Source organism: Chryseobacterium sp. ON_d1, assembly GCF_006829085.1.
In the GTDB taxonomy this organism is placed as follows: Bacteria; Bacteroidota; Bacteroidia; order Flavobacteriales; family Weeksellaceae; genus Chryseobacterium.
In genome coordinates this window covers 173015-230685 of record NZ_BJTC01000002.1, presented here as the reverse complement: position 1 = coordinate 230685, position 57671 = coordinate 173015, and the positions used below count along the sequence as shown (strand labels likewise).

53 protein-coding genes (2 of these 53 running past the window's edge) are annotated in these 57671 nt (G+C 37.2%); 29 read left to right on the top strand and 24 right to left on the bottom strand.

Translation table 11 applies throughout. The features are described 5' to 3' along the window. Positions 1–547: the 3' portion of a T9SS type A sorting domain-containing protein gene (locus CRS_RS04415; protein WP_142722881.1), read on the top strand. The gene continues 176 nt to the left of window position 1, outside the view; 547 of the gene's 723 nt are visible here — the last part of the coding sequence; the start codon falls outside the window, past its left edge; it ends in the stop codon at positions 545–547. A 3-nt stretch (positions 548–550) separates the two neighbouring features. Here the strand turns inward: CRS_RS04415 and apaG are convergent, their stop codons facing one another. From apaG to glgB, 7 genes are all read right to left on the bottom strand, one after another. Beyond that, complete coding sequence (gene apaG / locus CRS_RS04410) at positions 551–925, bottom strand: Co2+/Mg2+ efflux protein ApaG (RefSeq protein WP_228451174.1); 375 nt, start codon at positions 923–925, stop codon at positions 551–553. Positions 926–1020: 95 nt separating this feature from the next. After that, positions 1021–2274 (bottom strand): 2-oxoglutarate dehydrogenase complex dihydrolipoyllysine-residue succinyltransferase, encoded by a 1254-nt coding sequence (gene odhB, locus CRS_RS04405; protein WP_142722879.1) that lies wholly within the window; start codon positions 2272–2274, stop codon positions 1021–1023. Between the two features lie 40 nt (positions 2275–2314). Beyond that, positions 2315–5131: a 2-oxoglutarate dehydrogenase E1 component gene (locus CRS_RS04400; protein WP_142722878.1), complete on the bottom strand. Its 2817-nt coding sequence runs from the start codon at positions 5129–5131 to the stop codon at positions 2315–2317. 125 nt (positions 5132–5256) lie between these two features. Next, the gene (locus tag CRS_RS04395; RefSeq protein ID WP_142722877.1) at positions 5257–6297 is read right to left on the bottom strand and encodes an SRPBCC domain-containing protein; all 1041 of its coding nucleotides are present in this window, start codon (positions 6295–6297) and stop codon (positions 5257–5259) included. 258 nt (positions 6298–6555) lie between these two features. Next, positions 6556–7824, bottom strand: coding sequence for a glucose-1-phosphate adenylyltransferase (locus CRS_RS04390; RefSeq protein ID WP_142722876.1), 1269 nt, complete (start codon positions 7822–7824; stop codon positions 6556–6558). A gap of 97 nt (positions 7825–7921) precedes the next feature. Beyond that, positions 7922–9328: a glycogen synthase gene (locus CRS_RS04385; protein WP_142722875.1), complete on the bottom strand. Its 1407-nt coding sequence runs from the start codon at positions 9326–9328 to the stop codon at positions 7922–7924. Between the two features lie 3 nt (positions 9329–9331). Beyond that, complete coding sequence (gene glgB / locus CRS_RS04380; protein WP_172617002.1) at positions 9332–11278, bottom strand: 1,4-alpha-glucan branching protein GlgB; 1947 nt, start codon at positions 11276–11278, stop codon at positions 9332–9334. Between the two features lie 199 nt (positions 11279–11477). Here glgB and CRS_RS04375 point away from each other — a divergent pair, with 199 nt between their 5' ends. The 9 genes from CRS_RS04375 to CRS_RS04335 all read left to right on the top strand — a co-directional run bounded on the left by CRS_RS04375 (position 11478) and on the right by CRS_RS04335 (position 21360). Further along, a complete protein-coding gene (locus CRS_RS04375) occupies positions 11478–12599 on the top strand; it encodes an alpha/beta hydrolase (protein WP_142722873.1) in 1122 nt (373 codons plus the stop codon). Between the two features lie 90 nt (positions 12600–12689). Next, positions 12690–14105, top strand: a complete 1416-nt coding sequence (locus CRS_RS04370; RefSeq protein ID WP_142722872.1) for a M17 family metallopeptidase — start codon at positions 12690–12692, stop codon at positions 14103–14105. Between the two features lie 141 nt (positions 14106–14246). Continuing rightward, positions 14247–15461: an acetyl-CoA carboxylase biotin carboxylase subunit family protein gene (locus CRS_RS04365; RefSeq protein ID WP_142722871.1), complete on the top strand. Its 1215-nt coding sequence runs from the start codon at positions 14247–14249 to the stop codon at positions 15459–15461. A 309-nt stretch (positions 15462–15770) separates the two neighbouring features. Next, positions 15771–16484 carry an alpha/beta hydrolase-fold protein gene (locus tag CRS_RS04360; protein WP_142722870.1) on the top strand — a complete coding sequence of 238 codons (714 nt, stop codon included), beginning with the start codon at positions 15771–15773 and terminating at the stop codon, positions 16482–16484. A gap of 59 nt (positions 16485–16543) precedes the next feature. Further along, entirely contained in the window at positions 16544–17497 is a 954-nt protein-coding gene (locus tag CRS_RS04355) for a RimK family alpha-L-glutamate ligase (protein WP_142722869.1), read from the top strand. Between the two features lie 30 nt (positions 17498–17527). Further along, complete coding sequence (locus CRS_RS04350; protein WP_142722868.1) at positions 17528–18646, top strand: carboxylate-amine ligase; 1119 nt, start codon at positions 17528–17530, stop codon at positions 18644–18646. A 32-nt stretch (positions 18647–18678) separates the two neighbouring features. Then, a complete protein-coding gene (locus CRS_RS04345) occupies positions 18679–19512 on the top strand; it encodes a type 1 glutamine amidotransferase (RefSeq protein ID WP_142722867.1) in 834 nt (277 codons plus the stop codon). Positions 19513–19698: 186 nt separating this feature from the next. Then, the gene (locus CRS_RS04340; protein WP_142722866.1) at positions 19699–20877 is read left to right on the top strand and encodes a hypothetical protein; all 1179 of its coding nucleotides are present in this window, start codon (positions 19699–19701) and stop codon (positions 20875–20877) included. Between the two features lie 24 nt (positions 20878–20901). Continuing rightward, positions 20902–21360, top strand: coding sequence for a hypothetical protein (locus CRS_RS04335; protein WP_142722865.1), 459 nt, complete (start codon positions 20902–20904; stop codon positions 21358–21360). A 32-nt stretch (positions 21361–21392) separates the two neighbouring features. Here the strand turns inward: CRS_RS04335 and cphA are convergent, their stop codons facing one another. Beyond that, positions 21393–24023, bottom strand: a complete 2631-nt coding sequence (gene cphA / locus CRS_RS04330; protein ID WP_142722864.1) for a cyanophycin synthetase — start codon at positions 24021–24023, stop codon at positions 21393–21395. 198 nt (positions 24024–24221) lie between these two features. Here cphA and CRS_RS04325 point away from each other — a divergent pair, with 198 nt between their 5' ends. From CRS_RS04325 to CRS_RS04315, 3 genes are all read left to right on the top strand, one after another. After that, positions 24222–25112, top strand: coding sequence for a cyanophycinase (locus CRS_RS04325; RefSeq protein WP_142722863.1), 891 nt, complete (start codon positions 24222–24224; stop codon positions 25110–25112). 149 nt (positions 25113–25261) lie between these two features. Continuing rightward, entirely contained in the window at positions 25262–26104 is an 843-nt protein-coding gene (locus CRS_RS04320) for an isoaspartyl peptidase/L-asparaginase (protein ID WP_142722862.1), read from the top strand. 99 nt (positions 26105–26203) lie between these two features. Then, positions 26204–26440 (top strand): YtxH domain-containing protein, encoded by a 237-nt coding sequence (locus tag CRS_RS04315; RefSeq protein WP_034695510.1) that lies wholly within the window; start codon positions 26204–26206, stop codon positions 26438–26440. Positions 26441–26517: 77 nt separating this feature from the next. Here the strand turns inward: CRS_RS04315 and CRS_RS04310 are convergent, their stop codons facing one another. The 7 genes from CRS_RS04310 to CRS_RS04280 all read right to left on the bottom strand — a co-directional run bounded on the left by CRS_RS04310 (position 26518) and on the right by CRS_RS04280 (position 31885). Further along, entirely contained in the window at positions 26518–27309 is a 792-nt protein-coding gene (locus CRS_RS04310; protein ID WP_142722861.1) for a bifunctional 2-polyprenyl-6-hydroxyphenol methylase/3-demethylubiquinol 3-O-methyltransferase UbiG, read from the bottom strand. A 73-nt stretch (positions 27310–27382) separates the two neighbouring features. Then, positions 27383–27916: a PH domain-containing protein gene (locus CRS_RS04305; protein ID WP_142722860.1), complete on the bottom strand. Its 534-nt coding sequence runs from the start codon at positions 27914–27916 to the stop codon at positions 27383–27385. A gap of 62 nt (positions 27917–27978) precedes the next feature. Next, a complete protein-coding gene (locus tag CRS_RS04300) occupies positions 27979–28626 on the bottom strand; it encodes a GNAT family N-acetyltransferase (RefSeq protein ID WP_142722859.1) in 648 nt (215 codons plus the stop codon). Positions 28627–28648: 22 nt separating this feature from the next. Next, positions 28649–29446, bottom strand: coding sequence for a PH domain-containing protein (locus tag CRS_RS24650; RefSeq protein ID WP_228451173.1), 798 nt, complete (start codon positions 29444–29446; stop codon positions 28649–28651). A 144-nt stretch (positions 29447–29590) separates the two neighbouring features. Beyond that, a complete protein-coding gene (hisS, locus tag CRS_RS04290) occupies positions 29591–30961 on the bottom strand; it encodes a histidine--tRNA ligase (RefSeq protein ID WP_142722858.1) in 1371 nt (456 codons plus the stop codon). A 120-nt stretch (positions 30962–31081) separates the two neighbouring features. After that, a complete protein-coding gene (locus tag CRS_RS04285) occupies positions 31082–31534 on the bottom strand; it encodes an HRDC domain-containing protein (RefSeq protein WP_142723068.1) in 453 nt (150 codons plus the stop codon). Between the two features lie 18 nt (positions 31535–31552). After that, positions 31553–31885 carry a single-stranded DNA-binding protein gene (locus CRS_RS04280; protein ID WP_142722857.1) on the bottom strand — a complete coding sequence of 111 codons (333 nt, stop codon included), beginning with the start codon at positions 31883–31885 and terminating at the stop codon, positions 31553–31555. A gap of 298 nt (positions 31886–32183) precedes the next feature. Between CRS_RS04280 and CRS_RS04275 the strand changes: the two genes are divergently transcribed. Further along, entirely contained in the window at positions 32184–32909 is a 726-nt protein-coding gene (locus tag CRS_RS04275; protein WP_142722856.1) for a polysaccharide lyase family 7 protein, read from the top strand. A 65-nt stretch (positions 32910–32974) separates the two neighbouring features. Here CRS_RS04275 and CRS_RS04270 read toward each other — a convergent pair whose 3' ends face one another. Then, positions 32975–34000 carry a methyltransferase gene (locus tag CRS_RS04270; RefSeq protein ID WP_142722855.1) on the bottom strand — a complete coding sequence of 342 codons (1026 nt, stop codon included), beginning with the start codon at positions 33998–34000 and terminating at the stop codon, positions 32975–32977. Positions 34001–34673: 673 nt separating this feature from the next. Here CRS_RS04270 and CRS_RS04265 point away from each other — a divergent pair. From CRS_RS04265 to CRS_RS04205, 13 genes are all read left to right on the top strand, one after another. Next, positions 34674–35579, top strand: a complete 906-nt coding sequence (locus CRS_RS04265; protein ID WP_142722854.1) for an arginase family protein — start codon at positions 34674–34676, stop codon at positions 35577–35579. Then, positions 35580–36173, top strand: a complete 594-nt coding sequence (locus tag CRS_RS04260) for an HPP family protein (protein WP_142722853.1) — start codon at positions 35580–35582, stop codon at positions 36171–36173. Positions 36174–36178: 5 nt separating this feature from the next. After that, positions 36179–36523, top strand: a complete 345-nt coding sequence (locus tag CRS_RS04255; RefSeq protein ID WP_142722852.1) for a hypothetical protein — start codon at positions 36179–36181, stop codon at positions 36521–36523. Positions 36524–36546: 23 nt separating this feature from the next. Continuing rightward, on the top strand, positions 36547–37452 hold the full coding sequence (locus CRS_RS04250) for a TIGR01777 family oxidoreductase (RefSeq protein WP_142722851.1): 906 nt from the start codon (positions 36547–36549) through the stop codon (positions 37450–37452). Positions 37453–37457: 5 nt separating this feature from the next. Then, entirely contained in the window at positions 37458–38051 is a 594-nt protein-coding gene (locus CRS_RS04245; protein ID WP_142722850.1) for a Crp/Fnr family transcriptional regulator, read from the top strand. Positions 38052–38102: 51 nt separating this feature from the next. Beyond that, entirely contained in the window at positions 38103–38462 is a 360-nt protein-coding gene (locus tag CRS_RS04240) for a DUF4406 domain-containing protein (RefSeq protein ID WP_142722849.1), read from the top strand. After that, positions 38449–39030, top strand: coding sequence for a GDP-mannose pyrophosphatase NudK (nudK, locus tag CRS_RS04235; RefSeq protein ID WP_142722848.1), 582 nt, complete (start codon positions 38449–38451; stop codon positions 39028–39030). Before CRS_RS04240 ends, nudK begins: the two co-directional genes overlap by 14 nt. A gap of 142 nt (positions 39031–39172) precedes the next feature. Beyond that, positions 39173–39631, top strand: a complete 459-nt coding sequence (locus tag CRS_RS04230; protein WP_142722847.1) for a DUF2750 domain-containing protein — start codon at positions 39173–39175, stop codon at positions 39629–39631. Positions 39632–39664: 33 nt separating this feature from the next. After that, positions 39665–40045, top strand: a complete 381-nt coding sequence (locus CRS_RS04225) for a VOC family protein (protein ID WP_142722846.1) — start codon at positions 39665–39667, stop codon at positions 40043–40045. A gap of 392 nt (positions 40046–40437) precedes the next feature. Continuing rightward, entirely contained in the window at positions 40438–41202 is a 765-nt protein-coding gene (locus CRS_RS04220; protein WP_142722845.1) for a hypothetical protein, read from the top strand. Positions 41203–41318: 116 nt separating this feature from the next. Further along, the gene (locus tag CRS_RS04215; RefSeq protein ID WP_142722844.1) at positions 41319–41864 is read left to right on the top strand and encodes a hypothetical protein; all 546 of its coding nucleotides are present in this window, start codon (positions 41319–41321) and stop codon (positions 41862–41864) included. A gap of 37 nt (positions 41865–41901) precedes the next feature. Continuing rightward, complete coding sequence (locus CRS_RS04210) at positions 41902–42303, top strand: hypothetical protein (RefSeq protein WP_142722843.1); 402 nt, start codon at positions 41902–41904, stop codon at positions 42301–42303. Positions 42304–42400: 97 nt separating this feature from the next. Further along, on the top strand, positions 42401–42847 hold the full coding sequence (locus CRS_RS04205) for a KTSC domain-containing protein (protein WP_142722842.1): 447 nt from the start codon (positions 42401–42403) through the stop codon (positions 42845–42847). Positions 42848–43137: 290 nt separating this feature from the next. Here CRS_RS04205 and CRS_RS04200 read toward each other — a convergent pair whose 3' ends face one another. From CRS_RS04200 to CRS_RS04185, 4 genes are all read right to left on the bottom strand, one after another. After that, positions 43138–46326, bottom strand: a complete 3189-nt coding sequence (locus tag CRS_RS04200; RefSeq protein WP_142722841.1) for an efflux RND transporter permease subunit — start codon at positions 46324–46326, stop codon at positions 43138–43140. A 7-nt stretch (positions 46327–46333) separates the two neighbouring features. Then, the gene (locus CRS_RS04195) at positions 46334–47395 is read right to left on the bottom strand and encodes an efflux RND transporter periplasmic adaptor subunit (RefSeq protein WP_142722840.1); all 1062 of its coding nucleotides are present in this window, start codon (positions 47393–47395) and stop codon (positions 46334–46336) included. Positions 47396–47401: 6 nt separating this feature from the next. Then, positions 47402–48769, bottom strand: coding sequence for a TolC family protein (locus CRS_RS04190; RefSeq protein ID WP_142722839.1), 1368 nt, complete (start codon positions 48767–48769; stop codon positions 47402–47404). Between the two features lie 85 nt (positions 48770–48854). Next, entirely contained in the window at positions 48855–49448 is a 594-nt protein-coding gene (locus tag CRS_RS04185; RefSeq protein WP_142722838.1) for a TetR/AcrR family transcriptional regulator, read from the bottom strand. A 178-nt stretch (positions 49449–49626) separates the two neighbouring features. Here CRS_RS04185 and CRS_RS04180 point away from each other — a divergent pair, with 178 nt between their 5' ends. Beyond that, complete coding sequence (locus tag CRS_RS04180) at positions 49627–53535, top strand: T9SS type B sorting domain-containing protein (RefSeq protein ID WP_142722837.1); 3909 nt, start codon at positions 49627–49629, stop codon at positions 53533–53535. 30 nt (positions 53536–53565) lie between these two features. Here the strand turns inward: CRS_RS04180 and CRS_RS04175 are convergent, their stop codons facing one another. Beyond that, entirely contained in the window at positions 53566–54390 is an 825-nt protein-coding gene (locus CRS_RS04175) for a S1 RNA-binding domain-containing protein (protein ID WP_142722836.1), read from the bottom strand. Positions 54391–54527: 137 nt separating this feature from the next. Here CRS_RS04175 and CRS_RS04170 point away from each other — a divergent pair, with 137 nt between their 5' ends. Continuing rightward, positions 54528–54974 carry a hypothetical protein gene (locus tag CRS_RS04170; protein ID WP_142722835.1) on the top strand — a complete coding sequence of 149 codons (447 nt, stop codon included), beginning with the start codon at positions 54528–54530 and terminating at the stop codon, positions 54972–54974. A gap of 77 nt (positions 54975–55051) precedes the next feature. Here CRS_RS04170 and CRS_RS04165 read toward each other — a convergent pair whose 3' ends face one another. The 3 genes from CRS_RS04165 to CRS_RS04155 form a co-directional block, all read right to left on the bottom strand. Then, entirely contained in the window at positions 55052–55918 is an 867-nt protein-coding gene (locus tag CRS_RS04165) for a DUF4476 domain-containing protein (protein WP_172617001.1), read from the bottom strand. Between the two features lie 118 nt (positions 55919–56036). Continuing rightward, on the bottom strand, positions 56037–57440 hold the full coding sequence (gene lpdA / locus CRS_RS04160) for a dihydrolipoyl dehydrogenase (RefSeq protein ID WP_142722833.1): 1404 nt from the start codon (positions 57438–57440) through the stop codon (positions 56037–56039). 130 nt (positions 57441–57570) lie between these two features. Then, on the bottom strand, positions 57571–57671 hold the end of the coding sequence (locus tag CRS_RS04155; protein WP_142722832.1) for a cupin domain-containing protein. Its footprint extends 286 nt past the window's final position; only the last 101 of its 387 coding nucleotides appear in the window; its start codon lies off the right edge, out of view — the gene reads right to left on this strand; the stop codon is at positions 57571–57573.

Sequence of the window (57671 nt, the reverse complement as noted above, 5' to 3'; positions counted from 1 at the left end):
AAGTTCCAGTATCTATACCAATCTGACGAGTCCAATTTGTGGCACTGTAATTACAGCATACATATACAATACGGATATTACGACGAACCAGATATTGTTTTGGGATTATATGATAGGATTAAATCAAACCTGTACCCTACCTGAAAACATTGCGTTCTTTACAAAATATTCAGATTATTTTGCTTACAATTCTAATCTTCATCATTATCAGATCAGTTATTCAGGGAGTACAAAAGTTTTGGTAATGACCAATAATCAAGGTGATCAGGCCTTTTATAACAGTTCATTTCTGAAGACTAAAGATCAAACAGTGAAAGAATCAAAGGCTAACAGTATTTATCCAAACCCTGTAAAAGAAGGTTTTGTTTACGTTAAAAGTGCGGAAAGAATAGAATGGATAAAAGTATACAACGCGGAAGGAAAACTAATTCTTCAGGAACATTATCCGGATGCTAAAATCAATGTCTCTAACCTGCTAAAAGGGGGCTACTTTATGGAAGTAAAATCTCAAAGTGGTATTAGCAGACACAGATTCGTTAAAGAATAATCATTAGTTGCTCAAAACTTCAGACAACAGGTTGAATTTCGGAATATCAATTTCGAAAGTCTCCTGTGTTTCCATGTTTTTAACCAGGTATTTTCCGCTCATATTGCCTACTCCGGAACGAAGCATTACATTGGAGAAATAAGCGAAATTTTCGCTGGTTCCTATCTCAGGAGTAAGGCCGATGACCCCATCTCCAATAATCTCTGTATATCCAAATCCTACGTCAAAAATCAACCATTTTCTTTTCAATACTTTGATAGGAAAACTTCCGTCATTCTCTATCGTGATACTGTATTTAAAAACGTAACGGTTTTCGGATGGATAACTGTTTTTACTATCATATTCAGGTATTACTGAAACTTTGATATTAGAAGTCATTTTTGAAAACATCATTGTAGCATTTTCTTAATAAATACAAAAATCTCGCCTTTTTTGAGGCGAGATTATATATTATGTTATAATTTCATTAAAAACTATAATCCAAGGCCTTTTCTTTCGTCACCTCCCATTAAAATTCCAACAGGATTATCGATCGCTTCTTTTACCGCCACAAGGAATCCTACAGACTCTTTTCCGTCGATAATTCTGTGATCATAAGACATTGCCACATACATCATTGGTCTGATTACAACCTGTCCGTCAACAGCAACCGGTCTCTGGATGATGTTGTGCATTCCAAGGATTGCAGATTGTGGAGGGTTGATGATCGGTGTAGACATCATAGATCCGAAAGTACCACCGTTTGTAATCGTGAAAGTACCTCCAGTCATTTCATCAACAGTAATTTTACCGTCTCTTACTTTTGTAGCAAGATCTTTGATGTTGGCTTCTACAGCACTGAAAGACATGTTTTCTGCATTTCTCAATACAGGAACCATTAATCCTTTAGGACCTGAAACTGCAATTGAAATATCACAGAAATCATAGTTTACTTTGAAATCGCCATCAATAGATGCATTTACATCCGGGTACATTTGTAATGCTCTTGTAACTGCTTTTGTAAAGAAAGACATGAAACCAAGTCCAACGCCGTGTTTCTGAGCGAATTCTTCTTTATATTGCTTTCTCAGCCTGAAGATTTCAGACATGTCAACTTCATTGAAAGTAGTCAACATAGCTGTTTCATTCTTCACAGAAACTAATCTCTGAGCGATTTTTCTTCTTAAAACTGAAAGTTTAGTAGTCGTAGTAGATCTAGACCCAGTTGCCGTAAGAGGGCTTCCTCCTAGTGCAGGTACTGCAGCTAATTCAGCATCAGTTTTAGTAATTCTCCCGTCTCTTCCTGTTCCTGAAACCTGTGCAGCATCCATTCCTTTTTCGTCAAGGATTTTCTTAGCAGCCGGAGATGGAGCTCCTGTTGCATAAGTTTGTGGTGCAGCTACCGGAGCGGCTGGTTTTGGAGCTTCCTGTTTAGCAGGTTCGGCAGCTTTCGGAGCTTCTTCCTGTTTTGGAGCTTCAGCAGCAGGTGCAGCACCTTCTGGCTTGGCAGCGTCCATATCAATTAAACAAACTACCTGACCTACTTGTACTACATCACCTTCCTCTGCTTTTAAAGTGATTATACCACTCTGTTCTGCAGGCAATTCAAGAGTTGCTTTATCTGAATCCACTTCGGCGATAGGTTGATCTTTTTCTACATAATCACCATCTTTTACAAGCCAAGTTGCAATTTCAACTTCTGTAATTGATTCGCCTGGTGAAGGAACTTTCATTTCTAAAACTGACATATCGAGTATTTTTTATTTTTTAATTGATTATTATTTTAAATTAAGCGGTAACGGGTCTTTTTGCAGGAGCATCATCTCTGTCGAAAACTCTGTTGATCACTGCATTTTGGTTTTTCTCAAACATTTTATGGCTACCTGGAGCTGGTGCACCGCTTGGTACCGGAGCAACTACCTGGATTCCTGTATCTCTGAAGTTTCTCAGGATATAAGACCATGCTCCCATATTTTCAGGTTCTTCCTGAGCCCACACCAGTTGTTTTCTGTTTTCATATTTGTTGAAAATCGCTTCAATAGCGTCTGTCTGAAGCGGATATAACTGTTCAAATCTTACTAATGCAATATTTTCACAGTTCAGTTCTTCTTTCTTCGCTAATAATTCAAAGTACAGTTTACCTGAACAAAGAACTAATTTTTCTACTTTTTTAGGATCTGCAGCCGGATCGTCTAATACCGGTTGGAATGCACCATTTGCAAAATCTTCAAGTGGAGAAACTACTTTAGGGTGTCTCAACAAAGATTTAGGGCTCATTACGATCAATGGTTTTCTGAATGACCATTTCAACTGTCTTCTCAATAAGTGGAAGTAGTTGGCAGGTGAGGTAATATTGGCTACTACCATGTTTTCATTAGCACACAGGGTAAGGAATCTTTCCAGTCTTGCTGAAGAGTGCTCTGCTCCCTGCCCTTCTGAACCGTGAGGCAATAACATCACCAACCCGTCCTGGATTTTCCATTTTTCTTCTGCAGCTGCCAGATACTGGTCTACAATAATCTGGGCACCGTTCACGAAATCCCCAAACTGAGCTTCCCATATGGTTAATGTATTTGGAGAAGCCATTGCATATCCATAGTCGAAACCTAAAACACCATATTCTGAAAGGTGAGAGTTGAATACATCAAATCTGCTTTCAGATACATGTCTTAACGGGATATACTCTTCTTCTGTATCTTCAGTTTTTACAACAGCATGTCTGTGAGAGAATGTTCCTCTTTCCACATCTTCCCCGGAAATTCTAACATTGTGACCTTCTACAAGAAGAGTTGCATAAGCTAACCACTCTCCTAATGCCCAGTCTAATGAGTCTCCTTCAATAGCTTTGATACGGTTTTCGAAAAGTCTTGTAATTTTATTGATGAACTTTTTATCAGCCGGAAGTGTTGACATCTTAATCGCCAGTTCCTTCAGTTTCGCAAGATCATATTTTGTATCTACCGGTAACTGAACAGCACCTCTTTTTCCGATAGGATAATTTACCCAATCTTCAGCCATAAACACATCCATTACGTTTTTCTCAATCTCTTTAGATGCATCAAAATCTTTATCTAAAAGAGCTTTGAACTCCGTTTCCATTTTAGCGATTACATCATTGGAAGTAATGCTGTCTTTCAATAATTTATCTTTATAAATCTCTCTTGGATTCGGGTGTTTCGAAATGGTTTTGTATAGATTAGGCTGAGTAAATCTTGGCTCATCACCTTCGTTGTGACCATATTTTCTGTATCCTAAAAGGTCGATATAAACATCTTTACCGAATTTTGCTCTGAAATCAGCTGCAAAATGGATCGCATGAACTACCGCTTCAGCATCATCAGCATTTACGTGCATTACAGGAGATTCTGTAACTTTTGCAATGTCTGTACAGTAGGTTGAAGATCTTGCATCCATGTAGTTGGTTGTAAATGAAACCTGGTTGTTAACAACGATATGAACGGTACCTCCTGTTCTGTATCCTTCCAAAGTCATCATCTGAGCAACCTCGTAAGCAATCCCCTGTCCGGCAATAGCACCGTCACCGTGAATGATGATTGGCAATACTTTAGAGTAATCTTTGTATTTATCGTCTACTTTTGCACGGCAGATCCCTTCTACCAAAGCAGCAACTGTCTCAAGGTGAGACGGGTTCGGAGTAAGGTTAATGCAAACTTCTTCCCCTGAAGCCGTTTTGATTTTTTTCGATGATCCTAAGTGATATTTAACGTCACCTGAGAATACATCTTCTTCGAATTCTTTTCCTTCAAATTCTGAGAAGATCTGCTTGTAAGATTTCCCGAAAATGTTGGTAAGAACATTAAGTCTTCCTCTGTGAGCCATTCCCAACACCACTTCATCTACTCCTAACTGAGAAGATCTTGAGATCAGCTGGTCTAAAGCCGGGATTAATGTTTCACCTCCTTCTAATGAGAATCTTTTCTGTCCTACAAATTTTGTGTGAAGGTAGTTTTCAAAAGCTACCGCCTGATTTAATTTTAATAAGATTTCTGTTTTTTCGTTTGCAGAAAGGTTTGGATGATTTTCATTGACCTGAAGCCATCTTTTGATGAAATCCTTTTCTTCAACGTTGTTGATGTGCATATATTCTACTCCGATTGAATCACAGTAGATATTTTCAAGATGCTTGATAAGATCTGCCAAGGTAGCAGGCTCTTTCATTCCTGTTTCTACAGCACAGTTGAATTTTGTATTTAAATCTTCTTTAGACAGACCGAAATTTTCGATGTCTAAAGTAGGGGTATAGTGTCTTCTTTCTCTAACCGGGTTAGTTTTTGTGAAAAGGTGCCCTCTCGTTCTGTAAGCCTCAATAAGGTTTACTACTTTAAATTCTTTCTTGATATGCTCAGGAACTTCTCCGTTGGATACTGCCTGAGAAATCTGTTGTTGTACTGCCGGGGCAGCGCTGGCCGAAGCCTGAATAAATTGAGTGTTATCGTCATCTCCGTAGTTCTCTAAAGCAAAATCGAAGCCTTGAAAGAAAGCTTTCCATGATGGTTCTAGAGAGTCCGGGAATTTTAAGTACTGTTGGTATAAATCCTCAATTAACTGAGAATGAGCTGCGTTTAGGAATGAAAATCTGTCCATTATTACAGTTTATCTATTTATTAAAATTTATTTGTAGAATTAATCTTCAAATTTAATAAAAAAAACCGACTTAGAACAGTCTGAAACCGTTAAAAAAACTTAAGAAAAAAATTATTAAAAAAAAATCATTTATACACTGATAATGAGAGCTTAACATTCACCTCCTGTCCGTCCATCGGACGTTCAATAAAGGTCTGGCGGATATCTCCGAAGCGCATCTCGTCTTTTTTGGCTTTCTGAATAAGCTGCTGAATAGCCCGAATTCGTCCCTCGTAGTTTCCTTTGTAGTAAATCACGTAATTTTGGGACGGATTTACAGACCTAAAATTGAAATTATTGTCAGATACTCCAACTTTCTTAGAAAGTGGAATTCCGAGGAAATAAGAAACCTCCTTGTCTTTATAATTATCAGCATCGGTGATCAGAACCGGATATCCGAATTCATCCTCTCTTTTTCCAAGGTCCATCGTCACAAAATTATAGACTTTATTATAATTCATCACGATATTTTTATAAAGCGCATCCTTTTTGTTTGATGTACTTACATTGATTCCCAATAAAAGCTTTTCTTCTTCATTTTCTACCATAAGACTGTCATATTTAATGGCGGCCATCTGGTTATCTTTTTCCACTTTATTCCCTAAAGAGTTTTTAAGATTCACCATACTTTTATTGATATTTTCAGCAAAACGATCTTCAGTCCAGAAGTTTTCCACTCTTTTCCAGACAGGCAGTTTCGGGGTATGCACGTACCAGATTATTTTTGTTTTTTCTGCAGAAACAGGCTTAAATTTAACATCTACCAATGTCGGGTTTTCATTTTCATCCTCAAAGAGCTGATATTTCAGCGTCTTATTAAGGTTTTCATACCTGATAAACATTTCCCCATCGGTATCATTTTTAGAATCTACGTAGCTGATGGCGCTTCCCTGCCCTTCATATGGCGTATAATAATCAATATCTATAGACGGTGAGCTGGTAAAAAAATTGTTCCATCTTGTAAAATTCTGAAGGTTATTAAACTGCGAAAAAACCTTATCCACCGGATAATCGATCTCTTTTTCAATCGTAAAGTTTTTACTTTCATCTACAAAATAATACATGGAAGCAGCATAAGCTCCTCCCAAAAGAATAATGATTACCGCTAAGATTTTAAAAATACGCATCGCACAAAAATAATACAAATAAAAAGAGTGAACAATATGCTGATCACTCCAATGATATGTTTAACAATAATTAACCTTGTTAAGGGCCGGAAGCGGGATGTACGAAGCTGGAAGTCACTATTTGGTGGATGATCACTAACAGTTTTCTAATTTAAAACATTTCATCTTATCTAATAAATCTCAATTTACATGATAAGACTTCTAGTGCTACTCCGTCCTTCAATAGCTTCCATCTTCCAGCACCCAGCTTCCTTTCTTCTATCCTATATGTGTTCCCGGGGCAATGACAGCACCTTTCTTCACAACTACAATCCCATCCTGAACAGAATAGGTTCCATAGTCACCATCCGGAATATGCTTCCCTCCGATGATTTTTACATTGTCACCAATGTAACAGTTTTTATCAAGAATTGCTTTTTCTATATAGCAGTATTTTCCGATTCCCATATTAGGACGCCCGCCTCTGTCATTCAGGACAATTTCTGTTGTATTCTGGTAGAAATCCGCCCCCATAACATAGGAATTCACAATGGTACTTCCTTTATCAATTCTCGTCCTGTTTCCAATCACTGAATTTTCAATTTTATCCGCCATAATAATACATCCATCGCCAAAAACAGCCTTGCTTACATAGGAACCGTTGATTTTTGACGGCGGAAGCATCCTTGCCCTTGTATAGATAGGCGATGAAGAGAAAAGGTTGAACTGCGGTAAATCCAGACAAAGGTCAAGATTCGCTTCGTAGAAAGATTCTATGGTTCCGATATCGGTCCAGTACCCTTCATACTGATAGCTTAAGGTCTTATATTTTCCTATGGAACTCGGAATGATATCTTTTCCGAAATCATCACCGGCTCCTTCTTCAAACATCTTTTTAAGAATATTCTTAGTGAAAATGTAAATTCCCATTGAAGCCAGAAATTCTTTCCCTGCATGTTTATTTTCTTCTGAAACTTCAGATTTCAGACCTCCCAGCATATCAAAATCCGGTTTTTCATAGAAAGAGGTAATATTTCCTTCATCATCGGATTTCAAGATCCCGAAGCCTGTGGCGTCTTTTGCATTCACAGGAATCGTTGCAATGGTAAGGTCTCCCCCATTTTCAATATGGAAGTCAAGCATTTCCCTGAAATCCATCTGATAGAGCTGGTCTCCTGAAAGAATAAGAATATAGTCATAATCATATTTTTCAAGATGCTTCATCGACTGGCGTACGGCATCTGCAGTTCCCTGATACCAGCTGTCATTTTCAACATTCTGTTCAGCTGCCAGAATATCAACAAATCCTTTGCTGAAGATATCAAAATGATAAGAATTCTTGATATGCGAATTGAGAGAAGCAGAATTAAACTGCGTCAGCACCAGAATCTTGTTCAGCCCTGAATTCAGACAGTTTGATATAGGAATATCCACCAGCCTGTATTTTCCTGCAATCGGTACAGCCGGCTTTGATCTGGTATACGTTAACGGGAATAATCTTGTTCCTCTGCCTCCTCCTAACACTATGGAGATTACATTTCGATTCATAAATATCTTGCGTTTTTATTTTATTAAGTTTACTGTTTTTGTTCTTAGTGTTTACAGCTGTTTTAAAGCATGGTTTATTTTCATATTTAGAGCCCGATCAGCTATTATATAAAGCTATGTATTTTTCCGCAGATTTCTCCCATGAAAAATCAAAATTCATGTTGGCATGAATAAGATCTTCCATCACACCTTCCTGATTATAGATTGCCAAGGCCCTGTTCATAGCATGTACAACATCATCCACTCCCGGATAAGTATAGTTCAGTCCTGCTCCGCCGGTTGATATATCTTCTACTGTATCTTTTAATCCTCCCGTATATCTTACCACAGGGACTGTCCCATATCTCATGGAATACATCTGATTCAGTCCGCAGGGCTCTACTCTTGACGGCATCAGAAGGAAATCTGCCGATGCATAAATTTTATGGGAAAGATGTTCTTTATACCCCAGATCCAATGCAAAATTGGTATACGTATAGTCGTACTCTTTCAGTTTATTTTCAATATACACATTTCCGGAGCCGAGAATCATGATGTTTAAGGCACCATAACTCTGCTTAATACTTCTCCATACAACATCCGGCAGCAGATCTGCTCCTTTTTCTGTTGCGAACCTTCCAATGAAAGCAAAAAGGGGAAGCTCAGGCTTCAACCCATATTCTTTACACAGTTTTTCTTTATTCTTCTTTTTTTGAGTCACTGCATTTTTACGGTTAAAGTTAAAATCCAGCATCGGATCGGTTTCCGGATTCCAGACTTCGGTGTCAATACCGTTGATGATGCCATAGGCTTTCCCGAATTCCTGACGAACAAGACTTTCCAATCCGCGGAAACTGATAAACAGTTCTTCCAGGTATCCTTCAGAAACAGTTGTAAAGGCATCAGCACATTTAATCATGCTTGCCAGAGGATTCATAAGCCCGTTCCAGTCCATCAGTCCCCATTTGTAAGCATCAAAAGGAGGCATATAATTCGCCATACTCCAGCTCATCATTCCCTGGTATTCTCCGTTATGAATAGTACCTATAGTCTTTACCCCTTTTAAAAACCTGAATTCCCAACAGTTTTCTATCATAAAAGGAACGAATCCGGTATGATAATCATGACAGTGTAATACATCCGGACGGATTTCCATTGCGCTCAGCCAGTGGAGAACTCCATGCTGAAAAGCCAGAAACTGAAAACTTTCATCTTCATATCCATAAGGATTGTCTCTGTCCAGTAACCCAGGGATTTTTACCATATACAGCTCAAATCCCAGGACATTTGTCTTTTCTTTCATCACCTGAACCTGAAGCATATTGGCTCCCTGATGAATAAACCCATCAAAAACCAGATCAAATTCATGATCATATACAAAGGATTTGTTGTACCATGGCATTACCACTTTGGCTTCTACTCCTTTTATTTTATTCTGATATTTTGGAAGCGCTCCAACTACATCTGCAAGACCCCCAACTTTTGCGACAGGATAACATTCTGTACTTAAATGATAAACAACCATTCTTTATCTCTTGTGTTTAATTCTGTGTAATTTATACTTTCTATCTTTTTTCTGTTTTAAAATAATCCCGGCAAGCGGAGGAATTTTTACAGTCATTGATTTCTGATGTCCTCTCCATTCCTCATGCTTTTCTTCCAGTATTTCAGGTTCTACCCCGCTTCCGCAGTATTTTTTATCATCAGAATTAAAAATAACTTCCCAGTGGGTGCCTGCAGGGATTCCTATTTTATAATCCAATACTTTCGGAGCCAGATTTAAAACTACCATCACAACATCGTCTCTCTTTTTACCTTTTCTCAGATAAACGTATACTGAATTTTCAAGATCATCTGCTTCCACCCACTCAAAACCACTCCTGTCAAACTGATTTTCATAAAAAGCAGTTTCTGATCTGTAAAGGTGATTCATATCTTTAACAAGCTCCTGCATTCCTTTATGGACAGGATATTTCAGTAAATGCCAGTCGAGACTTCTGGTAAAATTCCATTCGCTGGTCTGCCCGAATTCATCTCCCATAAAAAGCAGCTTGGCTCCCGGATGGGTAAACATATATACATATAAGGTACGGAGATTGGCAAATTTCTGCCATTCGTCCCCTTTCATTTTATAAATAAGACTTGCTTTTCCGTGTACCACCTCATCATGTGATAAAGGCATCATATAATTTTCATTATACATATACATGGATGCAAACGTAAGTTTATGATGATGGAATTTCCTGTTAACAAAATCTTCCTTGAAATAATCCAGGGTATCATGCATCCACCCCATCATCCATTTCATACCAAAACCTACGCCACCGTCATGAACAGGCTTTGTAAGCATAGGAAAATCCGAGCTTTCCTCGGCAATGGTTATGATATTATCTCCGAATTCCTTGTAAACAGCAGTATTAAATTCCTGCAGAAAAGCTTTAGCTTCCAGATTCACATTTTCACCATAAATATTAGGCTCCCATTCGCCTTCATTTCTTGAATAATCCAGATGAAGCATAGAGGTTACCGCATCCACTCGCAATCCGTCAGCATGGTAACGGTCCAGCCAGAACATCGCATTTGAAATCAGAAAAGATTTAACTTCATTCCTTCCATAATTAAAAATATGTGATTTCCAGTCGGGATGAAAGCCTTTTCTCGGATCTTCATGCTCATAAAGATAAGTACCATCAAAACGGTGAAGACCATTGGCATCTCCTGGAAAATGGGACGGAACCCAGTCCAGGATAACACCTATTTCATTATTATGAAGTTCATCAATCAGAAACATCAGATCCTGCGGTGAGCCAAAACGTGATGTAGCAGCATAAAAACCGGTAATCTGATATCCCCAGCTAGGTTCATATGGATATTCCATCACGGGCATAAACTCTACATGAGTAAAACCCATTTCTTTTATATAAGGAACCAGTTTTTTGGCAATATCGCGATAATTCAGAAAACGATCAGGATACTCTCCGTCTCTTACCCACGAACCCAGATGCAGCTCATAGACAGATATAGGGGCTTCCAGTCTGTTCTTCTCCCAGCGTTGGTTCATCCATTCCTGATCATTCCACTCATACCAGGTTGTAGAAACCAGAGAAGCCGCCTGAATATTCTGCTCCCAGCTCAATGCATAAGGATCACTTTTTTCCAGAATTTCGCCACTTTGTGTTTCAATAGCATATTTATATAAAGTACCCCAGGTTAATCCTTCGATAAATCCTTCCCAAATCCCTGACTCGTCCCATCTTGGAAACAGAATATGATCTTTGTGATTCCAGTTGTTGAAATTTCCGATCACGGAAACTTTCTTTGCGTTAGGTGCCCACACAGAAAAGTACACTCCTTTCACTCCATCTTTTTCTGCTGAATGTGCGCCAAATTTACCATACAGCTTATAATGCCTACCTTCTTTAAAAAGATACACATCATGATCGGTGAAAAGCGTGTAGGTCTTAACAGAATTCATCAAGATCAGTTTATATTTATATTTTCTTTGAAACTACGAAAAATACTGATAATGGCGATGAATTATTCATCAAATAATTATCAACTCAATTTCAGCTTTCGTCTATCTATCAAATATATCATTTTTTAACTCACATTTTTTATGATTTCAAAACAATCTTTTTTATAAATTTAACATCAACATTTTATTAAACACAACGATGAGGTTTGAACTTTATACAGAAGAAATAGATGACAGACCGGTATTTATCACCGGAAACTTCAACAGCTGGAATCCTAAAGATTATAATTTCCAGCTTAAACAACTTGACTCCACCAACTATTGCATAGAAGTCGAAGATCAGATCCTGCCTGAAGACATTGAATACAAATTCACAAAAGGCGGCTGGGAAAATGTAGAACTGGATCAATACGGAAATATCACTCCCAACCGGAAAGCAAAAAAATCCGCAGGTAAAACTTCTGATACCGTACAAAAATGGAGATTAAACTGGGGCCCGTTCAAAGAAGAGTACTTTCCTACTGCAGAAGTGATTTCAGACAACTTTTATATTCCACAGCTTGACCGTTACCGCAAAGTATGGGCGCTGCTTCCTTATGACTATCATACTACAGATAAACGATACCCTGTCTTATATCTGCAGGACGCACAGAATTTATTCAACGAAGGAAGCGGTTATGGTAACTGGGAAATTGACAAAAAACTATCCATCCTTGCCGAATATGGCCGTGGTGATCTTATCATCATTGCGATAGAACATGGCAGTGCAGAAAGAATCAAAGAATATATCTTTGATAATGATCATGTGGCCAATGGCTCTGAAGGAAAAAAATACATCCGCTTTATTGCTGACACTTTAAAGCCTTTTGTGGATGAAAATTACAGAACCAAAAAGGACCGTGACAATACCGGAATCGGAGGCAGCTCATTGGGAGCCCTGATCAGTATATACAGCGGATTTCTTTATCCTGAAGTTTATTCCAAGCTGTTAATATTTTCTCCGTCTCTTTGGGTAGAACCGAATAACAACTTCCCTATGATGAATTTCCGGGTTCCTTTTAAAACAAAAATTTACCTGTATGGCGGTGGTCAGGAAGGCTCCAAAATGGTCAAAAGAATTCATATTTTTGAAGAATATCTGAAAAGATGGGAAGAGAAAAAACTTTTTGATTTTGAATTTAAAACCAATATTAATCCTGAAGGCACTCACAATGAGTTTTATTGGTCACAGGAGTTCCCAAGAGCCATCGAATGGCTGTTCTATGACAATACGGAAAACCCTGTGGAGGTAAAACCGCAACAACAAAGCATTAAAAACTAAACATAAAAACGCTGTAGAAAAATTTCAGGAAGACCAGAGCAAAAATGAAGACAGCGGGTTATATGACTTTAGAACATATACTATCTATTTATGAAACTGATCAACAAAAAAAACAAAAATTACACTCAGATTTTTCAATTATTTACAGAGGAAGAGTGGGCGAAAACGAGTAAAAACTTCAATAAAAATATTTCCACTTTTTTTACGGGAAAGAAGTATGAGGTTTTTGTCAATGCCCATGAAGAAGGAATCACCTACTTTATCGGATTGGGGAAATCTACTTTACAAAATTTCGAAATCCAGCAGGTTGCTGCCAAGTTTTCACAAACATACAAAGAAAAGCTTCAGGCAGTTCCAACATTGGCATTGGCAGATTTTATCAATGAAAAACAATTTGAAGAGTTTGTAAAAGGACTTCTTTCCGGAACTTACAACTATCCTTTTGACAAAAAACATGCCTTCTGGAATACAAAATTTGAATTACATTTTGAAAATTTAAGCCAGAAAAAACTGGACCATATCAGCCAGAAAGCAGAAGCCCTGATTAACGGGCAGACTGCCTGCCAGGACTGGCTCAATAAGCCTGCCAATCTCAAAAAACCGGATATATTAAGTGCATACCTTAAAAATCTGGCTAAAAAATATGAGCTGAAATACACAGCTTTCAACAGAAAGAAATGCGAAGAGCTGGGATTAGGCGCTTACCTGTCTGTCAACCAGGGAAGCGCTTATGACGCTGCATTTACTATTCTGGAATATAAAACTACCGTTAAAAATGCCAAAACTTTCGGACTGGTAGGAAAATGCATCCTGTTCGACACAGGAGGAATCTCAATAAAAAGCTCTGCCAATCTCCATTATATGAAATCTGATATGGGAGGTGCTACAGCGGTCCTGGGAACACTGATCTATGCTGCTGAAATGAAGCTTCCAGTAAACATTGTTGCCGTCCTGCCAATCACAGACAATGCCATTTCAGAAAAAGCATTGCTTCCCAGTGACGTCATCACAGCCTACAACGGAAAAACTATTGAAGTGCTTGATACTGATGCAGAAGGCAGACTGATTCTTGCAGACGGATTATCCTATCTTTCTAAAAACTACAAAACTGATTTCCTGATTGATCTGGCAACGCTCACAGGAAGCTCTGTAAGAATGTTCGGAGATACCTGTGCCGCCATGTTTTCTAATAATGAAGAACTGAAAAACAACCTGATTAAAACCGGAGACCAAACCAACCAGAGAGTATGGAATCTGCCTTTATGGGATGTATGGAAAGACGATATCCAGTCTGATGTAGCGGATATGAAAAACATCTCCCTTAAACCGGTCGGAGACTGTATCATAGCTGCCAAATTCCTTGAGCAGTTCATTGAAAATCACCCTAAATGGGCTCATTTGGATATTGCCGGAGTAGCCTTTGGCAGTGTGGGCTATGCCAAAGAAAAAGCAGCAACAGGATATGGGGTTCAACTCCTCGTGAATTTAATTGAAAATTATCACTAAAAATTAGTTTTTTACAAAAAAACTCTGTATAATTGATTAGTGAATTTTCAAAAACGCACGATATTACATTTTTTGATATTAATAAAATAATAAATAAATGCTTTTATTTTTGAAAATTCACTAAATCTTAAAAAACATTGTATGGAGAAGAAAACTATTGTATGTATTTCGTGCTATTATAAAGGTTATGATTTTATGGACGAGATGAAGACCCTCGGCAATAAAGTCATTCTGGTAACATCCGAAAATCTCAAAGAGAAAAACTGGCCATGGCACGCTATTGATGAGGTATTTTACATGCCTGAGCTGAAACCATCCGTTTGGAATCTGGAGCATCTGATACAGGGATTTTCCCACCTGATGAAAACCCGAAAAGTAGATGCTGTAGTGGCATTGGATGATTATGACGTGGAAAAAGCAGCACTGATAAGGGAAACTTTCCGTATTCCGGGAATGGGACAGACTACGCACCGATATTTCAGAGATAAGCTGGCTATGCGGCAAAAAGCAAAAGATTCAGGAATTAATGTTCCTGAATTTACAGCGGTATTCAATGATGATGAGGTGAATGAATTTACAGACCGCGTTCCGGCACCCTGGGTACTGAAACCCCGCTCTGAAGCCTCTGCGTCAGGTATCAAAAAAATAACCTCTAAAGAACAGCTTTATGAAGCATTGGAAAACCTTGGAGAAGAACGTCATCTTTTTTTGCTGGAAAGCTTTAAACCCGGAGATGTTTATCATGTAGACAGCCTTACTTTTAATAAACAAATCGTATTCACTTCTGCCTCAAAATACCTGGCCCCACCCATGCAGGTTTCTCATGAAGGCGGCGTTTTCAGATCCAAGACTTTAGGAAGATATTCTGAGGAGTTCAAAGCATTGGAAGAAATAAATGCCAAAGTTCTTTCCAACTTCGGGCTTGTCAATGGAGCCACCCACACAGAATTTATCCGGGGAAAAGAAGATGGAAAATGGTATTTCCTGGAAACCTCATCAAGAGTAGGTGGCGCTCATATCCCTGATCTGGTAGAGGCATCAAGCGGCATCAATATATGGAGAGAATGGGCTAAAATTGAAGATGCCCTTCTGAGAGGAAATGATTACAGTGTTTCCCCACCTACCGGATACTATTCCGGGCTCATCGTTGCCTTGATTAAAGATAAAGAACCTGATTACCGTAATTTTGAATGTGAAGAAGTGGTAAAATTTCTTCCGATAGATTATCACGTCGGGATTGTTTATAAATCCGGAGATGCTTCTGTCGTACAGGACAGATTAGACTCTGCGGCAGAAATGATCCATGCAGATATGCTGAACATCCTTCCTCCTAAAAGCAACAAACTTAGTTCGTAAGTTATGGAACGTAATATTGATATTCAAAAATGTTATTGAATTTATAATACACAGTATTCCAGTAGATTCCACGGTAAAACGTAATTTAGAAAGCAAAAAACCCGGAAATGGTAAAGTAAAGCCTACTATCAGTTCGTTGGCTCAGCTTATACCAACAAACCAGATCAAAATGGATCTTTAAAGAAAATATTACCTTCAAACATCCAAAATCAGGATCCATCGTACAGGATATTTTAGGAGAAGACCAACCTGGAGGAATTGAATTTATTAAATTAATATAAAAACACCATATTAAAATTAAACCCAAAAATGCCTCACATAGAACATACAGAATATTATTCAAATATACTGGGAATTAGTCTCAAAGTAGAAGTGACCGGGCATTACGGCCATCCGATCATCATGTTCCCTACTTCCCAGGGACAGTATACCCAGAACCACGATTTTCATCTTAACGGAAGCATCAATTGGTTCATAGAACAGGGAAAAGTAAAACTTTACAATATACAGACCATCGACAGCCGGAGCTTTTATGATAATACCATAGCTCCTCAGCAAAGAATAAGAAATTACGAACGGTATGTACAGTTTCTGATTCAGGAATTTGTCCCTTATATCCAGAAGCTCCACAAAACACACCGCGTGGCAGTTGCCGGAGCGAGTTTCGGAGGATATCATGCCGCCAATTTTGCTTTCAGATTTCCTGATGTGGTTTCCCATTTGTTTTGTCTTTCCGGGGCATTCAGTATCAGAAACTTTATGGAGGGCTATTCTGACGATCTGGTATACTTCAACTGTCCAAGGGAATTTGTACGAAATGATGAAGCGTGGAAATACAAACATATGCATATTGTACTCAGTACTTCAGACCAGGATATATGCAAGGATAAAAATGTTGAAATGGCTGAAATCCTGAAGATAAAAGGTATAGACTTCTGGTATGATGAGAGAAAATGGATAGGTCACGACTGGCCTTTGTGGAGAATGGTATTCCCTACCTTCATTGGTTCCTTTTTCTCTTAAAGTAAAACAATAAAAAACCAATAGAAAAAAATATACACCCACCTTAAAAAACAAAAATTATGACAAAAAAAGTAGGAATTCTTTTCGGTATGGAAGACACTTTTCCCTGGGCATTTATAGACAAAGTAAATGAACTCGGAGGTGGAGATATCATCGCTGAACCCGTTAATATAGATAAATTGGAACAGGGGGCAGATTATGGATATGCAGTAATCATCGACAGAATTTCGCAGGACGTTCCCTTTTACAGAGCTTATTTAAAAAATGCGGCACTTAACGGCACTTATGTGATCAACAATCCTTTCTGGTGGAGTGCTGATGAGAAATTTTTCAACAATGCCCTGATGTCCAAACTCGGGATTCCGCTTCCTAAAACGGTTTTGCTTCCGTCACATGAAAGGCCGGATAATACTTCAGAAACTTCATTCAGAAATCTGAAATTTCCGCATGACTGGGAATATATCTTCAATTATGTAGGATTCCCGGCTTATATGAAACCTCATGACGGAGGAGGCTGGAAAAATGTGTACAGAGTGGAAAATCCAGATGATCTCTGGAACAAACTGGGGGAAACAGAACAGCTGGTCATGATGGTACAGGAAGAAATTATCTTTGACGATTATTACAGGGTTTACTGTCTGGGCAGAAAGTATGTTCACATTATGCCTTATGAACCGAGAAATGCACCCCATTTAAGATATGCCACAACCCATAAAACGCAGGGACAGGAACTTGAAAAACTATTAAAAACCATTCATGATTATACCATTACCATGAATGAAGCATTAGGGTATGATTTCAATACTGTAGAATTTGCGGTAAGAGACGGTATCCCTTACGCGATTGATTTCTGTAATCCGGCACCGGATGCGGACAGAAATTCTGTAGGAGAAGAAAATTTTGCATGGATCATAGAACATGCCGCAAAACTGGCTGTAGAAAAAGCTAAAGAATACGTTCCGGGAAAACCCAATATTGCCTGGGGAACTTTCGTGAAAGATTCCATAAAATAACATTGAAAAGAAATAAAAAACACAAGAAAAATGCATCAGTTTACTATTGGAATTGAAGAAGAATATCAGATCATTGATGTTGAAAGCAGAGATCTGGTTTCTCATGTTTCAAAAATCATTGAGGGTGGCAAAGCGGTTTTAAGTGAAAATTTAAAACACGAGATGCACGAATCCATGATTGAAATGGAAACAGGAATCTGCCAGAATATTCAGGAGGCCAGAGCTGAATTGACAAATCTAAGGCGCCATCTTATTAATATTGCCCATGAGCAGGGACTGCGTGTTTCCGGAGGAGGCACTCATCCATTCTCACATTGGTCAGAAAATAATATCACTCAGGGAGAAAGATATATTAAAATCGTTGATGATATGGGAGATGTTGCCCGTGAAAACCTTATTTTCGGACTGCATGTTCATATTGGGATTCCCAACCGTGAAGAGGGTGTGAGAATTCAGAATGTCATGCGTTATTTTCTGCCTCATGTGTATGCTCTTTCCACCAATTCACCTTTCTGGATCGGAAGGTATACAGGATTTAAATCTTACCGGCAGGAAATTTTCGTAAAATTCCCAAGGACAGGTATTCCAAGCTATTTTAATTCTCTGGCAGAATTTGACAGTTATGTAGATCTTCTTGTAAAGACAGGTACCATTGACAATGCCAAGAAAATCTGGTGGGATTTACGGGTTCATCCGTTTTATCCTACCATTGAGTTCAGAATCTGTGATATGCCATTAAGGATTGATGAAACGGTATGCCTTGCTGCCATTATGCAGAGTTTAGTGGCAAAAATTTATAAACTTCACCAGCAAAACCTGAGCTTCAGAAGCTATAGAAGACTGCTGTTGAATGAAAATAAATGGCGCGCTTCTAAAAGTGGTATTGAGGCTCACCTGATTGATTTTGGAAAAGAAGAATCTGTTCCTTATCCTCACTTATTAAAAGAACTTTTAGAGTTTATTGATGATGTTGTAGACGATTTGGGATGCCGAAAAGAAGTTGAATATGCATGGAAAATTCTTGAAAACGGTACCGGTGCAGACAGACAGCTTCAGATCTTCAAGGAGACCGGTGATCTGACGAAAGTCGTTGATTATATGATCTCTGAAACGGAGTACGGCATAACACATGGAGAACCTGCTTCATAATTTTTTGGTAACTTTACAAAAAATATGATGTAATGAAAGATATTCGAATTGCTCTGCTGGACATGAACAATAATCATGTAAATCAAGGCTTTAGAAATATTAAAGAGATTTCCGAAACTTTTCAGCAGAACTCTGAAGAAAATGTGGTTATCCAAACATTTGATGTAAGGTTTAAAGATGAAATGCCGGAAATCGGAGACTTTGATATTTTTATTTCTTCAGGCGGACCCGGAAACCCTCACAGGGAAGGTCTGGCCTGGGAAGACAGATTTGCTGATTTTCTAAATGCTGTTTTTGAACATAATAAATGCCATGAGGATAAAAAATATCTTTTCCTGATCTGCCATTCATTTCAGCTGGCAAGTATCCACTGGAAACTGGGTAATATCTGCAAAAGGAAATCTTATTCTTTTGGAGTAATGCCAGTACATAAAACAGAAGAAGGGAAAAATGAATTTTTATTCAAAAACCTTCAGGACCCTTTCTACGCAGTAGATTCAAGAGCATATCAGTTTATTGAACCCGATCATATGCGTTTTGAAGAGCTTGGAATGACTATCATGGCGATCGAAAAATTCCGGCCTCATATTAACCTTGAAAGAGCGGTAATGGCGGTTCGTTTTTCTGAGGAGATATTCGGGACACAGTTTCATCCGGAAGCCAACCCTGAATCTCTGATCGAAAATCTGAAAGATGAAAAAAACAGAGAAGCCATGATCGAAAATTTCGGTATGGAGAAATATCTTGAGACAATGGACAGAATCGATGATGAAGATAAAATCATTCTGACCAGACATCAGATCCTTCCGAGATTCCTTCAGTTTGCAAAAAAAAACATTTTGAAAAAAGCTGAATCTTTGGCTTAAAAGGCTGGAAGCTGGAGGAATAATGCGTGAAGCTACTATCGGTTAAGATTATTGATTATTCTTTTATTTATAAACTAAGAATTTAAATTTCAGAATTGAAAACTTCCCTCTTCCAACTTCCAGCAGCTTACTATAACAATCGGGTATCAATGCTCGATTTTTTTAACACCACAAAAGAAAAAAAATATGATCCCCAAATACAGAAAACAGTTCAATAAGGAGTTTTCAGATGAAAAATACAATCAGTTAAAAGGTATATTGGCAGAAAAAGGAGGTACAGAACCAACTTTCAGGGTCTCAGAAAGTCCTATTTTTCTGACTAAAGAATTTGAGAGTAAGCTCATAGACGCCAGTGAAAGTATTATCAGCCAGATTAAAGCAATGCCTGCAGAGCTACTTCAAAAAGCGATTCCAGACAACTGTAGGGTTCCCAATGACACCAATCAGCCCCATTTTTTCACCATCGATTTTGGAGTCTGCAAAAGTGAAAACGGAGCAATAGAACCTCAGCTGATAGAACTTCAGGCCTTCCCTTCTTTGTATGCTTTTCAAAAATTCTATGAAGAAACGTACTGTGAGGTCTACCCTTTTCTTTCAGAGATCAGAAACCCAATGCCTCATGAAACCTTTAAAAACTACTTAAAGGAACTTATTGTAGGAGATGAAAATCCTGAAAATGTAATTCTGCTTGAAATTTTTCCTGAAAAACAAAAAACGGCCATTGATTTTGCGCTTACAGAGAAATTAATAGGAATTAAAACCGTATGTCTGACAAAGATAAAGAAGGAAGGACGAAAGCTGTATTATGAAAATGATGGCAAGCTTACAGAGATCAAAAGAATCTACAACCGTGTTATATTTGATGAACTGGATAATATTCCTGACCTGAAAACAGAATTTGATTTCCGGGAGGAAGTGGATGTCAAATGGATCACGCACCCGAACTGGTTTTTTAAAATCTCAAAATTCCTTTTGCCCTTACTGAAGCATCAGTTTGTACCGAAGAGTTACTTTCTGCATGAGTTCCCGGAAAGTGAAAACCTTGAAAATTTTGTATTAAAACCATTGTTTTCATTTGCAGGAAGTGGAGTCAATTTAAACCCTACCCGGGAAATCACAGACTCTATTCAGGATAAAGAAAACTATATTCTGCAGAGAAAAGTGTACTATGAGCCCATTTTTGAAGATATTAACGGAGATTTTTCAAAAGCTGAGATCCGTTTGTTGTATATTTGGCGGGAAAAAGATGAGCGCCCTATCCTTTTGGAAAATCTTGGAAGAATGACCAAAGCCGCCATGGTGAATGTAGACTTCAATAAAAAAGATGCGATCTGGATCGGAAGTTCGAATGCTTTTTTTGGATAAATAACTTATAAAAACTAATAATACATGGAAGAAACATCAACACGTTTCGCTGAATTTGACAACAACATCTTAACACGAAGAAGAAACCTATTACCCACCTGGATTAAAGTTTTCCTATGGATCTTTTTAATCGGAGGCGCAGTAGCTGCTGTATTACTGATGGCGGGCTTTCTGATCACTAACTCTTCTTTATCTTTATATGGAATAAAGGCTGATCATCCCTATTCAATGACAGGACTTTTGATCTGTACTTTGTTCCTGTTCAAAGGTATTGTAGCCTACGGACTTTGGTTTGAACAAAAATGGGCACCACAGGCAGCCATAGCTGATGCGATCATAGGAATTGCAATTTGTCTCATTATGATGGCTATCATTCCTTTCACCATTCCAACGATCAGCTTCACCCTCAGATTAGAACTCATTCCTCTATATTTTTATCTTAAAAAAATGCAGAGTATAAAGACAACCTGGGAAGCTTTATAAAAAACAAGACCTCCGGAATTCCGGAGGTCTTTCTATATATTTTTATCATCTTCCAGCAGCTCCCGTGCCTGATATTCCTGCACAAGATCAATAGCATTGGAAATAACATCGCTTAAAGCCGTGATAAATGTTCCTTCTTCAGCCATTCCCATCGCATGTTTCAATGCTTCTATTTCTTTGGGAATAATTTCATAACTGACATCTTTTCCGGAAGACTGCATGCCTTCGATAATCAATCCGTTAATTTCTTCTTCTGTTCTTCCACGAAGGTGTTTTTCGTTTCGGATAATGATGTGATCAAACATTCTGCCAGCAATCTTTCCACATTCTCTGATATCATTATCCCTTCTGTCTCCAACCCCGGAAATAATCCCAATTTTCTTGGTAGACTCAACATTTTTAAGATAATCTTCAATCGCTTCATAACCTGAAGGATTATGGGCAAAATCGATCAGAACTTTAAAGTTTTTGAATTTAAAAACATTCAGTCTGCCAGGAGTAAGCTGAGCACTTGGAATAAACGTTCTCAAAGAATTGGAAATATCTTCAATCCCAAATCCGTAAAGGTAACTCGCTAAGCTCGCCGCCAAAACGTTTTCAATCATAAACCTGGCTTTTCCTTCCATCGTAATCGGAAAATCCTTAGCTTTTCCTATTCTTATCTTCCAGTCTCCTTTTTTAATGGTTACAAAGCCCTCTTCATAGACACAGGTGATCTTTCCTTCTTTGGCGAATTTTACGATATGAGGATTGTTTTCATCCATACTGAAAATAGCCACATTAGAATCAAGATCATTCACGATCTTCATAGAATATTCATTATCTGCATTCAGAATGCTCCAACCGCTCTTTTTTACGCTATCCAGCACAACACGCTTTACTTTGGTAAGATCTTTCAGAGAGTGGATATCATTCATTCCCAAATGATCTTCTTCAATATTGGTTAAAACGCCGATATCACATTGTGAGAAGCCGAGCCCCGAACGTAGAATTCCTCCTCTGGCAGTTTCCAGAACAGCAAATTCCACGGTAGGATCTTTCAGGATAAATTCCGCCGAAAGCGGTCCTGTGGTATCCCCTTTCGACAGCATGGTATTTTGAATATAAATTCCATCTGAAGTTGTGAATCCAACTCTATAACCGTTACTTTTTACAATATGAGAAATAAGTCTTGTTGTTGTTGTTTTTCCATTGGTTCCCGTCACCGCAATGATGGGAATGGTAAAAGGTTTACCTTGTGGATAAAGCATGTCTACCACAGGTGCTGCCACGTTTCTAGGCAGTCCTTCGCTTGGAGCAAGATGCATTCTGAATCCCGGTGCTGCATTCACTTCAATGATAGCTCCACCACTTTCTTTTAAAGGCTGGGTAAGATTCTCCGCCATCACATCAATACCGCAAACATCCAATCCGATAATTTTGGAAATTCTTTCAGCCATAGTGATATTTTCCGGATGCACCATATCTGTTACATCAATGGACGTTCCTCCGGTGGAAAGATTAGCGGTTGATTTTAAATAAACAACTTCTCCTTTCTGAGGAACCGTTTCAAGTTTATACTGAAGCTTATCAAGCAGTTCCAGCGTATCTTTATCTACCTCAATTTCGGTAAGTACATTTTCATGTCCATAGCCTCTTCTCGGGTCTTTATTTTCTTTTTCAATAAGCTGTTGAAGATTCAGTTCTCCATCCCCTACAACATGGGCGGGAACTCTTCTTGCTGCGGCCACCATTTTATTATTGATAACCAGAATTCGGAAATCGTAGCCGGTAATATATTTCTCAACAATTACTTTTCTTGAATATTTCTGGGCATGTTCCAGACCAATTTTAGCAGCCTCCCATTCTGTAACATTGATGGAGGAGCCTTTTCCATGGTTTCCATCCAAAGGTTTTAGCACAACAGGATAGCCTATTTTTCTGATCACAGCATCCAATCCCTCTTCGTCTACCACTAAATCTCCGGTAGGAACCGGAATAGCAGCATCATGAAGCATTCTTTTGGTTAATTCTTTGTTACAGGCAATGTCAACGGCAATAGAACTTGTTTTTCCGGTAATCGTAGCCTGAAATCTTTGCTGGTTCACTCCATAACCCAGCTGTACAAGGGAATTTGTCCCCAATCTGATCCACGGGATTTTTCTGGAAGCAGCTTCTTCCACAATACTTCCTGTAGAAGGACCCAGACGGACACGTTCCCTGATTTCCTTCAATTTATGAATGCAGGCATTCATATCATAATCCTTTCCTTCTATCAATGCTTGTGCAATCTTCACAGCTTCTTCTGCAGCATAGATACCGGCGTTTTCTTCAAGATAATTGAATACCACGTTATACACTCCCGGAGTTTTTGTTTCCCGGGTTCTTCCAAACCCCACATCCATTCCTGCAAGGGTCTGTATTTCCAATGCGATATGCTCAATGACATGCCCCATCCAGGTTCCTGTTTCCACACGGTGAAAAAAACCACCTTCTACTCCTTCTGAGCATCGGTGTGTAATCAATGAGGGGATTAATTTTTCAATCCTTTCCCGAAATCCTTCGATTTTATTGGTAGGATAATTCTCCATTTCTTCTAAGTCCAGCCTCATCTGTATCAGCTTCTTTCTTCTGATGCTCCAGATGTTAGGACCTCTTAGTGCCTGAATCTTTTCGATTTTCATAGTCTATTGGCATTTTAACAGTTAACAATAACTCCTTTCATAGCCAAAGATAATGCAAAACCCAAAACAAAACCATACCATGTTTAAAGATTCATTAAAAAAAAATTAATTTTAATTAACATTCTTAAAACATTAAAAATCAGCGAAAGATGGCATGAATTTCGCCAAAGAATGTTAATTATTTTTTAATTTTGTACCATGACAAAACCTGTTGGAAAATTAATAGTTATCGGAGGGGCTGTAAACAAAGGAAGTTTTGCTGAGACCGATTATGATCAGAATATCGAAAAGAATCTTAATTTTTTTGAGCGTGGGATCTTAAGAAAGATCATCAACGAATCAAAATTCAAGGAAAACTCTGTCATTGAAATTGTAACCACTGCTTCTCAAATTCCTCAGATTGTAGGTTCTGAATATAAAAAAGCATTCGAATTTCTTGGTGCTAAAAATGTCAATGTTCTTGACATTCACAATCGTGAGGAAGCCAATTCTGATGCAATGGTAGCGAGGGCTAACGCTGCCGATGTTATGATGTTTACCGGAGGGGATCAGCTGAGGCTGACGTCCATTCTTGGGGGAACAAGATTCCATGATACCATTTTATTGAAATACCAGGAACAGGATTTTATTTATTCCGGGACTTCTGCAGGTGCTGCAGCAGCTTCTGAAAACATGATCTATCAGGGGAGCAGTTCTGAAGCCCTTTTAAAAGGAGAAATCAAAACAACCCAGGGATTAGGACTGATCGATAACGTTATTATTGATACTCACTTTGTACAAAGGGGTAGAATCGGCCGTCTTTTCCAGGCAGTTGTTAATAATCCAAGAACTCTGGGAATTGGTCTTGGTGAAGACACAGGACTTTTCATTCATAATGACGTGATGACCGCCGTAGGATCTGGTCTTGTGATTCTGGTTGACGGAAGGTTTATTAAAGATACCAATCTTACCAATATCAATCTTGGAGAGCCTATTTCCATTGATAATTTAACCGTACACGTCATGTCTATGAATGACCATTATGATCTTACTACCAAGACACTGACCATTGAAAATTCTCAGTTCAACCCAATACCGCAGGATAAATAGTCTGTAAATCAAAAATATTATTAACCACCATAAAAATGAGACTTCGGTTTCATTTTTTTTGTTTAAAGTTAAAGGTTCAATGTTTAATTAGATTTTATAAATTAACTTCGTAAAAGAATATCATTTATCAAAAACATCATCTATCATTTATGAAAATCATTATCCACGGAGGTTTTTTCTCTGAAAGTGACCAAAGCCACGAAGTAAAAACAGCAAAACAGGAGTCTCTAAAAGGAATTGCTAAAAAGGCTTTTGACTATCTTACAACTCATTCCGCTTTTGATACTGTTGCGTATGCCGTTTCACTGCTTGAAGATGATCCTTTATATAATGCAGGAATCGGTTCTCAGATTCAAAGTGATGGAGTGATCCGTATGAGCGCTGCTATTATGAACGGAAACACTCAGAAACTAAGTGGAGTGATCAATATTGAAAATGTACAGAATCCCATTTTTGTTGCCAAAGATCTTATCAATGAGGATGACCGGGTTTTAGGAGGAAATGGCGCTAAAATCTATGCTACAGAAAATGGTTTTGAGAATTTCTCCACGGAAATTCCTCAGAGAAGAAAAGAATATGAAGCTAAACTGGCCAATGGGGGCAAAGGAACTGTAGGATGTGTTGCGATAGACCATGAAGGAAAACTGGCCGTTGCCACTTCTACTGGCGGTAAAGGTTTTGAAATCCCGGGAAGAATTTCAGATTCTGCCACAGTGGCCGGAAATTATGCGAATGCCTTCTGTGCAGTAAGCTGTACCGGTGTAGGCGAAGATATTGTCAGCAATGCGACTGCTGCAAAAATCGTAACGAGAGTTACAGATGGGATGAATCTTGAGCAGGCTTTCAGTAAAACATTTGACGAACTTGCCGCCATCGATGGATTTGCAGGGGCCATCGCTATTGATAAAAACGGGAATATATATCATCAGGATTCCTATCCTACTATGGTTTTCGCCAGTTTTGACGGTGAAAAATTTGAAGTCTTCTCTTAAATTTAACATTTTTTTATAGGTCCGTTTATTTTTTTGGCACGTATTTTACATTATTGATAACAACAAACTTTAATATTAATCCATAAAAAAATAGAAATCATGGGAAACAAGACAAAAGGCTTATTAGCTTTACTAGGATTAGGTGCATTAGCTTATTGGAAATATAAGAATTCAAGCCCTGAAGATCAGCAAGCCGTAAAGGACAAAATCAATACTGCAAAAGACAATCTGAATAAATGGGGAAATGACCTTAAAAGTAAAGCCAATGATGTGGCTTCCCAGGTTCAGAATAAAGTGGACGAAGTAAAAACAAAGGCTGAAGATTCTCTAAGCTAATTACAAAGAGCAGTTTTTTTAACATTCATATATAGGAAAAAGTCATCGTAGTATTAATTACGATGACTTTTTATTTTTTACCCTTTCTGAGCTACTAAAGCAAACACCAATGGTATTTTATTACCAAATTGTGGAATTCTCCATTTCCCTTTTTCAACCTCTTCTACATGTCGGAAACAAGGATAGGGAGACCAGTCAAATTCCTGGAAAGTATTGAGCTTTAAATTCTTTTTAATCAGATTATCAAGAACTTCTGATAAGGAATGATTCCACATTACATATTCCTGTACGATGGCTGCAGACTGATCTGCATAGGTTCCTTCATAGGTTTCTACTATTGGTTTTTCATTGAAATAGTTGTAAGCTACTTTTGTAAAATCATCATCAAACATCCAGACAACAGGATGAAATTCTGCCATGATAAACTGCCCTCCCGGTTTCAAGAAATGATTGATGACACCGGCCCATTTTTCAAGATCAGGCAGCCAGCCTATTGTACCATAGCTTGTATAAACGATATCAAATTTCTGATCCAGAACATCAGGCAGATTATAGACATCTGAACAGATAAATTCTGTATCCACACCACATTTCTGTGCAAGATCTCTGGCAGTATCAATTGCTTTATCAGAAAGATCAATTCCGGTAACTTTTGCCCCCATTCTTGACAGTGAAATAGAATCCTGTCCGAAATGACACTGCAAATGCAGGATGCTTTTCCCTTCTATATTTCCAAGAAGTTCAAGTTCTATTGAATTCAGTGAGGTCCTTCCTTTTAAAAATTCATCTACAAAATAGAAATCCGATTTCAAATGAGGCTCTACTTTCGCATTCCATGATTTTTTATTGATCTCTAAGTAATTTTCCATTGTTTAAGTTTAAATATTTTAATTATTCTGAATCATTATAACTTTATCAATTAATTTGATTCATATTTTATGATCATTTCTCCATGAGCTTCTTCTTTTGCTCAAAAAATTCTTCCTCGCTTATGACCCCGTTTTCTTTTAGTCTTCCCAACTGCTCCAACTTATCTAAAAGGCCGGGTTCATACCTATTCTGAAAATACGTTTCAGGACGGGACATGAAATCCCTTACTTTTTCGCAGAACAGTTCAGCATGATACTTTCCTACCCCATCAATCTCAACATCATCATCAGCAACCTTGACATCGATAGAAGCCAGTAACAAAGCAGTTTCATATTGTATTGAGCTAATCTTGCCGTAAGAATAATCTTCTACTTTTAATCCATACATGAATTCTTTATCCACTAAAATCAATCTCCTATCCGTAGCCACTAAAATAATATGGTGATTATTCAGTTTATTCCTGCCTTCAACAAGGTAAACTATTTTTTCATCTTCTGAAAGGATATCCGGCAATTCATGAACTTCTTTCCTGGCAAATATAGTCGGGCTGATATCCAGTCTGTTCAGTTCATTTTTGATCTCATCAAGTCTTGATTTTTCACTCATGATATTCGTTTATAGGACTAAATTACTATTTCTTTGTCATTAAAATTTAATTTATAAAAATATCAGTTTTCTGAAGGTATTACAACAGAAGTATGCAGGCAATAAATTTCCCAGCCTAAGGTTTCATACAAATATTTCCCTTCTTCTGTTGCCACTAAGATATTATTTGAAAATCCTTTTGACAAAGCAATTTTTTCAAGTTCTTTCAATAAAAAAGTAGCGAGTCCTTTTCTCTGATGATTTTTTTCGGTAACAATCCTGTCATAAACAGCCAGGCCATCTATAAGAGAGACACGGCCTATGGAGGCCTGTTCTCCATTCTCCGCTATAATCCTGACAACAAAAGTAGTATTGTACTCAGAAAATTCTAACTGATATCCTTCTGCGAGGCTTATTTCCGGAAAATTCATCGGGTGAAAACAGGTCATCATATACCCCTGGGGCTGCAGTTTCCATTTTTCAGGAATTTTTTTTATAAATTCATCAGGAGAAGTTGATACTTTCAGATAAACCCAAGGCTCAGTAATTGAATGGATAAGTTCAAAAAAATCATCATTAAGTGTAGGAAATACAAAACGTTCTTTTTGTTTTTCATCTCCTACAATCACTCTGAATCCGGATTTATATTGAACAGGAAAAGATACTTCTCTTGACAGACACCATCCTTTAAGCCATTTTTCTACAATTTCCGCTGATACTTTTTCTTTCATGATTAGGTGTTGAACATTTTCATTATAACTGCTCCAGCAGTTTCTTTTTCTGTTCTGTAAATTCTGTATCAGTTAAAACTCCGTTTTCCCTCAGTTTTCCTAATTTTTCAAGCTGATTAAGAATTTCTTCTGATGAAATATCTTTGCCTGTTGTATCAGTTTGCGTTGGAGATCGTTCCTGAGAATGATTATAAATTTCTTTTATCTTATCATAGAACTGTTCTGCATCTTCTTTATCCATATAACATTCAAATTCCACAACCCTTTCATGAAGATGTATTTTAATGATTGGAGATCTGGGATCCGCTACAAAACTTACAGCTTTGATTGTTTCATTCGGATAATCGTTAACCTTCGCTGCTCCAAACATTGATTTTGAAACAGAAAGCATTCTTTTGGGAGTTACGAGTAATATTCCGGCATCCAGTGTATTGATCAACTGAGCATCAGTAATTGTTATGATCTGTTCATCTTCAGAGATCAGATAAGGCAGCTCTTTAATTTCTCCTTTTGTAAAAATGGAAAGGTTAGTTCTCTGCTTTTCCAGTTCAAACTTTATCTTGCGATACCTTCTTTTATAGACTTCTCTTGAGATCTGATCTGAATCTGGATCACTTCTTACCGGAAGATTCTGATCTGCGATTACCACAGTCTGTACAGGTTCCGGCTTTTTATTATTCAGCATTGCATTAATATCTTCAATACTGAACTTATTGAGATTGTACAGCAATTCTTCATAGATATTGGTTGCTATATTCAAACATTTATTGCATAAAATATTGCCATCAGAAAGCGTATTAGCTCCCAAAAGTGTATCCATAGATGTTAATTCTGCCTTACATAATGCACAATTATTACTCATTTCTTTTTTATTCAAAAGTATTTAAATCTTAGCATCCATCAAACAAAACAACCACAAAAATTGCTTTTGCGGTTGTTTTATTTCTTTAATATGGTCTAAAAACTATTCTCCTAAAAACTCCTCTAAAGAGACTGTTTTCTGCTCCCCTGCCTCAAGGTTTTTAAAAGTAACTGTATTGTTTTTAATTTCTTCTTCACCGAGGAAAACAAGATTCTTTATCCCTTTTTTTTCTGCGTAGGTAAATTGTTTATTGATTTTAGCATTTTCAGGGTATAATTCTGCTGAAATTCCTTTTGTTCTTAACTGCATCATCAGTTTTAAAGCTTCTGTTACTCCTTCACCTCCAAAGTTAGCAAACAGATATTCTATTTTGGCTGATGCTTCTTCAGGAAAAAGGTTCAGCTCCTCCATTACAAGATAAATTCTGTCTAATCCAAATGAAATTCCTATTCCCGGAATATTCTTCACTCCAAAAACTTCTGTAAGGTTATCATATCTTCCGCCACCACCAATGGATCCCATGGCTACCTCATCTGCTTTCACCTCAAAAATAGCTCCGGTATAATAATCTAATCCTCTCGCAAGCGTAATATTGAATACTAAATTTTGAATATCAACCCCAAGGTTTAAAGACTGTGTAAGAACAAATTCAAGTTCCTCTACACCTTTTAGACCGATTTCATTTCCTGCAAATTTCTCTTTCAACTGAAGAAGATTTTCAAGAGCGTCATCAGACTGACTGAATAGGAAGTCTAATTTATCAATAGATTCCTGAGAAATTTCTCTTTCAAGCAATTCTTTCACCACTCCGTCTTTGCCTATTTTATCCAGTTTATCAAGAGCAACAGTGAAATCAATCAGTTTATCTGTAATTCCTGCATATTCTGCCAATCCGGATAGAATCTTTCTGTTGTTCATGTGAATGGTTACAGGAACTTTCAGATCTGCAAAAGATTTCAGGTACAATTGAACCAGCTCCACTTCCTGCAGAAGACTTTCACTTCCTACTACATCGGCATCACACTGATAAAATTCTCTGAATCGTCCTTTCTGGGGTCTGTCTGCTCTCCAAACCGGCTGAATCTGAGAACGCTTGAATGGGAATGTCAGCTTCCCATGATTCATAGCCACAAATCTTGCAAAAGGTACAGTAAGATCATAGCGAAGAGCTTTATCGGTTAAATTCTCTGAACTGAAAGGCTTTTCCAATGCTTTTTGAAAGTCATGAAGCATCTGAGTTTTTTTCTCTTCTTTGGCTTCATTGATGCTTGAGTTTAAAATCTTAAAGATCAGACGATCTCCTTCTTCTCCATATTTACCTGTCAATGTAGAAAGATTTTCAAAACTTGGCGTTTCCAATGGCTGAAATCCGAATAATTCGAAATTATTCTGTAAAATATTGATGATATATTTTCTTCTGGAAACTTCCTGTGCTGTAAAATCTCTCGTCCCTTTTGCTAAACTTGGCTTCATTTGTTGTATGTCATTTTGATATCTGCAAAAGTACGGAATTGCAGGGACTTTACACAGCATAAAAAGCTGAAGAAAATCTTCCTTCAGCTTTTCTTTTTGTGGAATCAATTATTCAAAAAATCATATGCTTTCAAGGATTTCAAGAATTTCTTCACCATAATTTTCAATTTTATGTTTTCCGAAACCTTTGATCTCAAGCAGTTCTTCTCTTTTTGCAGGTTTATACTTTGCAACAGAAAGGAGTTCTTTATTACTGGCAATGAAATACGTGGGTAGATTCTGTTCGCGGGCTTTTTCTGATCTCCAGAGTTTCAGTGCATCCAGAATTCTTTCTTCATCCGTATTTAAAGAGTCATTTTCTGCAGAATATTTTACTGCTTTTGGTTCTTTTACTGTATTTTTTGTCAGCTTTAACGCTTCAAAATACAATATTACAGACCAATAACGTTCTTCACTTACAAAAGCTGTTTCTACTTTCATAATCTCGTGGGCTTCCAGAAAATCATCCAGCATTTTCTGATCTTTGTAGAGAAATTCTTCGGGAAGTCTGATTTTAAAAATTTTTACTTTCATCATTTGTGTTTTTAGAATTTATTTGCCTCCCAATAATAAAATTTCGTCTACACGAATTTCTGTGATATACCGCTTCACCCCGTCTTTGTCATCATACGACCTGTAGGTAAGCTTTCCTTCTATGGCTATTTCTTTTCCTTTAGGAACATACTTTTCAAAAATTTCTGCTGTTTTCCCAAATGCGATAAGGTTGTGCCATTGCGTTTCTTCTACTTTCTCTCCTTTCGCATTGGTGTAATGATCACTGGTTGCTAAAGATACGCTTGCTTTTACATTTCCGTTGTCGAAGTTGACTATTTCAACTTCTTTACCTGTGTAACCAATTAATGTTACTTTGTTTCTTAGTGACATAACTTTTAGATTTAAAGATTAATAATTCAGATAAGAGACGTTCACTGTTTTTCTCAAATCTCTGCTGCAAAGATTGTGATGTTCTGATGGCACAGTCGGTAATAAACTATTTAAACTCATTTGTAACCGTTTACTGTCGGTTATATTGTTTAAAAAAATCAACAAATTCATCATAGATTCTTTTATTCATAAGTCTTTATAACTATTATTAAAAATAGCTTAAGAATTAATTCTAATCAAAATTTCCCCAAAGAAATACTATAAATTAGTACTGCTTAATTAACATAACAGAATTTTTATGAAGTCCAGTTTTAAAATCCTGATCAAAAGAGGATTACTTATATTGCTCCCCGGATTTTGTTTTGCTCAAAAAATCAACATGCCCGTTCCTCAGTCAAGGTTTAATCTGACAGAATTCAATCTTCAGTTACCTATTGAAAAGAACAATTCTGTTGCCATTATTAAAGGACCTGATATTGCGCAGTTTTCCTCAGAAAATTTTTATTTTTCACCCGAAGATAACAGTATACGTTTTTTTTGCTCATCAGACGGTAAAGCAACGCAAGGTTCACATTATCCAAGAACGGAATTACGCCAGATTGAAGAATGGCACTTTGAAAATCAGCACAGCTTACAGGTAAAAATGGCTATTCTGCAGCAACCTGGAACCGGAAAGATTATCATTGGTCAGATTCATGGACATTCCAAAGGGACTGAAGCCTTAAAAATCTGGTGGAATAATGGTAATATTCAGGTGGGCTTTAAAAAAGAAGTTAATGATAGAGAGCAAAGAATCACCCTTCAGAAAAACGTTGCATTGAATCAGACATTTGATTACAGTATCCAGCAAAACGATTCTGATGTTTTGGTAAAAATCAATCAGCAAACTACTACCTTCCATTTTGGAGATAGCTGGAAGGCTGAATCTGTTTATTTCAAGGCCGGAAATTATCTTCAGGATAACAGTCAGTCTCCGGTGACTTCCGGGTTAACAGCGATTTATCATATCAGTATATCCGAATAACTTAAAAGGCACCCAACCCTATGATTGGATACCTTTCACTTAATCATCTAACTTAGAATTGGAACTTATGTTTTTTCGCATTCTATAATACTTTTGGATTCTGTACCGATCTGAATCAGCCGGTTAAACCGCAGTCCTGCTCTTCCAATAATGGTTTTGAATTCACTCAATGATCTTTCCTTTCCGGTAAGACAAGCCAGCATAACAATATCCAGAAGTTTGGCAATATGTGGTTGATTCAAAGAATTGTCAGGAATAACAGCGTCTAGAATCAGTAGTTTTGCTCCTTTTGGCATTGCATGATAACAGTTTTGAAGAATCTGTACACACTCCTCATCACTCCAATCATGTATGATCCATTTCATCGTATATAAATCTCCTCCTTTCGGAACTTCGTTAAAAAAGCTTCCTGTAGCAACAGTACAACGATTCTTTAAATTTTCAGGAATAAGCTGAAGTGTTTTTTCAATAACATTGGCTTCGTCAAATATAATTCCGGAGCTTTCCGGCGACGAGTTCAATATAGCATACATCATAGTGCCGTTTCCGCCACCTATATCTATAATTTTCTGATAAGCTTTAAAATCATAATTTTCTATAATTCCTGTCAGCTCCATCCCAGACATTCCTGTCATTCCCTTTCCAAAATTTTCACCAATTTCAGGAAATTCCTTATAAAATCCCCAAAGATCTTTTCCATGAATATGCTCAAAGGGAATTTTACCCGTCTGAACAGCATACGTCAAATCTCCGTAAGTGGTAAAATGTTCATTCATAATTGTTAGCACAAAATTTTTTGCTGTTCCGGGAACGTCCGTTTGTAAAGCAGCTCCAAAATCATTCAGAGCAAAAGTTTTGTTTTCTGATTCTTCAAAAATTCCGACACTGCTCAAAGCTCTCATAACCCTATATAAGGGCATTATTTGTGATTGAGTTTCTTCAGCAAGTCTGGATATTGTTTTTGGACCAGAGGCCAGTAAATCGGCAACATTAAGTTCAGCAGCAGTTTTTACACATCCGGTTAGCCATAAACCACCTAATATCTGAAACATTTTAAAAGTAAACTCAGGTTTAACAGGTTGTTTTTCCATAATGGTTATTTTTAGTTGAATAGCATCTGACTGACTTTAACAATGATATAAGGAATAGCTGATCATCATGAAAACAAAAACAAACTTATCAGGTTTGTTCTTGTCTGACATTTGTCAAATTGAAAATAAGCTTTAAATAATGAGATTAATTTTAACTGAGACAGTATCTGAACTCTTTACAGAGAATCTATTTTTATTCCTCTTCATACTCATTTAAATAAAAGGGAACATACAACATACTAAATTAATTTTCATGATTTATTTTTTTGAATATCCATATCAAAATTACAAAAAAAACACAATAAAGTGAAATAAAATTTAAATTTATTTAGATGAAAACAAGACAGTTATATCCAAAATATAGATTTATACAAATGAGCATTCTATTCGAAAGAGTGACAAATACTGATTTTCAAATACTGAGAAATAAGTAAAGGTATCTTTAGATGTTCAACAATATTTTAATACATGTATTATTTTTCTTTTCAAGAAATAGATTTGATTAGTTTCTAAAATGAGTTGAGTTTTTAGACTTCAGATGTAAAATTTACTGTATTCCAGAATTTAATATTTATTTCATCCTAAAGATGGATTTGTTTCAATAAAATAGCTGTATATCGCACAGTTAGCCATTTACAAACGGATAATTCCGTATCTTTGTGAAAATTCTTTTATGAAAAGGAACATCAATATTTTTGAGTTTCCTCTCAATCTGGGACTTACAAAAAAAGAACATGAGACTGAGCCTGGGGTTCGAAAACTTCCGGACTGGCTCAGAAAGTTTGGTTTTCATACCAGAATTAATCCTAAAAATATATTCAGGCTTAATGCTCCGGAATATTCCATGGAATTTGATGAGGAATCAAAGGTCAGAAATGCAGAACAGATCATTGGATATGCTCAACAACAAGCTGACAGTATTATAAGCCATTATGAAAAGAATGCCTTCAATATTATCCTGGGGGGTGACTGCAGCATTCTGATTGGAAATGCTATCGCTTTAAAAAAACTGGGAAATTTTGGCATTTTTTATTTGGATGGGCATACCGATTTTATTCCACCGGAACTTTCCGAAACAGGTGGTGCTGCCGGAATGGATCTCGCTATTATTACGGGAAACGGGCCTGAAAAACTGACTAATATTAATGGTTTAAAACCTTATATACTGGAAGAAAATATCTTCTGTTGTGGGAACGCTGAAACTGATGATGAAGAATATGTAAGCCAGATCATCAATTCGGACATTCATTACTATGATCTTTATCAGCTCAGAAAGAACGGTTTCAGAAATACCGCTGAAAATTTCCTGAAAATGGTGAATGAAAAAGGTCTCGATGGATTCTTTATTCATCTTGATGTAGATGTGCTGAAAGACGAGATCATGCCTGCAGTAGACAGCAGAATGGAAGACGGAATCAGTTATGATAATCTCGGGGAAATGCTGAAGCCGTTATTTGAAAATCCATTATGCTTTGGAATAGAAATTACTATTTTAGATCCGGATTATGATAAAAAGGGAACCTATACCCGCCCATTTGTAGAGTATTTGATTCAAACTATAAAAAATAAAGAAGACTAAATGAAGAAGGCTATAAAAAGGACATTCAGAGTTTCAAAATATGTAATTTATAAAGAAACGCTTGTTGATTATAAAGAGCATTTCTGGTCGTTTCTGGGTGCATTTTTTGGGATTGGGATTATTGCATTTATCCAGTCTCATTCATTGGCTGAAACTGAAAACATTTTTCTGATTGGCTCTTTCGGAGCTTCAAGTGTACTTATTTATGGTGCTATTCAAAGTCCGCTGGCACAACCCAGAAATCTTGTTGGCGGGCATGTTCTGTCAGCACTGGTAGGGGTTACCGTGTATCAGTTCATTCCAGATATCATATGGCTTTCGGCTCCGTTGGCAGTTGCATTTTCCATTGTGCTGATGCAGTATACGAAGACATTACACCCTCCTGGTGGCGCAACAGCTCTCATTGCTGTGAGTTCTACAGGAAAAATTCCTGAATTGGGTTATTGGTATGTGCTCTCTCCGGTTCTCTCAGGATGTATAATCCTTCTGATTGTAGCACTGTTTTTTAATAATATTACTTCAAACAGAAGCTACCCTACTCACAGCAGATTTAAAAAACTTTTAAAGAAAAGACACACCCATCATCTAAAATAACGAATATGAATTGCCTGGAATGTGGCGAAAAAATCATCGGAAGGTCTGATAAAAAGTTCTGCAACGATGCCTGCCGAAATGCCTATAACAACAAGCAGAATAAGGATTCTAACAACCTGATGCGGAATGTTAACAACAAGCTCCGTAAAAATTACCGCATCCTTATGGAAGTCAACACAGATGGGAAAACAAAAATTCTCAAATCCAGGCTGGATGGCTTAGGATTTGATTTTGACTATTTCACTAATCTGAAAGTCTATAAAAACGGTTCCGAATATAAGTTTATTTATGATTACGGTTATAAAATGCTGGAAGATGACTTTGTACTGATTGTAAAAAACCAGGCATAATCCACCTCTTAAATTATATTATTATGAAAGAAGTTGTTCTGATCACCGGAGCTGGTGGTATGATTGCCAAAGAACTGGCCAAAAAAATAGGTAACGACTATGAAATCAGGTTTCTGACCCGGAACAAGAAGCGTGAAAATGAATATGAATGGGACATTAGAAAAGGAAGTATAGATGAAGCAGCTCTAGACAATGTTTCACATATCATTCACCTTGCTGGGGCCAATATTTCGGAAAAACGCTGGACACCGGAAAGAAAAAGAGAGCTGATCTCCAGCCGCGTTGATTCTGCGGAACTACTTCGCACCGCATTAAGAAAAAACAAGATTAAATTAAAATCTTTTATTTCAGCTTCAGGAATTAATTTCTATGGCACAAAAACTTCAGAAAAAATTGATGTGGAAACCGATCCGCCTGGCAATGATTTTTTAAGTGAAGTTGTTGTTTTATGGGAAAGGGCTGCTGATGATTTTAAAGAACATGAGCTCGCAGAAAGAGTTGTCAAAATACGGACAGCTGTAGTGCTCTCCGAAAAAGACGGAGCTCTGAAGAAAATGGTTCCTCCGGTTCAATATTATATCGGTTCTCCTTTGGGAAATGGAAAACAGTATATGCCCTGGATTCATATTGACGATATCTGTTCCATTTACGAATTTGCCATAAAAAACACTGCCATAGATGGGGCTTATAACGCTGTTTCGCCACAGCATACCACTAATAAAGAACTTATAAAAAAGATTGCAAAAGTACTTGGTAAGCCATTATGGATGCCCAATGTTCCCGGATTTGTTTTAAAACTGATATTTGGTGAACTGGCTTCAGCCATCCTGGAAGGTTCGAGAGCTTCATCACAAAAAATTCAGGAGGCAGGGTTTCACTTTAAATTTCCGGATCTGGATGAAGCTTTAAGAGATGTATTACACAAATAATTGAAATGGAGGAAGAACTTTTAATTATAAAAAACATTTCCAGACATATTTCGCTTACCAATCAGGAGAAATCTTATTTTCTGTCTCTTTTGAAACAAAAGAAGATAGCGAAAAAAGAATTGATTCTGCAGCACCAACAAGTCTGCAAAGAAATCAATTTTGTTCAGTCAGGAATTTTGAGGGCTTTTCATATGGATGCTTCAGGAAAAGAATCTACGATCATGTTTGCAATATCAGATTGGTGGATCACCGATATGTACTGTTTTATCAATCAAAAGCCTGCCATGCTTAATATTGAAGCTCTGGAAGAGAGCTGTATTCTGCAATTGCAGAAAGATGATCTGGACCAGCTTTATCTCAATGTTCCGAAATTTGAAAGGTTTTTCAGGATTATGATGCAGAATGCATATATCAGGGAGCAGCTCAGAACAATTGAAAATCTTTCATTATCTGCTGAAGAACGTTATTATAATTTTCTTCGTAAATATCCCGAAGCCGTAAAACAGATCAAGCAAAAACAAATTGCATCGTATTTAGGCATTACACCTGAGTTTTTAAGCCTCATCAAATCCAATAAACAAAAAAACAGATTCTCTTAAACTACCTTATTTTTTTTATCCTGAAAGTTCAGTTATTTTACTCAAAAAATCATGCTTATACTTATTGCAGGCCCTTACCGAAGCGGAACAAACGATGATCCGCAATTGATCCAGCAGAATCTTCAACATCTTGAATCTGTTGCTCTGCCTATTTTCAGAAAAGGTCATATTCCCATTATCGGTGAATGGGTTGCCTTACCATTGATCCATCTTGCAGGCAGTACCAGAATTGGTGATGAAGCGTGGCAGGAGATACAATATCCGGTGGCTCATGGCCTTCTGGAAAAATGTGACGCTGTTCTTCGTATAGAAGGCGCATCAAAAGGGGCTGACCAGGATGTAAAAATTGCACAGGAAAGAGGTCTGCCCATTTATTATAACATAGAAGATATCCCATATGCAAAATCCTAATATTACAATCCTTAAAACAGAAATCTTATCAGACAACTGGTATACTTTGAATAAAGTTACTTTTTCGGTTCTGAAAAAAGACGGAACTTCAGAAATACAGAGCAGAGAGGCTTATGACCGGGGAAACGGGGCCGTTATTCTCCTTTATAACAGACCGTCAGGCACTGTTATTCTGACCAGACAGTTCAGGCTGCCTACTTATATTAACGGAAATGCCACCGGAATGCTTACTGAGGCCTGTGCAGGACTTCTGGATGATGACAATCCCGAAGACTGTATAAAACGGGAGACAGAAGAAGAAACCGGATATAAAATTTCCAAAGTTGAAAAGGTATTTGAAGCTTATATGTCCCCCGGATCTGTGACTGAAATCCTACACTTCTTTATTGCAGAATATTCCCATGAAATGAAAATTGCTGATGGAGGTGGATTGGAAGAAGAAGGTGAAAATATAGAGGTTCTGGAGCTCATTTTTGAGGAAAGCCTGAAAATGATTGACAATGGGGAGATCAGAGATGCTAAAACCATCATGCTTCTCCAGCACTTAAGGTTAAAAGGAATTATGTAACATCATGATATCAATGATGATTAATCAATGATAGATGATATGTAAAATGTATATATTTACAGGTCTTACAGGGAAAGGATAAAAATCAGACATCATTTTTTAACTGCAGAGCTGCCAATTTATCAATCCATAATTATATAAAATGCTTCAGGATCATATTACAGTACAGAACCGCCATAGAGATTTTATAAAGAAAATCTGTGAAACAGGGATAATTTATGCTTTAAAAGATGAAAAAGGTTATGCCACTTCCTATTCCACGGAAATAGAATATGAAGACGGTGAATCGGTACAGATCATTTGTTTCTGGTCTGATGCCGCAAGGGCAAAGTCATGCATAGAAAATGAATGGAAACACTACGAACCCTCTCTTATTTCTCTAAATGAATTTGTAGAAAACTGGTGTCTGGGAATGAATAACGACGGCCTGCTGGCAGGAACTAATTTTGATAATCATCTGTTTGGTTATGAGGCTGAGCCATTAGAATTGATCCTGGATATAATTTCGGAACTTAAAGCTTCAGGAAAGTCTCTGGAACTGAGAAAATTTGAAAATATAGAGGACATGGAAAACAAGGTCAGAGAAGTTTTGGAAAATTAAAGATAGATCGTTTAATCTTTTGGAAATAAAAATATGAAAATAAAAACCCTTGATCATCTTGTATTAACGGTTGCAGACATTGATGCAACTATTGAATTTTATACCCGGATCCTGGGATTTGAAGCAGTAACCTTTGGAGACAACAGGAAAGCGCTGATTTTTGGACAACAGAAAATCAATCTTCATCAGAAAGGACATGAATTTGAACCGAAAGCAGAAAGCCCGACCTGTGGTTCTGCAGATCTCTGTTTTATTGCTGAAACAGATATTGCTGAGATTATGGAAGAACTCAAGCAGAAAAAAGTGGACATCATCGAAGGTATTGTCGACAGAACAGGAGCTGTAGGAAAAATCAAATCAGTATATTTCCGTGATCCGGACCTGAATCTTATTGAAGTTAGCAATTATTACTAAGCTGGCATTATAAAGGATATCATAAACCATTAAGATTCCAATAAACTTCACTATGGGTAATATCTCGTTTTCTGAATCTTAATGGTTAAAGTTATTGAGCATATTCTTACGTTTGTGGTTACAATCAATTTAAGCTGTTTTAAACTTCCTTGATTATTATTAATATTCTGTTTTTGTAATGATGTTCATCTGCATTTATCGCCTGTTGTAAAGGGTTTTCAGAGTCAATGATATGCAAAGTAAAAAAACTAAATGACAACCGTGCTACAAAATCTATATAAAAAATAGAAAATCAATTGAGAAAATCTATTTAATTCTTTATATTTTGAATTTAAAGCCTTAATTTTGCACTGAAATTCAGAAAATTCGGATTCTTTCAACAACCTATGCGCATGAAAAAAATGATGATCGGGCTTGCATTAGCCTTATCCATTACTATATGGGGACAAAAAACTCCTGCAAAAACAAATAATCTGACACCGTACAGCTATCAGACTTTCAATTGTGACAATAGAGGATATTTCGATTCTGCTAAATATAAAAAAGAAGAAATAGACGGAGTGAATAAGCTTTTGTACCAGTTCAACGGTGTTGTATTTGATACCCGTCCCGTTTTTAAACTTTCCCAGCTTGAAGAAATCCGTCAAAACAGAGAAGCTTATTTAGAGGAACTAGAAAAGCAATACCAGGAAAAGAAAAAGGAACTGTACAACATAAAAGTTATTGACCTTCCAAAGTGGAAAAAACTTCAGGAAGAAACCATTCAGTCTTTTGAAAATGAATACCAGTTGAATAAGGAAGAAATCATTGCTTATTCTGATCCTTCCACCCTTAAAAGCAGTAAATATTATGATACCTGCAGAGAACAGATAGATGCAATATCTTCTCCTGACAGAGAAAAGATGTATGCTGCCTGGAGAACCTATACTGAACTTAAAAGCAAAAACAATGCAGATCCAAAAGGCGTAATGGCAAGGTTTGATGCAAAGATGAATGATCCTCAGAAAGAAGATTATGCCCTGATAGACATGATTGGTCTTGGTTTTCACAACTGCGCCAACAGCAGCTTCAGACAGAAACGTGATGATGAAGGAACTTCTTACAAAGACTTTGACAAGATCTTCACAAAGTTAAAAAGAACCTGTGATGAGCCATAAAGCTGAATGACAGGTTTGATCCTTACAGATATAATGACAGCACCCAATCTGAGTGCTGTTTTTTATTGATTTAAAGCTGAACTATTTTATTATTTTTACGCTTCAACTATGTGACTATGAAAATATTCTACCTCTTCCTGATTTCAGGAACTGTTCTTAAAGCTCAGGAAAAACCACTCTTCAATCGAGATCTTTTAGAGCATCTGATTATACCGTCTCATGAAAAAGACAGTATTTTTCCTATGTACAGAAACGGAGCTTTTGAATATGTTAATATCATAACAGGGAAAGTACTTTTCAATAAAAAATTCAGAGAGGCATATCCTTTTGCTGGTAAATCGGCATTGGTTTTTGATAGTGAAACACATTCCTATAATGCTATAGACAGGAATGGAAGTTATCTACTGCAACAGAAAAATATCTATGAGGTATTTCCTTTACTGAATTGTTCTAAAGCATATGTTAAGTTTAATTATATTACAGATAAAAACTATACAGAATCTTTATTTTTTTACTTTTACGAAGGGGTTATTCAAGGTTGTATCCCTTCGTTCCCACTTAAAGTACCTGGTGAGCCGGTAAAATACTCTTTTCCTTTCGAAAAAACTAAAGAGAATACGTATATCTTAAAAAAAAAACAATGTCAAAAAAGGAGAATTTAATAAAATCAGGGTTCTTTCTGAAAATACTTTTCTGGCAATGAAAAATAATAGACTCGGAATTGCAGATAATGATGGAACGTTTAGGGTTCCGCCTGAGTTTGAAGAATCAACGGTGGAGTTTTCTGAAAGCAGAAAAGGATACCTTAATCTCATTCCGTTAAAGAAAGATGGAATATGGTATTATTACAGCAATAAAGGACAGTTTATGATGAAAAGCGATAAGCTCTGCATTGCAAATATCTCTCCTTTCTTTCATTATAATGAAAAGTTTGGTATTTATAAAAATGGGGAAAAATATAATATCCTTTATAATGACGGCCAATCCTTAGAGAGTGATTACGACTGGATATCAGAAAACGGTATTCTCGTAAAGAATGGGAATAATTATTATTTTGTATTGCAAAATAGAACGGTTGTACCATATTTTAAAAACGAATAAGAAAAGACAAAACATTCAAATAAATTAATAATGAATAAGTTATGATTTATCAGATTTAAATCCATAATTTTGCACCCCGAAAATAAGGATCATAGTTATGAAAAAAATTGGTGAGCACAGGACGCTTCTTGGAGTAGATAAAAATGTTACTTTAAAAGAATTAAAGACCATTTACAGAAATGTGATGAAAGATACCCATCCTGATAAATTTATTAATGACGAGGCAGGAAAAATTGAAGCTGAAGAAAAAAGTAAGTCTGTGATTGAGGCCTACCATTTTCTGGTAAGCATTAACCCGGAAACCCAGGAAAAGTATAAAGAAGAGTATACAGAAACCATTACAAAGTCTAACATTCAGGATTTTTATCTTGAAAAATCAATTTTGACCGTTCAGCATCTGAACGGAAATATATATGAATATATGGGAGTTCCAAGAAATACCTATATCAAAATGATCAATGCTGATTCCCCAAGCCGTTTTGCAAGAAGACACATCTACGGAAACTTCGTTTATAGAAAGTCCGGAGAGGCTATGGCAGATTAATTTTTTTACATTACAATATATAAGAGCTTCCAGTAAAACTGGAAGCTTTTTTATGTTTTGGCTAAAGCCGAATAATGAATGTTATAGAATCAAGCGGGCTAAAGCCCACTCCTATTGAATATTTTCTTTATGTAAAATAATCATCAATAGAAATGGGCTTTAGCTCATTTAGAATTACAAATGTCATTCAACAGCTTTAGCCAAAATCTATGACATCAATCTTTCATCATTGACCAACAAAAAAGCCGCATCAAAAATGATACGGCTTTTAGATTAATTAAAGGTTTAATTTATTTATCCAAATGCTTAGGAGTAAATCCGTCTTCATTCAGTTCTCTGTGTACATAATCTGCTTTCATTTCAGCTTCGTAGTCCACTTTCTTATGTTGTCCCATTCTTCTTAAAAGAGAGTCAAATAATGAATATACTACCGGTACAATGATCAATGTAAGGAATAGTGATGATGTCAAACCACCGATTACTACCCATGCAAGACCTTTGTTAAATTCTGCTCCTGCCCCACTTGCCAATGCGATTGGTAACATACCAAAGATCATCGCAATGGTAGTCATCAGGATAGGACGAAGACGAGCGTGGTTAGCCTGTACCAGGGCATCGTGAGTATTGGCCCCTGCCGCTTTTCTCGCATTCGTAAAGTCAACGATAAGGATTGCATTCTTCGCTACCAGACCAATCAACATGATCATACCCAACATAGTAAAGATATTCAGTGAGTTGGCTGTTAAAGCAAGAATCACCATTACCCCGATCATCGCTAACGGAATTGAGAACAATACTACAAAAGGATATACGAAACTGTCATACAGTGAAACCATTACCAGGTATACCAATACGATAGCTGCCAGTAAAGCAATTCCTAAGGTACCGAAACCTTCCTGTTGGTTCTCCATATCACCACTCCAGATATAATCAACTCCTACAGGTTTTTTGTCGCTCTTCATGAACTGGTCTGCCCATTCATTAGCCACATCCCCTACTGGTCTACCTACTGCTTTCGCTCTTACTTTTACAGAAGGAGATTTATCTCTACGTTCCAGTAAGCTTGGTCCTGACCCCATTTTCACATCGGCAAACTGACTCAGACGAACCTGCTGTCCCTGAGGGTTTGTAAACATAAGGTTTTTAACATCATCAATAGATTGTCTGTTCACATCTCCGAAACGGATATTGATATCATATTCATATTCTCCGGCTCTGAACTTACCATCAGTATTTCCGTTGAATGCAGTCTGCATGGTCTGTCCTACACTTGAAAGATTTAGCCCCAAAGAAGCCATTTTATCTCTGTCAATACTTACCTGAACTTCCGGGCTACCCGTATCTGTTGATAATTCAGCATCTACAGCTCCAGGTACCTTTTTCAATAGCTCCAAGATTCTTGTTGCTTCTTTTACTGCGGTTGCATTATCCGGACCTGTTACTACCATTTCGATTGGAGCATTCTCAGCACCTAAAATACCGATTGGAGCTGTTTTGAATTCAACTCCTGTGAATTTCTCTTCCAGCTGTCTTTTTATTTTCGCAGCTTTGATATTGGTACTTTCAGAACGTTCAGATTTATCAGTTAAGTTCACCTGAACCTCAGACTGGTAAGTTGTTGCCTGAGCACCACCAAAACCTGTCGACTGCTGTCCAACTGTTGTAATAAGGTCTACAACATCTTTATCATTTCTCAGAAACTTCTCAACATCTAATGTCAATTGGTTTGTTTTTTCAACAGTGGCATCTTTTGACAGCTCCATTTGTACCAGGAACTGACCACGGTCGATTGGCGGGAAGAATTCACCTCCAATGAATCCGAATGCTACCAGCATGAATGAACTCAATAAAATAATGAATGTGATCACTACAGTTGAAATTCTTCTTAATGTGGTTTTAAGACACCATTCAAGGATACCAGTAATCCAGTGCGTAAACTTATCAATTAAGCCTTCAAACCAAAGAATGAATTTTTCAAACCAGTTTTTCCCTGTCAAATGTTCCAGCTTACCGAATCTTGATGATAACCAGGGGATAATGGTAAATGAAGCTAATAATGATAACAATGTTGCAATAACTACAGTAACACAGAACTGTCCAAGAATATTGGCAACCAAACCTGAACTCATTGCAATTGGCAAGAATACTACGACAATTACCAATGTAATCGCAGCAACGGTAAATCCGATCTCCGAAGCTCCGTCATAAGCCGCTCTGATTTTACTTTTCCCCATCTCCATGTGACGGTAAATGTTTTCCAGTACCACGATCGCATCATCCACCAGGATACCTACCACGAGCGACAGCCCCAGTAAGCTCATCAGGTTCAGGGTATATCCCATCAGGTTCATTCCAATAAACGCCGCTACCAGTGAAGCCGGGATAGAAACCATTACAATAAATGCGTTTCTGATACTGTGAAGGAATAATAGCATTACAATTGCCACGAGAATAATCGCCAGGAATAAGTCGAAAATAACGTGGTTTGCAGATTCAAGGGTAAAGTCTGTTGTATCGTTTACTACTTTTACTTTTACACCCTGAACTTTATAAGCCTCCTCTACTGTTTTAATGGTTTTCTGAACACTTTCAGATACTGATACCGCATTCGCATCAGATTGTTTTTTAACCTGCATCAGGATGGTCGGAAACTGATTGAATCTAGCTACTTTTTCCACATCTTTCTGAGAGTCAAAAACAGTGGCGATATCAGATAAACGTACCTGGGCTCCGTTTTTATTGGAAACTACCAGATTATTCATTTCCGCAACCGATTTATATTTACCAGATAATCTGATCGTAGATTTTGTAGTTCTTGTTTTCAGACTCCCTGTAGGGAAGTCAAGGTTTGATGATAGGATTGACTGTTGTACGTCTCCTATTGAAAGCCCGTACCCCTGTAATTTTTTCTCATCAAGATTCACCTGAATTTCTCTCTCCTGTCCACCCACAAGATCAACCTGAGCCACACCGTTTACACGGGAGAAAATAGGTTCAATCTTTTTATCTAATAAGTCATAAAGATCCTTACTATTCAGTTTATCAGATGAAATACTCATGGTGATAATCGGTAAATCATCTAAGGAGAATTTATTCAGAGAAGGTGCTTTCACATCATCCGGAAGATCTGCAAGAATGGCATTTACCTTTCTCTGAGCATCGTTCAGGGCATAGTCTACATCAGCACCATCATTAAGCTGAACCATGATTACAGATAGACTTTCGTATGAAGAAGATTCTACTTTTTTAACGTTTTCCAGGGAACCTACGGCATCTTCAATCTTTCGGGTCACGGATGTTTCCACCTCTGCAGGTGAAGCTCCAGGATACACCGTAGAAATCGTTACCATATTGGTTTCAAACTTCGGAATCAATTCGTATCCCATGAGCGTATAACTCAGGATACCTCCCAGCGTCAGAATTGTAAATAATACAATTACCAGCGAGGGTCTTTTAATCGATATTTCTGCTAACTTCATAAACGTTCTACTTTATAATGTTTACTTTAGATCCGTTGTCCAGGTTGATCTGTCCACTGGTTACCACCTGCTCTCCACCATTCAATCCACTTAAAACCTGAACTTTATCTCCGTAAACTTTTCCGATGGTTACTTTGATCAATTTTGCAACACCATTCTGAACAACGAATAATTGTCCTGAGCTTACTCCATTTACAAACGCTTCGGCAGGAACGGTCAGCATATTCTGAGTTTCTGCACCGTTGTTGGTACTGAATTTAGCCGTTGCATACATACCGGCTTTAAGGTTCCCTTTGTTCTGAACTTCGATTTCAACAGGGAAATTCAAAGAAGCATCACTCTTAGGAGCAATAAATGTAATTCTTCCTACGAAGGAATCTTCAGGTAAAACGTTTACTTTAATAGGAACTTCCTGACCTAACTGAATTTTTCCGATCTGGCTTTCATCTACTAAAACAGAAAGTTTTAAGCTGTTGATATTAACAATTTCAAACATTGCTGTCCCCGGTGAAACAACGGTTCCCGGCTCAACCATTTTCTTGTTAATCGTACCGCTGATTCCTGCACGGATGCTTGTATCATTTACTTTTACACCCTGAGCTTTTACTGCAGCCTGAGCATTCTTAAGCTGTAATCTTGAGTTATCAAGCTGTTGTTTTGTAACTCCGCCTGTTTTGTATGCGTTTTCATAGCGCTGGTTATCAATAATAGCATTCTGCAGGTTATTCTGAGCCTGGGTAACATCTACTTCGATAGCATCTCTTTTGATGGTTGCCAGAACCTGGCCTGCACCTACTCTTGAACCTTCTTTTACCAAAACGTTTACGATACGTCCTGAGATCTCCGAAGACTGGTTCATTTCCTGCTTAGGAATGAAAGTTCCGTTAGCTGAGTAGTCTGTATCAATATTTTCTCTTGTAACGGTTACAATATTAACGTTGATTTTATCTACCTGCTTGGCAACCTCTTTCACTTCCTGAGTCTGCTTTTCTTTGTTACCTGCAATCTTATAAGCGGCCAAACCTACCAGTACAGCTGCTACGATGATATATATTAAAGTTTTTTTCATTGTTTATTATGGGTTTTGTAATGTGTTTAACTCTCCTTTTGCTTTGATGACCTTAATTTCAGCCTGCTTATAATCCAGCAATGCATTTGCATAATTCTGTTTGGCCTGTGTAAGAGCGTTTTCAGTATCCAATACTTCAGTAAGTGTTGCTAAACCATACTGATAGTTAGACTGGGTATTTTTCTGCACTTTTTCTGCCAGGTCCACATTATCTTTCATGCTCTGAATATTGATGATTGCATTTTCCATATTGGAAATTGCATTTTTATAATCTAAGCTTAGGTTCAGTTTTTTATTTTGGATATCCTGATCTAAATCCTGGATGTCAATTTCAGACTGTTGAATCTGGGCTTTAGTAGATCCTCCCATAAAAATCGGAATTTTAATTGCCAGCCCAACAGAAGCATAATCTCCCCAATTGGTGCCCTGGCTTGATCCTGAAGTATAAGGAAATTTATTTCCTAAACCCTGCCAGCCATAGTTGGCAGAAAGGCCTACAGTAGGGTAAAGATTGGCAATTGTTGCCTTTTTATTATATTCCAGAAGTTCTTTTTGTTTATTTAAAACTTTTAATTCAGATCGGGTCTCCAGATTCACATTGGTATCCAGCAATTGAGGATTCGGTACAATTGTTTTCTCTTCAAGCTCAATAGCCGTATCAATGGGAACTCCCATATAAAACTTCAATGAATTCTTTGAAACCTCAACAGCATTGATCAGTTGTTGCTTATTAGAACCTATATTGGTAAGCTGAACGTTGGTACGGTCCAAATCGATTGGCTTTGCCAAGCCATTATCCACCAAACTTTTGATTACATTCCTTACCCTTTCTGTATTAGCATAGCTTTCTTCTACCGTTTTAAGATTCTCCTCCTGAACAAATACCTGATAGTAAGCTGTAGCAACATTTTCAATGATCTGTTCATTTGTCAATTCGGAATTTAAAAGATAAAATTCTCTTGTTGATTTTGCCGCCTTAAGACCGATGAAAACTCTCTGATCAAATATATTCTGATTAAGTGTTACTACATTTACAGATTGCCATTTTGTTCCAAAAGCAACCGGAATAAGCTCTCCTGGTCTTCCCAAAACCTCTCCGGGAAGAACAGATTTCTGTAAAATAGGATTGTAAGTATTGCTTATTGTTGCACTGATCTGGGGCAAAGCACCAGCCCTGGCTTCATCAATCTTGTATTCGGCTTTTTTAACCTGTAAAGCAGCTTTCTTAGCTTCTGCCTTATTCTGGAGTGCCTGTTTGATTGCTTCCTGCAGGGAAACCTGCTGCTGGGCGGACACCAATGAAAAGCCGAAAATCATAAATGCTGAAGCTATCCCAATTTTTAGCTTTGTAGCAGTTATACGTTTTCTATTCATAATTTTATACTTCGTTTATTTTTTATTTAATCATTCATTATTTATTTCTATTTGACGAATCACTATCAGAAATACTTTAGTTTTTTTAGTTTTTAAACAACATATTGATAATAATCTCTTTTCGTTCAGAAATAATCCTATCATATTCCTCATCATTAATTAACAGATTCTCCATCAATAATGGGCGTATAGCACTTGGAAATACCAACAGTGAGACCATATTCAGAATGAACTGAACCGGTTCCATTTTTTCTATATTTCCCAACTCCATTTCTTTTTCGATATCACGATACATTTCATTCAGGATATCTTCCTCAATTTCCCTGTGATGGCCAGTCCCTTTATTAATCTGTGATACAATATAGGTTTCCAGATACGGATACTGAAGACTTGTAGAAAGACTGCTTTCTATGAATTTACCGATCTTTTCTTTAAAAGGCAGATCAGAATCCTGAATAATCTTCGACTTTTCCTGTTCTACTCTTTGTGCTTCATCAAAGATGATCTGAATAAGCTTATCCCTCGAACGGAAATAATAATTAATAAGGGTCCTGTTCACTCCTGCTTCATCTGCGATCTCCTGCGTAGTAGCATCAAATTTTCCTTTCACAAAGAACAAATTCTTCGCTGTCTCCTTGATCAATTCCTGTGTTTGGTCTTTTTTTGCTTGATTTGACATTTTTGTTAAACAAATTTGTGCAAATTTATATTAAAAATTATTTTTGACAAAATTGTTAAACAAAAAAATTAAACAAAAAAGTTATGACATCCGTCATATTCCTGCATCAAAGTTTACGATTACTTATTATTTAACAAGAAGTCTATTTTTATATCTTTGCCGCAAAAATTAATAACCGATGAAGAAAATTCTTTCGCTGTTCTCCATTTTGAGCATAGCACTTCTATTTTCACAGAAGAAGATTTCTAAAAACAATTTCTATCACTTTTATGAAAACAGGGGGCAAATTATAGATCAGAATGGCAAAGAAAATAATGATGTGAAATATCTTTTTCACTCTAATGGCCTGAATGTACAGCTGCGTTCTAATGGTTTTTCTTATGATATTTATGAAACTAAGAAAACCTTAAATCCTGATTTTTCAAAAAAAACAAAAAATACAGTTCCAACTCCAACGCCATCTGATATAGATCAGTACATTTATGAAAAATTGATTCACAGAATAGACATTGAGCTTATCAATTCAAATAAAAAAGTTACTATTTTACCTGAAGGGAAATCACCTGATTACGAAAATTATTATAATCTACCGGAAAACTCAAAAGGTATTACGAATGTTCACCGATATCAAAAAATCATCTATAAGAATATATATCCTCATATTGATTTGGTATTCTTCAAACCCAATGATACATTAAAACCCATTGAATATAACTTCATCATCAATCCTGGTGGAAAAATTTCAGATATTAAAATGAAATTTAACGGTGCCCCTACTTTGATAAAAGATGGAAAACTAGCTATGAATGTTCGTTTTGGGGAAATGCACGAAAATATTCCTAACAGCTGGATTTTGGGAAATACAAAAACAAGCATTGATGTTTCTTTTAAAGATCTTGGTGATCAGACTTTCGGGTTTAACACCCCATTAAATACTTCTGATAAAATAATGATTATAGATCCTGTACCCACAAGAATATGGGGAAGCTATGCGGGAGGATTTGGTGATGATTATGGCAGGATCAAAACAGATATTGAGAGTACCGGTTATTTATTTGGAACCACAAATAGTACGACAAACTTTGCTACTAGCGGAACTTATCAGCAAAATGTTGCCGGCGGACTTGATGCATTTCTGATGAAACTCACAAAAAATGGGCAAAAACTTTGGGGAACTTATTATGGCTTTGGAATGACAGATGTTTTTGGCGATGTAGATTTTGATGAAAGCTTTAACATTTATGCTGGAGGAAGAGTTCAGAGAGGGCCATATAATGAAAATATTATTTTAGTAAAATTTAATAGTAATGGCGGCCTTGCTTTTCAAAAAGAGTTCGTTTCTACCAGACAAAGTGAGCTTTATTCAGTTTCGTATAATCAAAACCACGTCTATATTGGAGGGCATTCCTTTAGCGCTGATTTCCCTACTGTTAACGCTATGCAACCTGCAAAGTCTACTCCTATCGGATACACAGATGGAATTTTAGCATCTTTAAATTCAACAAGCGGTAGTGTTGACTGGGCAACTTATTTGGGGAGCAGCGATGGTTCCACTTCAGTTTTTCAGATTTTCTCTTCGAATAACAATCTTGAAATCATTGGTGCTACGCAATCTTCAACAATTCCTATGGTTAATGCTTTTCAACCTGTAAAAGGCGGTGAATCAGACGGACTCTATATACAGCTTTCAAAATCAGGCAATACCATCCTGCGTTCAAGCTATTATGGCAATGCAGGATCAGAACTTATATGGAAAGCAAGGATTGTAAATAATACTCTAATTTTGCCAGGGAAATATTCTACGTCCGCTTTTCCTTTGGGACAACCCGGCATCTGGAGGGTAAACCTGGCCAACAATACTATTACAAAAAATTATTTCAATTTCACAGGTGAACCCCAGCTATTAGCATATCCCGACGTTTCCGGAAACGTTTTCTTTACCGGACTGCATTCAAGCGGACAACCAGACATATCAACCCCAGGAGCCTATATGGGAATACCTGCAATGTATATTTCTTCATTCCTAATTAAATATAACCAGAATGATGTAAAAGAATGGGGAACTTATTATACCGGAAATGGAGCCACACAACAAAGTGAAGTTACAAAAGATAATGACGGCGCTATTTACCTTGCCGGAATGTCAGGCGGAAATACCTCCGGCATTGCTACACCAGGAACTTTTCAACAATCACCAGGAGGCGGAAACGACATTTTTATCGCTAAGTTTCAGGACTGCACTTCAACTGCTGTTGTGACGTCTAATTCTCCCGTATGCCCTAACGGTATGCTTCAGCTGAGCGCGACAGGAGGAACAATATATAACTGGACAGGGCCTAATGGTTTTACTTCCAATCAGCAAAACCCAACAATACCCAATGCAACAGCAGCCAATGCCGGTGCATATACATGCCAGGTCTCAGGATCCGGCGCCTGTGATGGTACTTTCACAGTAAACGTTGTTGTGGGTGACAATATCGCTCCTATTCCCAATATTACTACTCTGGCTGATATTACAGGGGACTGTCATACGACAATTACGGGGTTTCCTACTGCAACAGATAACTGTGCAGGAACTGTTACAGCAACAACAACAGATCCTTTATCCTATTCCATCCCAGGAAACTATATCATCCATTGGACCTATAACGATGGAAACGGAAATACTGTGACTCAAAATCAGAATATAATTGTAGTCTCTCCTGCTGTTCCAACAACCACAAACACCCAACAAACCTTCTGTGCCACCAATAATCCAAAGATCTCTGACATTCAGATCACAGGCCAGAATATCAAATGGTATGATGCTGCAGGAAATATTCTGCCATCAACAACTGCTCTTATCAATGGGCAGACGTATTATGCATCTAAGACCATTAACGGGTGTGAAAGTAATAAAACTGCTATCCAGGCAACAGTAAATACAACTGCTAAACCGACAGCAAATGCGAATCAGGATTTCTGTGCTTCGGCCAACCCTACCCTGGAAAAAATTGTCGTAACAGGAACTTCACTTAAATTTTATGATGCTGCAGGAAATGTGATCCCAATGACAACACTTCTTGTCAATGGACAAACGTATTTTGTAACGCAGACATTAAACAATTGTGAATCTGAAAAACTGGCGATTACAGTAACTCTATCCACAGATAATGTGCCTGCAAAAGATATTACACAGGTACAGTGTAATACTACAACTTCAAATTTTATGATCATTAATCTTCACTCTTATGAAGGAAGTATTATTAATAGCCCGGGTTCTTATATTTTCACTTACACAGATGCTGCAGGAAATGCTATATCCAATCTCTCAGCCTATATTTTAAACGTAGGAACAACACTCATTCTTGTAAAAGTAACCACTCCTGACGGATGTTTTAAGGTGATAAGATTAAACCTTACCCTTAATCCAAAACCTTTTGTTCAGCTTCCTGATAAGCTTGATTTCTGCGAAGGAAAATCTGTAATTCTGGATGCAGGACCTGGATTTAAATCTTATGAGTGGAATACAGGAGCAACAACCCCTACAATCACCGTAACCACTCCGGGAACTTATACTGTGAAAGTGACTAATATCTTTGGATGTGAAAACACAAGCTCTGCTCAGGTGAGTTACTCCGTTTTAGCCCATATTGTTTCTGTGAATATTACGAACAATACAGCTACAGTTATGCTTTCACAGGGCGGAAACTATGAGTTTTCTTTAGATAATTTTACATGGCAGGATTCTAATATCTTCACTCATTTGAACATGGGAGAATATACGGTGTATGTAAGAACAAAATCCGGATGTATTATTGGACAGAAAAACTTCTCAATTTTCAATATTCCTAATGCAATAAGTCCTAACGGTGATGGAATTAATGACACCTGGAGAATCGCAGGATTAGAAAACTATCCGGGAACGGAAATCAGTTTATATGACCGAAGGGGTGCAGTAATCTATAAGGAAACCATTAAACACAGACCTTTCCAATGGGACGGAAAATATGATTCCCAGCCTATTTCTACCGGAAATTACTGGTATACCATAAAAGTTTCTGATGGAAGAATCTACAACGGATGGCTTCTGATCAAGAACCGATAAAAAAACGAGCAGAAATTTCTGCTCGTTTTTTTATAATAATTTGATTTTATCATCCAGTATATCGATGATCTTATCTTTATAAAGCCCTCCGATCGCTTTTTTGAAGTTTTTCTTACTCATCTGAAGTTCGTCCTTGATCTCTTCAGGAGAAGATTTATCAGACACATACAGGAGTCCGTAGTTTTCTTCCAGTCTGTCCAGAATTTTCTGTTTGAATTCGTCAATATTCTCAAAACCTTCCGGCTGTAAAGAAACGTCTATTTTTCCGTCCTCACGTATTGTTTTGATGTATCCTTTTTCTTCTGACAGGGGATACAGCTTTTTGAAAACGTCTGAAGCATAGATCAAGCCGATATATTTTTTGTTGATGATCACATTCCAGCCCAACTCACTTTCATTCATCATAATCAGATCTACTTTGTCACCTTTTTTGAACGGAAGTTCATCATACTGAGGGTTTCTTTTGAATTTTGTGGTTCCGGTGATCAGTTCCATATCTTCATCTACATAAATATAGACCAGATATCTTTTTCCTTCGATGATTTTGGTTTTCTGCTGCTTGTAAGGAATGAATAAGTCTTTAATGATTCCCCAGTCCATAAAAGCTCCGCTTGGAAGGCTCTGTACGCAGCTCATTACTGCAAATTCTCCCACTTCAGCCAAAGGAATTTCAGTAGTTGCTTTTAATTTATCGTCATCCTGGTATACAAAAACCTCAACCTCTTCGCCTGTTTCTTTTTCTTCCTGAATGAAGATTTTAGGCAAAAAAGCTTTCTCACCTGATTCGTCCACGAGGATCCATCCTGAATTAATTTTTTCTGAAATTGTTAAAGTCTGAGTTTTTCCGAGTTGCATTGATGATAAAATTAGCTGACAAAGGTACGGAAATTTGAAGATGCCAACCTAGTCAATCCCATTATAATCTTTTGATACCCTGCCTTGGCCTTTAATAAAGCTTGTAAAACCTGTATATTTGAATAAAAAAACGAAACATGAAAAAATATTTCATCCTGCCTCTGCTTCTTTCCGCTATCTTTTCAAAAGCTCAGCTATTAGAGAAAACAGCATTGAATATTTCATACCGATACACTGGAAGAAATGTGCTGCAGGCAGGATTAGAATACAGATTGGGTGAAACCTATGACGGGTCCATTATTGTTGGGCCATCTATTCTTTACACCAGAGTTAATCAATCCGATAAAATTATTCCGGAGGTCAATATTAACTTTTTACGCTTCGGACTGATGTTTGGAGCATCAGCTAATCCGTATTCACTGGAACCGAGAATAGGTTTTTCGTTATTTAATGCGATTTTTCTCAATACCGGATATGCTTTTCCTATTCATAAAGAAAAATATTTTAAAGGAATAACTTTTGGAGTGCAGTTTAATATTGCTCCAAAAACTTCTAAATTTTATGATAAAATGAAAGTCATGTAGTCAAAGATTCTATTTGGATGGAGCCTGAATGAATCTGGTTGTTGAAAAAACGGGCTTAGCCCGTTTCTATTGAATATTTATAAATTCGAAATATAATCCATCAGTTCCCGCTTACTGCTTTCAAAATCAAAAGCATCATACACCAGAAAATACCGGTTTTTATCTGCACAATTACGGTACATAGATTTAGCCAAAGCCAATTTTTTATTATCAAAACTGATGGCTTTTACGAGATCTCTTATTTGTTCAGAAGTAAACATTGATGTACGCATCTGCTGATTGATCATCTTAATTTTTCCATCATCAAAACTCTCATTGCTCATCATCCTATCAAAAAACTGGCGGAAAGAATGGGTATCCATTACATTTCCCTGATAAGACCAGCCTCCGGGCTGATTTCCGTAAGGGTTATTCCAGATATCATTCCAGTCATTAAAGCCATATTGATTTTGAACAGGATAAGAATCCAGAAGGTATAAACCTTCATTGGTGAAAAAATCCAGGACCATTCTGCTGTTATTTCGAAGTGCCAGCGTTGTTCTGTAAATCAGAAAACCATTTTCATATATGGAAATGGGCATTCTCCCTGCCGGCAAATCAAAGAACCTGTATTTCCCGGAACCATTGGCCATCATCTGATCTCCCACTTCAACAGTAAAAAAGCCTTGCTCAGGAATTCTGAGAAAAACCTCTGCATAGCCATAATTTCTGTTCCACTGATAATTTGGATTTTTTATTCTATTTTCATTTCCACTTCTCTGAGGCATCGTATTATTTCCGGCTCTCACTCCATCGAAAGTTTTATTTCTTTCGTTTGAACTTTTGGGAGATTTCATTTCTGTTGTAGAGGCCTCATTTTTTAATAATTCTCCTGCCTTTCCTGCTTCCTGTGCAAATGAACTAATCCCTGCTACAAGCATCCAGCCGATAAAAATCTTTTTCATACTTGAAATTTTCAAAACCATCTCCATTTTTATGCCAAAAAGCAGTAAAAAAAAGCTGCTTCAATAAGAAACAGCTTTAATTTTTTAATATTTAATGATTAAATCCTTTAATCAGATATTACATATGAATAGGTCTTTTCGCTGTAGCATCCAATGCAGCTTCTTTGATTGCTTCTGCATACGTTGGGTGAGCATGGGAACTTCTTGCGATATCTTCAGCACTTGCACGGAATTCCATAGCAATTACTCCCTCTGCAATAAGGTCTGCAGCTCTTGCTCCTACAATGTGCATTCCTAAAACCTCATCAGTTTTTTCGTCTGCAATAATCTTAACAAGACCATCAACATCGCCACTTGCACGGCTTCTGCCTAAAGCTCTCATTGGGAAAGATCCTACTTTGTAAGCTACACCTTCTTCTTTCAGCTGCTCTTCAGTTTTACCTACTCCTGCAACTTCCGGCCATGTATAAACAACACCAGGGATCAGGTTATAGTTAATGTGTGGCTTTTGTCCTGCCAATGTTTCAGCAACAAAAACTCCTTCTTCTTCAGCTTTATGAGCAAGCATAGCCCCTTTGATAACGTCACCAATCGCATAGATATTAGCAACATTAGTCTGTAAGTGGTCGTTTACTTTTACTCTTCCTCTTTCATCAAGCTCCACTCCTGCTTTTTCAAGTCCAAGACCATCTGTATAAGGCTTTCTACCTACAGAAACCAAACAGTAATCTCCTTCTACTACTACCTCTTCTCCTTTTTTATCTTTAGCAGTGATCTTTACAGTATCTCCGTTTCTTTCAACGGCAGAAACAGCCGTAGAAAGCATAAACTTCATTCCTTGTTTTTTAAGAACTTTAGTCAATTCTTTGCTTAAAGCTCCATCCATTCCAGGGATGATTTTATCCATAAATTCAACAACAGTAACCTGTGCTCCTAATCTCAGGTATACAGAACCCAGTTCAAGACCGATAACTCCACCTCCGATTACCACTAAGTGCTTAGGAATTTCTTTAAGGTTTAAAGCTTCCGTAGAGGTGATCACTCTTTCTTTGTCTAAAGTAATGAAAGGCAGTGTAGATGGTTTAGAACCTGTTGCAATGATGGTATATTTAGAATCTATGGTTTCAGAAGAACCGTCTTTTTTTGTGATTTTAATCTGAGTGGCAGATTCGAAGCTTCCTACTCCTTCAAAAACAGTAATCTGATTTTTGTTCATCAGATAGCTGATTCCGTCTGTATTTTGCTTGATTACTTCGTTTTTACGCTCAATCATTCTGGCAATGTCTGCTTGCGGCTCATTGATGATGATTCCGTGACCTGCAAAATTATGTTTTGCATTTTCGAAATGCTCAGAGCTGTCAAGAAGCGCTTTTGACGGAATACATCCAACGTTAAGACAAGTTCCGCCTAAAGTTGAATATTTTTCAATAATTGCTGTTTTGAAACCTAACTGTGCTGCACGGATCGCAGCAACATAACCACCGGGACCGGAACCTATTACGGTAACATCGAATTGACTCATGTTATTGTATGAATTTGTTTATTATTATCTATCTTAATTCTCACAAATTTACATATAAATTACCAAGCACCAAAGTGAGTTTTATCAATTTTAAAAATGATAATTATATGCTTTGGTTTCGTGAAAAGTATTATTTTATGAATTTTATATTTTCCTCATTCCCCTCTTTCAGATACACTGCGGTAAAGACAAGAGGTTGTTTGGCTGATGCATTATCAAAATGAAGAATTC

Excerpts from the sequence above, each read along its gene's own strand:
- CRS_RS04315 (WP_034695510.1), top strand. The coding sequence starts at position 26,204 with ATGGGAAACAAGACAAAAGGCTTATTAGCTTTACTAGGATTAGGTGCA.
- CRS_RS04250 (WP_142722851.1), top strand. The coding sequence starts at position 36,547 with ATGAAAGAAGTTGTTCTGATCACCGGAGCTGGTGGTATGATTGCCAAA.
- CRS_RS04280 (WP_142722857.1), bottom strand. The coding sequence starts at position 31,885 with ATGTCACTAAGAAACAAAGTAACATTAATTGGTTACACAGGTAAAGAA.
- lpdA (WP_142722833.1), bottom strand. The coding sequence starts at position 57,440 with ATGAGTCAATTCGATGTTACCGTAATAGGTTCCGGTCCCGGTGGTTAT.
- CRS_RS04325 (WP_142722863.1), top strand. The coding sequence starts at position 24,222 with ATGACAAAACCTGTTGGAAAATTAATAGTTATCGGAGGGGCTGTAAAC.
- CRS_RS04275 (WP_142722856.1), top strand. The coding sequence starts at position 32,184 with ATGAAGTCCAGTTTTAAAATCCTGATCAAAAGAGGATTACTTATATTG.
- CRS_RS04395 (WP_142722877.1), bottom strand. The coding sequence starts at position 6,297 with ATGCGTATTTTTAAAATCTTAGCGGTAATCATTATTCTTTTGGGAGGA.
- CRS_RS04360 (WP_142722870.1), top strand. The coding sequence starts at position 15,771 with ATGCCTCACATAGAACATACAGAATATTATTCAAATATACTGGGAATT.
- CRS_RS04355 (WP_142722869.1), top strand. The coding sequence starts at position 16,544 with ATGACAAAAAAAGTAGGAATTCTTTTCGGTATGGAAGACACTTTTCCC.
- CRS_RS04185 (WP_142722838.1), bottom strand. The coding sequence starts at position 49,448 with ATGTCAAATCAAGCAAAAAAAGACCAAACACAGGAATTGATCAAGGAG.
- CRS_RS04390 (WP_142722876.1), bottom strand. The coding sequence starts at position 7,824 with ATGAATCGAAATGTAATCTCCATAGTGTTAGGAGGAGGCAGAGGAACA.
- CRS_RS04340 (WP_142722866.1), top strand. The coding sequence starts at position 19,699 with ATGATCCCCAAATACAGAAAACAGTTCAATAAGGAGTTTTCAGATGAA.
- CRS_RS04190 (WP_142722839.1), bottom strand. The coding sequence starts at position 48,769 with ATGAATAGAAAACGTATAACTGCTACAAAGCTAAAAATTGGGATAGCT.
- CRS_RS04230 (WP_142722847.1), top strand. The coding sequence starts at position 39,173 with ATGCTTCAGGATCATATTACAGTACAGAACCGCCATAGAGATTTTATA.
- CRS_RS04385 (WP_142722875.1), bottom strand. The coding sequence starts at position 9,328 with ATGGTTGTTTATCATTTAAGTACAGAATGTTATCCTGTCGCAAAAGTT.
- CRS_RS04375 (WP_142722873.1), top strand. The coding sequence starts at position 11,478 with ATGAGGTTTGAACTTTATACAGAAGAAATAGATGACAGACCGGTATTT.
- CRS_RS04400 (WP_142722878.1), bottom strand. The coding sequence starts at position 5,131 with ATGGACAGATTTTCATTCCTAAACGCAGCTCATTCTCAGTTAATTGAG.
- CRS_RS04215 (WP_142722844.1), top strand. The coding sequence starts at position 41,319 with ATGAAAATATTCTACCTCTTCCTGATTTCAGGAACTGTTCTTAAAGCT.
- cphA (WP_142722864.1), bottom strand. The coding sequence starts at position 24,023 with ATGAAAATCGAAAAGATTCAGGCACTAAGAGGTCCTAACATCTGGAGC.
- CRS_RS04170 (WP_142722835.1), top strand. The coding sequence starts at position 54,528 with ATGAAAAAATATTTCATCCTGCCTCTGCTTCTTTCCGCTATCTTTTCA.
- glgB (WP_172617002.1), bottom strand. The coding sequence starts at position 11,278 with ATGAATTCTGTTAAGACCTACACGCTTTTCACCGATCATGATGTGTAT.
- hisS (WP_142722858.1), bottom strand. The coding sequence starts at position 30,961 with ATGAAGCCAAGTTTAGCAAAAGGGACGAGAGATTTTACAGCACAGGAA.
- CRS_RS04260 (WP_142722853.1), top strand. The coding sequence starts at position 35,580 with ATGAAGAAGGCTATAAAAAGGACATTCAGAGTTTCAAAATATGTAATT.
- nudK (WP_142722848.1), top strand. The coding sequence starts at position 38,449 with ATGCAAAATCCTAATATTACAATCCTTAAAACAGAAATCTTATCAGAC.
- CRS_RS04370 (WP_142722872.1), top strand. The coding sequence starts at position 12,690 with ATGAAACTGATCAACAAAAAAAACAAAAATTACACTCAGATTTTTCAA.
- CRS_RS04210 (WP_142722843.1), top strand. The coding sequence starts at position 41,902 with ATGAAAAATAATAGACTCGGAATTGCAGATAATGATGGAACGTTTAGG.
- CRS_RS04265 (WP_142722854.1), top strand. The coding sequence starts at position 34,674 with ATGAAAAGGAACATCAATATTTTTGAGTTTCCTCTCAATCTGGGACTT.
- CRS_RS04270 (WP_142722855.1), bottom strand. The coding sequence starts at position 34,000 with ATGGAAAAACAACCTGTTAAACCTGAGTTTACTTTTAAAATGTTTCAG.
- CRS_RS04195 (WP_142722840.1), bottom strand. The coding sequence starts at position 47,395 with ATGAAAAAAACTTTAATATATATCATCGTAGCAGCTGTACTGGTAGGT.
- CRS_RS04240 (WP_142722849.1), top strand. The coding sequence starts at position 38,103 with ATGCTTATACTTATTGCAGGCCCTTACCGAAGCGGAACAAACGATGAT.
- CRS_RS04320 (WP_142722862.1), top strand. The coding sequence starts at position 25,262 with ATGAAAATCATTATCCACGGAGGTTTTTTCTCTGAAAGTGACCAAAGC.
- CRS_RS04365 (WP_142722871.1), top strand. The coding sequence starts at position 14,247 with ATGGAGAAGAAAACTATTGTATGTATTTCGTGCTATTATAAAGGTTAT.
- CRS_RS04345 (WP_142722867.1), top strand. The coding sequence starts at position 18,679 with ATGAAAGATATTCGAATTGCTCTGCTGGACATGAACAATAATCATGTA.
- CRS_RS04305 (WP_142722860.1), bottom strand. The coding sequence starts at position 27,916 with ATGAGTGAAAAATCAAGACTTGATGAGATCAAAAATGAACTGAACAGA.
- CRS_RS04285 (WP_142723068.1), bottom strand. The coding sequence starts at position 31,534 with ATGAAAGTAAAAATTTTTAAAATCAGACTTCCCGAAGAATTTCTCTAC.
- CRS_RS04310 (WP_142722861.1), bottom strand. The coding sequence starts at position 27,309 with ATGGAAAATTACTTAGAGATCAATAAAAAATCATGGAATGCGAAAGTA.
- CRS_RS04165 (WP_172617001.1), bottom strand. The coding sequence starts at position 55,918 with ATGAAAAAGATTTTTATCGGCTGGATGCTTGTAGCAGGGATTAGTTCA.
- CRS_RS04300 (WP_142722859.1), bottom strand. The coding sequence starts at position 28,626 with ATGAAAGAAAAAGTATCAGCGGAAATTGTAGAAAAATGGCTTAAAGGA.
- apaG (WP_228451174.1), bottom strand. The coding sequence starts at position 925 with ATGACTTCTAATATCAAAGTTTCAGTAATACCTGAATATGATAGTAAA.
- CRS_RS04200 (WP_142722841.1), bottom strand. The coding sequence starts at position 46,326 with ATGAAGTTAGCAGAAATATCGATTAAAAGACCCTCGCTGGTAATTGTA.
- CRS_RS04225 (WP_142722846.1), top strand. The coding sequence starts at position 39,665 with ATGAAAATAAAAACCCTTGATCATCTTGTATTAACGGTTGCAGACATT.
- CRS_RS04205 (WP_142722842.1), top strand. The coding sequence starts at position 42,401 with ATGAAAAAAATTGGTGAGCACAGGACGCTTCTTGGAGTAGATAAAAAT.
- CRS_RS24650 (WP_228451173.1), bottom strand. The coding sequence starts at position 29,446 with ATGGATACACTTTTGGGAGCTAATACGCTTTCTGATGGCAATATTTTA.
- CRS_RS04245 (WP_142722850.1), top strand. The coding sequence starts at position 37,458 with ATGGAGGAAGAACTTTTAATTATAAAAAACATTTCCAGACATATTTCG.
- CRS_RS04335 (WP_142722865.1), top strand. The coding sequence starts at position 20,902 with ATGGAAGAAACATCAACACGTTTCGCTGAATTTGACAACAACATCTTA.
- CRS_RS04180 (WP_142722837.1), top strand. The coding sequence starts at position 49,627 with ATGAAGAAAATTCTTTCGCTGTTCTCCATTTTGAGCATAGCACTTCTA.
- CRS_RS04175 (WP_142722836.1), bottom strand. The coding sequence starts at position 54,390 with ATGCAACTCGGAAAAACTCAGACTTTAACAATTTCAGAAAAAATTAAT.
- odhB (WP_142722879.1), bottom strand. The coding sequence starts at position 2,274 with ATGTCAGTTTTAGAAATGAAAGTTCCTTCACCAGGCGAATCAATTACA.
- CRS_RS04220 (WP_142722845.1), top strand. The coding sequence starts at position 40,438 with ATGAAAAAAATGATGATCGGGCTTGCATTAGCCTTATCCATTACTATA.
- CRS_RS04350 (WP_142722868.1), top strand. The coding sequence starts at position 17,528 with ATGCATCAGTTTACTATTGGAATTGAAGAAGAATATCAGATCATTGAT.
- CRS_RS04255 (WP_142722852.1), top strand. The coding sequence starts at position 36,179 with ATGAATTGCCTGGAATGTGGCGAAAAAATCATCGGAAGGTCTGATAAA.